The organism is Pseudomonas sp. BSw22131 (assembly GCF_026810445.1).
In the GTDB taxonomy this organism is placed as follows: Bacteria; Pseudomonadota; Gammaproteobacteria; order Pseudomonadales; family Pseudomonadaceae; genus Aquipseudomonas; species Aquipseudomonas huanghezhanensis.
This window is the reverse complement of record NZ_CP113949.1, coordinates 5,312,038-5,369,708: the sequence shown is the minus strand read 5'-3', so window position 1 is coordinate 5,369,708 and position 57,671 is coordinate 5,312,038. Positions and strand designations below refer to the sequence as shown.

44 protein-coding genes and 3 pseudogenes (1 of these 47 running past the window's edge) are annotated in these 57,671 nt (G+C 57.7%); 31 read left to right on the top strand and 16 right to left on the bottom strand.

Annotation, left to right across the window (positions count from 1 at the left end; all coding sequences use genetic code 11):
* The 4 genes from ligB to OYW20_RS24235 all read right to left on the bottom strand — a co-directional run.
* A protein-coding gene (gene ligB, locus OYW20_RS24250; protein ID WP_268798393.1) for an NAD-dependent DNA ligase LigB crosses the window boundary here: on the bottom strand, positions 1–496 show its 5' end (the start). 1,190 nt of this gene lie to the left of the window's left edge; the window shows 496 of its 1,686 coding nt (coding positions 1–496); the start codon lies at positions 494–496; its stop codon lies off the left edge, out of view.
* A gap of 151 nt (positions 497–647) precedes the next feature.
* Positions 648–7,931, bottom strand: a complete 7,284-nt coding sequence (locus OYW20_RS24245; protein ID WP_268798392.1) for a Tc toxin subunit A-related protein — start codon at positions 7,929–7,931, stop codon at positions 648–650.
* A gap of 348 nt (positions 7,932–8,279) precedes the next feature.
* Positions 8,280–9,470 carry a methionine adenosyltransferase gene (gene metK / locus OYW20_RS24240; RefSeq protein ID WP_268798391.1) on the bottom strand — a complete coding sequence of 397 codons (1,191 nt, stop codon included), beginning with the start codon at positions 9,468–9,470 and terminating at the stop codon, positions 8,280–8,282.
* A complete protein-coding gene (locus OYW20_RS24235; RefSeq protein ID WP_268798390.1) occupies positions 9,467–10,486 on the bottom strand; it encodes an ArsR/SmtB family transcription factor in 1,020 nt (339 codons plus the stop codon). The genes metK and OYW20_RS24235 overlap by 4 nt, the downstream gene beginning before the upstream one ends.
* Before the next feature lie 258 nt (positions 10,487–10,744).
* Here OYW20_RS24235 and tkt point away from each other — a divergent pair, with 258 nt between their 5' ends.
* The 6 genes from tkt to fba all read left to right on the top strand — a co-directional run bounded on the left by tkt (position 10,745) and on the right by fba (position 17,018).
* Positions 10,745–12,742, top strand: coding sequence for a transketolase (gene tkt / locus OYW20_RS24230; RefSeq protein WP_268798389.1), 1,998 nt, complete (start codon positions 10,745–10,747; stop codon positions 12,740–12,742).
* 178 nt (positions 12,743–12,920) lie between these two features.
* Positions 12,921–13,970, top strand: coding sequence for an erythrose-4-phosphate dehydrogenase (gene epd, locus OYW20_RS24225; protein WP_268798388.1), 1,050 nt, complete (start codon positions 12,921–12,923; stop codon positions 13,968–13,970).
* 29 nt (positions 13,971–13,999) lie between these two features.
* On the top strand, positions 14,000–15,163 hold the full coding sequence (locus tag OYW20_RS24220) for a phosphoglycerate kinase (protein ID WP_268798387.1): 1,164 nt from the start codon (positions 14,000–14,002) through the stop codon (positions 15,161–15,163).
* 28 nt (positions 15,164–15,191) lie between these two features.
* Positions 15,192–15,419, top strand: coding sequence for a hypothetical protein (locus OYW20_RS24215; protein ID WP_268798386.1), 228 nt, complete (start codon positions 15,192–15,194; stop codon positions 15,417–15,419).
* An 87-nt stretch (positions 15,420–15,506) separates the two neighbouring features.
* A complete protein-coding gene (locus OYW20_RS24210; protein ID WP_268798385.1) occupies positions 15,507–15,830 on the top strand; it encodes an MliC family protein in 324 nt (107 codons plus the stop codon).
* Positions 15,831–15,953: 123 nt separating this feature from the next.
* A complete protein-coding gene (gene fba, locus OYW20_RS24205; RefSeq protein WP_268798384.1) occupies positions 15,954–17,018 on the top strand; it encodes a class II fructose-bisphosphate aldolase in 1,065 nt (354 codons plus the stop codon).
* 159 nt (positions 17,019–17,177) lie between these two features.
* Here fba and OYW20_RS24200 read toward each other — a convergent pair whose 3' ends face one another.
* From OYW20_RS24200 to OYW20_RS24190, 3 genes are all read right to left on the bottom strand, one after another.
* Positions 17,178–17,657: a thioesterase family protein gene (locus OYW20_RS24200; RefSeq protein ID WP_268798383.1), complete on the bottom strand. Its 480-nt coding sequence runs from the start codon at positions 17,655–17,657 to the stop codon at positions 17,178–17,180.
* Positions 17,658–17,727: 70 nt separating this feature from the next.
* Positions 17,728–18,693: an L-carnitine dehydrogenase gene (locus tag OYW20_RS24195; protein WP_268798382.1), complete on the bottom strand. Its 966-nt coding sequence runs from the start codon at positions 18,691–18,693 to the stop codon at positions 17,728–17,730.
* Positions 18,694–18,824: 131 nt separating this feature from the next.
* A complete protein-coding gene (locus tag OYW20_RS24190) occupies positions 18,825–19,712 on the bottom strand; it encodes a BKACE family enzyme (RefSeq protein WP_268798381.1) in 888 nt (295 codons plus the stop codon).
* A gap of 231 nt (positions 19,713–19,943) precedes the next feature.
* On the opposite strand from OYW20_RS24190, the gene OYW20_RS24185 reads away from it, so the two are divergent.
* Together OYW20_RS24185 and OYW20_RS24180 are read left to right on the top strand one after the other, a co-directional pair.
* Complete coding sequence (locus OYW20_RS24185; RefSeq protein ID WP_268798380.1) at positions 19,944–20,903, top strand: GlxA family transcriptional regulator; 960 nt, start codon at positions 19,944–19,946, stop codon at positions 20,901–20,903.
* Positions 20,904–20,970: 67 nt separating this feature from the next.
* Entirely contained in the window at positions 20,971–22,143 is a 1,173-nt protein-coding gene (locus OYW20_RS24180) for an ATP-binding protein (RefSeq protein ID WP_268798379.1), read from the top strand.
* A gap of 99 nt (positions 22,144–22,242) precedes the next feature.
* Here OYW20_RS24180 and OYW20_RS24175 read toward each other — a convergent pair whose 3' ends face one another.
* Both OYW20_RS24175 and OYW20_RS24170 read right to left on the bottom strand, forming a co-directional pair.
* The gene (locus OYW20_RS24175) at positions 22,243–22,665 is read right to left on the bottom strand and encodes a DUF3010 family protein (protein ID WP_268798378.1); all 423 of its coding nucleotides are present in this window, start codon (positions 22,663–22,665) and stop codon (positions 22,243–22,245) included.
* A 48-nt stretch (positions 22,666–22,713) separates the two neighbouring features.
* Complete coding sequence (locus OYW20_RS24170; protein WP_268798377.1) at positions 22,714–23,118, bottom strand: lysozyme inhibitor LprI family protein; 405 nt, start codon at positions 23,116–23,118, stop codon at positions 22,714–22,716.
* A 326-nt stretch (positions 23,119–23,444) separates the two neighbouring features.
* Here OYW20_RS24170 and OYW20_RS24165 point away from each other — a divergent pair.
* From OYW20_RS24165 to OYW20_RS24130, 8 genes and pseudogenes are all read left to right on the top strand, one after another.
* Positions 23,445–23,933, top strand: a pseudogene (locus OYW20_RS24165) (Hcp family type VI secretion system effector).
* A 471-nt stretch (positions 23,934–24,404) separates the two neighbouring features.
* On the top strand, positions 24,405–25,382 hold the full coding sequence (locus OYW20_RS24160) for a dipeptidase (RefSeq protein WP_268798376.1): 978 nt from the start codon (positions 24,405–24,407) through the stop codon (positions 25,380–25,382).
* A 215-nt stretch (positions 25,383–25,597) separates the two neighbouring features.
* The gene (locus OYW20_RS24155; RefSeq protein WP_268798375.1) at positions 25,598–26,128 is read left to right on the top strand and encodes a 4-vinyl reductase; all 531 of its coding nucleotides are present in this window, start codon (positions 25,598–25,600) and stop codon (positions 26,126–26,128) included.
* 15 nt (positions 26,129–26,143) lie between these two features.
* The gene (gene dgcA / locus OYW20_RS24150) at positions 26,144–28,204 is read left to right on the top strand and encodes a dimethylglycine demethylation protein DgcA (RefSeq protein WP_268798374.1); all 2,061 of its coding nucleotides are present in this window, start codon (positions 26,144–26,146) and stop codon (positions 28,202–28,204) included.
* A gap of 106 nt (positions 28,205–28,310) precedes the next feature.
* A complete protein-coding gene (gene dgcB / locus OYW20_RS24145; RefSeq protein ID WP_268798373.1) occupies positions 28,311–30,257 on the top strand; it encodes a dimethylglycine demethylation protein DgcB in 1,947 nt (648 codons plus the stop codon).
* Positions 30,257–31,477: an electron transfer flavoprotein subunit alpha gene (etfA, locus tag OYW20_RS24140; RefSeq protein ID WP_268798372.1), complete on the top strand. Its 1,221-nt coding sequence runs from the start codon at positions 30,257–30,259 to the stop codon at positions 31,475–31,477. The genes dgcB and etfA overlap by 1 nt, the downstream gene beginning before the upstream one ends.
* Positions 31,452–32,270, top strand: a complete 819-nt coding sequence (etfB, locus tag OYW20_RS24135; RefSeq protein ID WP_408005438.1) for an electron transfer flavoprotein subunit beta — start codon at positions 31,452–31,454, stop codon at positions 32,268–32,270. The genes etfA and etfB overlap by 26 nt, the downstream gene beginning before the upstream one ends.
* Positions 32,271–33,418: 1,148 nt before the next feature.
* Positions 33,419–33,869 (top strand): annotated as a pseudogene (locus OYW20_RS24130) (electron transfer flavoprotein subunit beta); the annotation flags it as partial.
* 900 nt (positions 33,870–34,769) lie between these two features.
* On the opposite strand, the gene gbcA reads toward OYW20_RS24130, so the two are convergent.
* Positions 34,770–36,068, bottom strand: a complete 1,299-nt coding sequence (gene gbcA, locus OYW20_RS24125) for a glycine-betaine demethylase subunit GbcA (protein WP_268798371.1) — start codon at positions 36,066–36,068, stop codon at positions 34,770–34,772.
* 330 nt (positions 36,069–36,398) lie between these two features.
* On the opposite strand from gbcA, the gene gbcB reads away from it, so the two are divergent.
* Positions 36,399–37,499 carry a glycine-betaine demethylase subunit GbcB gene (gbcB, locus tag OYW20_RS24120; RefSeq protein ID WP_268798370.1) on the top strand — a complete coding sequence of 367 codons (1,101 nt, stop codon included), beginning with the start codon at positions 36,399–36,401 and terminating at the stop codon, positions 37,497–37,499.
* Positions 37,500–37,642: 143 nt separating this feature from the next.
* Here the strand turns inward: gbcB and OYW20_RS24115 are convergent, their stop codons facing one another.
* Positions 37,643–39,268, bottom strand: a complete 1,626-nt coding sequence (locus OYW20_RS24115; RefSeq protein ID WP_268798369.1) for a methyl-accepting chemotaxis protein — start codon at positions 39,266–39,268, stop codon at positions 37,643–37,645.
* 365 nt (positions 39,269–39,633) lie between these two features.
* On the opposite strand from OYW20_RS24115, the gene OYW20_RS24110 reads away from it, so the two are divergent.
* Entirely contained in the window at positions 39,634–39,867 is a 234-nt protein-coding gene (locus OYW20_RS24110; protein WP_268798368.1) for a hypothetical protein, read from the top strand.
* Positions 39,864–40,166: a cell division protein ZapA gene (locus OYW20_RS24105; RefSeq protein ID WP_268798367.1), complete on the top strand. Its 303-nt coding sequence runs from the start codon at positions 39,864–39,866 to the stop codon at positions 40,164–40,166. Before OYW20_RS24110 ends, OYW20_RS24105 begins: the two co-directional genes overlap by 4 nt.
* Positions 40,167–40,348: 182 nt before the next feature.
* Here the strand turns inward: OYW20_RS24105 and OYW20_RS24100 are convergent, their stop codons facing one another.
* Positions 40,349–41,389: a threonine aldolase family protein gene (locus OYW20_RS24100; protein ID WP_268798366.1), complete on the bottom strand. Its 1,041-nt coding sequence runs from the start codon at positions 41,387–41,389 to the stop codon at positions 40,349–40,351.
* A gap of 114 nt (positions 41,390–41,503) precedes the next feature.
* On the opposite strand from OYW20_RS24100, the gene OYW20_RS24095 reads away from it, so the two are divergent.
* From OYW20_RS24095 to fdhA, 9 genes are all read left to right on the top strand, one after another.
* Positions 41,504–42,265 (top strand): TraX family protein, encoded by a 762-nt coding sequence (locus OYW20_RS24095; RefSeq protein WP_268798365.1) that lies wholly within the window; start codon positions 41,504–41,506, stop codon positions 42,263–42,265.
* Positions 42,266–42,490: 225 nt separating this feature from the next.
* The gene (gene alaC / locus OYW20_RS24090) at positions 42,491–43,708 is read left to right on the top strand and encodes an alanine transaminase (protein ID WP_268798363.1); all 1,218 of its coding nucleotides are present in this window, start codon (positions 42,491–42,493) and stop codon (positions 43,706–43,708) included.
* 460 nt (positions 43,709–44,168) lie between these two features.
* A complete protein-coding gene (gene glyA / locus OYW20_RS24085) occupies positions 44,169–45,422 on the top strand; it encodes a serine hydroxymethyltransferase (protein ID WP_268798362.1) in 1,254 nt (417 codons plus the stop codon).
* 15 nt (positions 45,423–45,437) lie between these two features.
* Positions 45,438–46,688, top strand: coding sequence for a sarcosine oxidase subunit beta family protein (locus tag OYW20_RS24080; protein ID WP_268798361.1), 1,251 nt, complete (start codon positions 45,438–45,440; stop codon positions 46,686–46,688).
* A gap of 21 nt (positions 46,689–46,709) precedes the next feature.
* Entirely contained in the window at positions 46,710–47,024 is a 315-nt protein-coding gene (locus tag OYW20_RS24075; protein WP_268798360.1) for a sarcosine oxidase subunit delta, read from the top strand.
* Positions 47,021–50,041, top strand: a complete 3,021-nt coding sequence (locus OYW20_RS24070; protein WP_268798359.1) for a sarcosine oxidase subunit alpha — start codon at positions 47,021–47,023, stop codon at positions 50,039–50,041. Before OYW20_RS24075 ends, OYW20_RS24070 begins: the two co-directional genes overlap by 4 nt.
* Before the next feature lie 139 nt (positions 50,042–50,180).
* Complete coding sequence (locus OYW20_RS24065) at positions 50,181–50,813, top strand: sarcosine oxidase subunit gamma (protein WP_268798358.1); 633 nt, start codon at positions 50,181–50,183, stop codon at positions 50,811–50,813.
* 224 nt (positions 50,814–51,037) lie between these two features.
* The gene (gene purU, locus OYW20_RS24060) at positions 51,038–51,895 is read left to right on the top strand and encodes a formyltetrahydrofolate deformylase (protein WP_268798357.1); all 858 of its coding nucleotides are present in this window, start codon (positions 51,038–51,040) and stop codon (positions 51,893–51,895) included.
* A gap of 151 nt (positions 51,896–52,046) precedes the next feature.
* The gene (gene fdhA / locus OYW20_RS24055; protein WP_268798356.1) at positions 52,047–53,246 is read left to right on the top strand and encodes a formaldehyde dehydrogenase, glutathione-independent; all 1,200 of its coding nucleotides are present in this window, start codon (positions 52,047–52,049) and stop codon (positions 53,244–53,246) included.
* Positions 53,247–53,289: 43 nt separating this feature from the next.
* Here the strand turns inward: fdhA and OYW20_RS24050 are convergent, their stop codons facing one another.
* Entirely contained in the window at positions 53,290–53,640 is a 351-nt protein-coding gene (locus OYW20_RS24050; protein WP_268798355.1) for a hypothetical protein, read from the bottom strand.
* A 154-nt stretch (positions 53,641–53,794) separates the two neighbouring features.
* Between OYW20_RS24050 and OYW20_RS24045 the strand changes: the two are divergent.
* Positions 53,795–54,022, top strand: a pseudogene (locus OYW20_RS24045) (formaldehyde dehydrogenase, glutathione-independent); the annotation flags it as partial.
* 187 nt (positions 54,023–54,209) lie between these two features.
* Complete coding sequence (locus tag OYW20_RS24040) at positions 54,210–54,800, top strand: DUF1190 domain-containing protein (RefSeq protein ID WP_268798354.1); 591 nt, start codon at positions 54,210–54,212, stop codon at positions 54,798–54,800.
* Between the two features lie 45 nt (positions 54,801–54,845).
* Here the strand turns inward: OYW20_RS24040 and OYW20_RS24035 are convergent, their stop codons facing one another.
* From OYW20_RS24035 to OYW20_RS24025, 3 genes are all read right to left on the bottom strand, one after another.
* Complete coding sequence (locus OYW20_RS24035; RefSeq protein ID WP_268798353.1) at positions 54,846–55,520, bottom strand: anti-sigma factor; 675 nt, start codon at positions 55,518–55,520, stop codon at positions 54,846–54,848.
* Positions 55,517–56,155: a sigma-70 family RNA polymerase sigma factor gene (locus OYW20_RS24030; protein WP_408005437.1), complete on the bottom strand. Its 639-nt coding sequence runs from the start codon at positions 56,153–56,155 to the stop codon at positions 55,517–55,519. Before OYW20_RS24030 ends, OYW20_RS24035 begins: the two co-directional genes overlap by 4 nt.
* A gap of 76 nt (positions 56,156–56,231) precedes the next feature.
* Positions 56,232–56,825: a fasciclin domain-containing protein gene (locus OYW20_RS24025; RefSeq protein WP_268798351.1), complete on the bottom strand. Its 594-nt coding sequence runs from the start codon at positions 56,823–56,825 to the stop codon at positions 56,232–56,234.
* Positions 56,826–57,028: 203 nt separating this feature from the next.
* Between OYW20_RS24025 and OYW20_RS24020 the strand changes: the two genes are divergently transcribed.
* The gene (locus OYW20_RS24020; RefSeq protein WP_268798350.1) at positions 57,029–57,607 is read left to right on the top strand and encodes a DUF2780 domain-containing protein; all 579 of its coding nucleotides are present in this window, start codon (positions 57,029–57,031) and stop codon (positions 57,605–57,607) included.
* Positions 57,608–57,671 lie beyond the last annotated feature (64 nt).

The window sequence follows — 57,671 nt, the reverse complement described above, 5'->3', positions numbered from 1 at the left end:
TCGTCTGCGCTTTCTCAAGCCAGTCCTGACCTTTGACGCCGTCGCCCCGGCTGATGACGTGCGTGAGGTTGCCGTGCTCGTAGACGAGGGTGACGGCCACGCCGTCTATTTTGGGTTGAATCCACAGATCGCTTCGACCGTTGAGCCAGGCTTGAACGGCCATTTCGCCGGGCAGCTTTTGCAGGCCGGTATGAGGAACGGGGTGCAACTGCGTTCCTTTGGCGGTGATCAGGGGATTGTGCGAGGGGGACTGTTTTATCGAGAAGCAGGTTCTCAGGTGCGCGAGGCGTTCCACCGATTGGTCGTAAAGCTCATCAGCGACCAGCGAGACGCCTTCACGGTGGTAGCTGTCGTTCCAGCGCGTGACCTGCAACTGCAATGAAGCGATTTCCGAACGCGCTTTGATTGGCGGCCAGTCGGGGCAGGGGATGGCGTACGAGGTGAGGGAGTACAGCGCAACCATGGCGCAGCTAAGCAGGCGGAGGGAGAGCAGCATCGAAGCTTCCTTGCTTGTAGGTGTACAAGCAAGGCTAAGCGGGTTCAACGCAGCATGGGTGCCGTCAATAATTGCCTGATGTGACCAAGAACCAGCAAGCCGTCGTAGCTCGCCGGTCCCCGATAACCATCGTCTTAGAGCGTGCGCTAATTTACCTGGTCGGTTGCATGAGTTGTTTGATCGTCTCAGTAAATTCGGTCCCCCCATCGACGGCGCTATAAACAACATGAACCTGAATATTCTTGACCAGGGTCGACCTTTCGTCTGTGCTCAATAGAGATTTGACAAACTCCCCATCAGGGAAACTCAACTGCCAGCGTGATATTGCCCCGGTGCCTTCGAACGGCAGATAGCGACCATCATGAAACATCAGTTCATAGGCCCAGTCAGCCTGGCCAAACCCCAGACCGTCATCGGCTCTCGATGCAGACAACGCAATTTGCTGATGCGCGCGCAGATTGTATTTGATACACGCCGGGAGCTTTTGGGTGAGTCCATACAGGAACTTCGCACCATCAGGGTCTGCCTCGACCAAGGTGCTGCTGTGGGTCTGAGACAGGATTGCGCTGACGTTTTCTAAGTTCGCCTCGGCGCCTGACCCCAGGACGAACGACACGGAGACATGCTTGAGTTGGCGCAGGAAATGGCCGGGGTAATTGCGGTCGAAATCAGCAGATTTAAATTCAAACTCCAAAGGCTTAGTCGCAAGACCCTTAATGATTTCGAGCCACTGGGGGTCTGTTTTTGTTCCTTTCAAACTCACTGTTTTTTTGATGCACAAGCGCCGTTCATTAGCCTGCAGGTATGCGTTTTCCATTTCTTGCAGGTCAACAAGCAATGCCTCACCTGCCAGCATGCCTTTGTAAGAGTCATTCCTGGCGCCGGGCTTGATGAATGCACTTCTCTTGTAGTCGCCAATCTCATAGCGCCATGCTGCTTCCGCACTCAAGCAAAGGGAAAGCACCGAATCATAGGCAGGGCTATAGAGCAGTTCTTGACGAGCAACCAGCCAGTTATAAACCGGGATAATCGTGAACCCGGTAGTCATGGCAATGTGAGCTTCCTCCAGATTTGCGCGCTCGGTCCGAGACTCCTCAAGGCTTATGTTGGACGCATTGAGTTCGATGTTGCTTTCGGCCAACTGAAGATCAATAAGTTGAAGCTCCATTTCGGCTTGTTTCATTTCGAATGTCCACTCTTGGGCCCTGCGTTCGTAACCGGACTCGATCAATAATTGATCCGAAGTGAGTTTGCTAGCCTCTGCCAGGCACTCCATCACCAACGCGGTCTTTGCCATCGGTGCCGAGGGGTTGTTACCGCCGAACGCAAAGCCGTAAATGGTCGGGACCAGACCTTCAGTTATCCCAGCACTAACTTGAAAGGGTGTCGACATGCTTTTCAGGACAGCGGAGCTCCAGATAAGCCCGGTCGCCGCTTCCTCCATTGGGGACCGGCCTGTGTCGATCAGATCCGAGAAAAAATTCTTTCTGTAGGTGATTGCTTTCTTACTCTGCTCCAATACCCGTTTTTTCGCTTGTATCGAGCTAATGCCTTCCTGTTTAAGTTTCAGGGTGAAATCGGAAATTTTGAGTTCCTGCTGCTTGAGGAGCACGGAGAAGCTGGTATTGAACTCATCTTCCATCAACTTCATGTAATGACGACCCATGTCCTTTAACTGTTGTACCGCTGCGCGTGTAATCAGTATCAACTGGCGAAAGCGGTAGGCAGGGATTTCGGTGCGGTCGCTGTTGTAGGTGCTGATAAGCTGCGCTACGCCCCGCTGGGCGAAGTCGAACGGGTTTGCACCTTCTGTGCGCGAGTCCATGGCGGGTAACGCTTTGCCATCAAGGGTAAGCCCGTGGCGCAGGTTATAGAGGCGACTCTCCAGGGTTTTCCGGGCTGTCATGACACGCTCGTTCAATGGAGCGCGAAAGCTGTCTGGTGTCAGCTGATTCAAAGGTGTTGGCTCCCAGCGAGACACTGAAAGGCGCTCTGGCAATGGCCCAATCAATTTCAGTGCTTTCTGGTAGCAAAGCCACGCGTGGTTGAGACTGCTGGGGTTCAACTGCCTGAAAAAATGATCGCCTTGTCGCTGCCAGTTATCCACGACTGCCAGAAAGATTGCTTGCCGGTAGAAAATGGACAAATTAAACGCGCGGGCGGTTGGGTCCACATGTTTTTGGAGGAGCGAACTGCCGGTCCCGACTTCAGCCAGGGGCCGAGTATTCCAAAGAGCAGGGTGCCCTTGTTCGTCATTCTCGGTTCTGTAAGGGTCGAATAAATATTGTGTATACCAATGCTCTGCGTCGTCGAACTGCTGCTGCTCGCTGAGACGAGTGGCCACCAACGTAGGCAGGTGCAAGAACAGTTCTCTAAAATACGCACCATTGGCGCCGTGAAAGTCGACCGGAGGCGTCGGAATATCAGGATCAATAGTGGGTTCTTTTATCAACTGAGCTTCCCATTGCAACGCGCGCTCCGCACTGCGCATGGCTCGGGATACGAGTTGTTTGCCAAACAGGGTATTGAGGCGAATCGCGTTGGACGGAAAGACAGGCGCCTGTTCGGCGACAGCGCTCAAATCCAGGTATTGCGCCTGCTCTTGATTGCGCTTTATGGAAACGTCCATCTCTTGATCCGATCTATTTTTTTTCAGGTCGTAGGTGACCTGTACTAGGACTTTAAGTTTTTCCTCTAACCAAAATGTGTACTCGCCACTTGCTTTCCACGGAAAATCAAACCTGAAAACTGTTCTTCCGTCTATGTCAGCAAATTCACTTTTTAGTTCTGATCGCCCTTCCTCCTTAGGACTTTTTACAAATAACCTTGTTGACAGTGCAATGTATTTACGTAGCAATTCATCTTTAGCTATGGATGATTTGTCATCTTGTTGTACTATCGTGCTCGTTATTATTTTTGTTAGTGAATCGAATCTAAAAAAACTGCTAAGTTCGTACGGATAGACAGCATCTCCCATTTTAGTCTGTATAAAGGTAGCTGTTGAGAAATCACCCATGTGCACATGCTGAATCTTTCTAATGTCGCAATAAGCGGTATACGATTTTTCGCCGAATTTCCTCGTTTTGTCATCGGTTTCGAAGACCTTGTTCCCGATCAGTAACAAGTCTCGCGCCTGGATAAAATAGTCCTTGCCCAGTATTCCATAATTCTCAGAATCCAACTTGGCTTTCTCACTGGGCGTTGAGGGAGGAATGTAGGCGCAGTTATACATCATCACCGTCAGCCATGGATCTTTTATGCGGTCTCCTTCAATATCAACCAAGGCGATCAAGCCCGGTTCGTAAGTGTCGTCTTTGAGGTAGGGGTTGTTTTCATCGGGCAACCGTTTCCCTCCTTGTGTGCCATCAAGACATAGCAACTCATTGGACGGACTCCAGAAACCGTCGCTTTGTAAATAGATGTATTGAATAGTGATTTTTTTAAATTTTGTAGGGGTCTGATTTTTGGCGTCGGCGCTAGGCAGGCCGCTGGTGCCGCGCTCTACCCAAAATACGTACGGCCGCCCTTCAATGACCACGGGGCGAATGGCATCGCTTCGCATTACTTCCTGGGTTACCGGGTCAGTGTAGCGGCTCTGGACAATCTGCCCGCCCGCTGCCATGCCAATTTTTTCCCATTCCGACCATGCCATTGGGCTGAGACGCTCTTTTTCGTCCCTCAGCCCCATGTCGACTGATCGCCAGTAATACTCCGCCGGAGCGTTGTTGGTTTTGCCAATAAAGTGGTAAGTGTCGTTTTTGGGGTCTAAGCCATCCAGGTACCCGCTGACGATCTGCAAGTTGCTGGTGCTCTCGAATTTGGTCAGGTAGCTGGTAATTGCCGTTTGCAAAAGTTCGGTATCCAGTTTTCCCTGGTTAAGTTCTACTTCTAAAGTCTTAAAGGCAGCGCTTTTGTTGGGGCGGTTGGCGTAGTAAATCAGGTTTTCAGGGTGGTTGATCTGGGTGTGCCATTTTTTCCAGGTGCCATATTCGCTCAAATGCATTCGCCAGAACATCAGTGCGTCTTGCTCGACAATCGAACTCTTATATCCGGGTTCAAGACGGGCGAGCAGCCTGTGCAGGTAATGTTGTAGACCCGCTGTCGCCTGTGTGACAGCCGTTGTGGTAATAGCTGAGGTCACAAATATGTCTGTCAGAAAATAGCTCGACAGATCTTCGATGCCTGTCATGAACGTTTTAAGTGATGTGGATGTTGGCACCCAATAACCCATCAAGTAGGCCGCCAGAGCATCTCGCCATTGTTCCTGCAGCTCCGATTCAAGTTGGCTAAGGATGGCCTCATTACAGGCCGCTAACAGCAATTGTCCACTGGTTTGGTAGTCGTCATATTTCGACTCATGGTCCAGCCGCGAGAGATCAAAGATCGATTGAAAAGATAGCCCGGTAAAGGCGCACTGTGTCTGTATGCGGAGAATCAGGTCAATCGCACTGATAGCGCTCGGTACACAGGGCACTCTCTCATATTCGATAGGCGCTAGAGGCGGCGGCGAATATATTTGGAGGGTGATGGAGCGTGAGCCTATTTGAGGGTGTTTTGCAGTAACCTCTTTCCACACCTTGGGCTGTGTTGTTGGAAGATACTGCGCTGCGCTCACGTTTATCAAGCCCTTGGTTTCCTCGGCGAACACTTTAAATCTGTCAAATATCAGTTTCGCACCGGTATCGGTAGGGTGACGCTGATTTCGTAGATATCTAAAAATCAGGACCCCCAATCCTCCATTAGGATTTTCTCTCTGGCAGTAATTGTAATAACTGCGCTCCGCAACAGTTAATGTCCCTAAAAAATCATCTAACGTCTTTGGTTCATTCGCTCTAACGGGTGTTTGCTTTGCTACCCGCTGGTGGGGTGACGCCAGTAAAGTCTCGCTGGTCGACCATCCAATAAGTTGCGCCAAGCGCTGCGCAGCCTCCTTGGCTGCCTCAGGCCGGTCGCTGTTGGACGCCATTGCTAAATAGTTAAGCGCATCGACTTCTTCATAGCCGTTGCGCTGGCAGGTTTGGACCCAGTCGCGGTAGCGGCTGATCTGGTAACACAGGTCCAGTGTCAAAGCTGGAGGCGCGCGTGGTTCATCAGTCTCGTCCTCGTACTCGTACTCGTACTCGTCCTCTAAATCAAACCAGCGGGGATGATCCAGCATCGCAGTCAGCCCTTTGCCGCTTACTCGCAGGGCCTTGAGCACGCCTGCGTGCCGTGCGAGTTTGTGCCACAGGGCAATATCTAGCCCTTGGAGTGACTCATCGGTTTGGGTCTGAGGCGTGTCCTCAAACGAAAGCACATCCATCAACAGACTGAACGGCGTTTCGTCTGTCCATTGCAACAATGGCATCGCCTGTTCAGATGTGAACTTCATCCCGTCATCAGGGTGACTGAATGCCGCGCTTAAAAGGTGCTTGGCGATGTCTTCCTGCGCAATGGCGGCATTCCTGAAGACTGACTCCAGCCTGCCAGCCACTTCCCTGACATCGCTTTCTGCCAGGTTTAGCCCGCTGCTGCTGCTCCTCAGTTTGCCATTGAGATCTGCCGTCAAGTTTTGCACGAGACTTTGAGTTGAAGTAGCGAGGTCTACTTTCACCATCCCCTTGCTGTCCACATAGGTCTGGAGCGCGTGTAACCACGTCCCCGAAGTGATGGACACATTAGCCCCGGCGCCTTGGGCTATTTTCGACTCGCTTATCAACGTCGATCTGAGCTGGGGAATGGCATCTCGCACGACGCGTCGGGTTAGCGCATCCACGCCGTACGAAGCCTTCTTTGTATCGGGCATATCGGACAGCGGTGTCATCAAACCTAGCAGGTTACTCGCCGAGATCTTCTGCTCGCGCACCCACTTTTCCAGATTGGTGATGCCGATCAACACATCAAGGATGTCGGGCTTTTCATCGTCGTCAGATATGACCGGCTGACCGGCCAGCTGTAATAGAACCTGCGGATTGACCTGTGCAAGCAGCGCTATCAAACAGTTTCCTTCGGCCATCCCGAGCCGCAATAGGCGAGGAAGGCGAGTGAGGCGGTAGAGCGAAGAAATGACAGGCAGCGTCAGCGCCGGCGCCTTTAGATTCAGCGCTTTAGTGATTTCCAGTAGGTAGTTTTGAGCTGAAAGCTCGTCTATTGCGAAGGCGCGGCAAATAGAACCTGTGATCGACTTCGTTACGCTTTGGCTTTCACTGTCTGCGGGAGGGTCTAAAACGAACGCGCGTCCGTCAATCATCAACGCCGCGTCGATATCAGCCAGCTGGCCTGTGTCCGGGCCATCGAGCACCCGATCAAGAAAGGGTCTGTTTTCACCGACTGCGTAAGGTGTCACACCGCCAATTAATGCTGCGAACTGTTCAGCGGTTACGCCATATTCCGCGTGCAGGTGTTGATATACCCCAAGTGCGCGCAACGTGTTTTCGGTGATGTGGAAGTCTTTGGTTTGCCCCTCCGCCCGCAGCGCCGCCATGACGAGGGTATCGACCTGGTCGTAGGGTAGTTTCAGTGCGTGTTTCAGGTGAATGATCTTGTGGATGCGTCCAAAGTGGTCGGCGGTCGCCCCTTTGATCCGAAGGCTTATACCTTCGCCACTAAGGGCATCTTCCAGTGATAGAGCCGGCTGTTTTGCGTTATTAATGAATACGGCGCCAAAATCATGACCGGCCATGGCGGCTGCGGCTGCGCCGGATGTCACATGGACCGACTGCTTGACCGCAGTGACTCCGCTTTTTGCTTCTTCGGCAACGCTGGCCACAGCCAGCAAATCAAAAATATCTTCCGAGGCTAGTCCGGCTTGACTGCAGAAGTACTCAACGTCAATAAGTTGCTTAACGGCATCGTTACCACGGCTGGTGACGCCGTAACGCTCCCCTAGAAAGCGGGCACCTGAGGGTGCGCTTTCATCCAGCAGCAACGATTGCAAAGCCGGACTAAACCCAGTGGCGGTGCGCATTACACGTCTTAATCCACTGGTGCGCAGGTTGCCGTAGCTAAAACTCGGGAAGTTGTACTCCAGCTGCTGAAGCATATTGAACAGCGAAGATCCTTTATGCCGAACCACGGCTTTAATTGTTTCCAGAGCGTAGTGAAAGGGCAGCTGCGCTGGGTATATAGACTCGGAGATCGCTTGTGCGAGGTTTTTTTCCTTACCCAGATGGGCCTGAGCCTGGCGGGTCATCGCGTCGATGGCTAATGGGAGTGCGCAAACTTGGTTGTCCAGACTCCCCTGATCCAGTACGCGCTCGCCAATGTCGGGTCGACGGCTAGCGAGGGTGATTGCCTGGTCCTTGTCTCCGCTTGCCTCTAACGATTGCACCTGTGCGTACAGTGCCTGGAGATAGGCCAAAGGCCCTGTGTTGGACTCCAGGGCATAAGGTGAGCATTTATCCGCCACTTGGCCGGGGAAAAGTTTGGCGTAGGTAACAATCGTGTTGTCGTCCATGAGTTAAATTCCTGACATTAGTAACGTGTGATTTTGAATGGCTCGCGAGTCAGGTTAGCGCAAGTTTATTCGCACTAAAATAAACCCTGGCAGATCATTTGTTGTGAACGCTTTAATTATCAGGGGCTTGGATGTTTCTTATTGCTGGCCGCGATAACCGTTATCGAAAATGAGTCTAGCAATCGCATTTAAAGTCTAAATATTACTTGGCAGTATCGCGAAATGGACTATTGAGTGGGCGCGATGAAGATATGTTCGTTTTTGCCTCTATATGATTGGAAGAATGCAAAAAGCCCCCAGCGGCTTGCACCGTTGGGGGCTTTTAGTACGCCGTAAAGCTAAGGCGTTTTACAGACCGGCAGCTGCGCGCAGGGCATCGGCGCGGTCGGTTTTTTCCCAAGTGAACGTGGTGAACGTGTCGTCGCCCACGGTCTTGGTTTCCGGCGTGCGACCGAAGTGGCCGTAGGCAGCGGTTTCCTGGTACATCGGGTGCAGCAGGTCGAGCATGGTGGTGATCGCGTACGGACGCAGGTCGAAGTGCTCGCGGACGAGTTGAACGATCTTGTCGTCGCTGATCTTGCCGGTGCCGAAAGTGTTCAGCGAGATCGAAGTCGGTTGCGCGACGCCGATGGCGTAGGACACCTGAATCTCGCATCGCTCGGCCAGGCCGGCAGCGACGATGTTCTTGGCTACGTAACGGCCAGCGTACGCTGCCGAACGGTCGACCTTCGATGGATCCTTACCGGAGAACGCGCCGCCGCCGTGACGGGCCATGCCGCCGTAGCTGTCGACGATGATCTTGCGACCGGTAAGACCGCAGTCGCCTACCGGCCCACCAATGATGAAGTTGCCGGTCGGGTTGATGTGGAACTGAGTGTCTTTGTGCAGCAAATGAGCAGGCAATACGTGCTTGACGACCAGTTCCATCACGCCTTCGCGCAGGTCGGCGTAAGACACTTCCGGGTTGTGCTGAGTCGACAACACGACCGCATCGATGCCAACCACGATGCCGTTTTCGTAGCGGCAGGTCACTTGGGACTTCGCATCCGGGCGCAGCCAGGGCAGCGCGCCGGATTTGCGTGCTTCGGCCTGACGCTTGACCAACTGGTGCGAGAACGCAATGGGCGCGGGCATCAATTCAGCGGTTTCGTTGCTTGCGTAGCCGAACATCAGGCCTTGGTCGCCGGCGCCCTGATCTTCAGGCTTGCTGCGGTCAACGCCTTGAGCGATGTCCACCGACTGCTTGCCGATGATGTTCATCACGCTGCATGTCGCGCCGTCGAAACCGACATTGGAGCTGTTGTAGCCGATGTCGAGGATCACGTTACGGACGATATCTTCCAGATCGACCCAGGCCGACGTGGTGACTTCGCCTGCGATGATCGCAACGCCGGTCTTGACCAGGGTTTCGCACGCGACCCGGGCAAATTTGTCTTCAGCAATAATGGCGTCCAGAACTGCATCGGAGATCTGGTCGGCGATTTTGTCCGGATGCCCTTCGGACACGGACTCGGAGGTGAAAAGGGAGTATTCGCTCATCTCGACGGGTTTCCTGATTGATACCGATGTTGAGTGTCGCCAGCCGGCCGCTGAAAATGGCGGACCTGTATCTGGAAACCATTACGTAAGCCTACGTACAGACTTTCCCCGGGGACCAGCCCCGCAGCGACGGCCCAACGGGCCAGATCTTCCTGTTCGAAACCTAACCAGAGATCGCCGCAGGTCTCCTTGGCCCAGCTCTGGTCGTGGCTGCACAAATCCGTCACCAGCAGGCTACCGCCCGGTAGCAACAGATTGGCCAAGTGTTTCAGTGCATCTGCCGGTGCTGCAAAGTGATGCAACACCATGTTCAGTACAACGCAATCGGCCCGCAGTTGAACATCGCCCAACGCATCAGCCAGCCTGAGGTCGACGTTGTCGAGCACCTTGCGCTGGCACAGCTGCCGGGCGAGGTCGAGCATCTCCGGGCTGTTGTCGAGGCCGGTGACGCGGTGAAAACGTCGCGCCAGATCGGGCAGAAAACCGCCGTCGCCGGGGCCGACTTCCACTGCGCTGGCGTTGGCGTCAAAGCTGAGTTTGTCCAGCAAAGACAGCAGGCTGTCCCGATATTGCGCAAGCCCTGCGATCAAATCCTGCTGGGCGCGAAACTTTTCGGCGGTTCGGGCGAAAAAGTCCTGGCTGTTGCTCGCGCGCTGGCGATGCACCAGCCCGATGCGGGCCTGGACGTCCTCGGGCAAGGTCAGTCCGTCTGCCTCTTCGAGCAAGGCGGCGTGCAACTTGCCGCCGGTTTGTTCGACATGGGGCAGGGCACGGCGGTAGAAAATCGCGTTGCCTTCACGGCGTGTGGCCACCAGTTCAGCCTGGGCCAGCACCTTCAGGTGGTGGCTCATGCCCGACTGGCCAATGGCGAACATCTGCGCCAGCTCCAGCACCCCGAACGAATCGTTGGACAATGCCCGCAGTACGTTCAGCCGCAACGGGTCGCCCCCGGCTTTGCACAGGGCGGCCAGGTCGTCGCAGGGATCGTGATTGATAACAGGCACGCGAAGATTCATAAGGCGGCAGTCTAGTTACCGACCTCGTTGCCCGCAAGACCAATATCAAAATGTTTTGATATTGGTTGATAGGTGGCAGTCGTCAGGCGCCGTGATTCCGCCGTCTGTGTGCGGTAGGGTAGACGGCTGAAATAAAACGCTCCATCCACTCAGTAAATTGGAGCTGCGGCGTTATCTGTCATTGCCCCCAAGCTATGCCTGAGGGAAAATGGCCGCCTTTTTCAGATCCCACATTCTTTCTGCCCCAGGAGATCAGCGATGCCCAGCCGTCGTGAACGTGCCAATGCCATTCGTGCCCTCAGCATGGATGCCGTGCAAAAGGCCAATAGCGGCCACCCAGGTGCCCCGATGGGCATGGCGGATATCGCTGAAGTCCTCTGGCGTGACTACCTCAAGCACAACCCGACCAACCCGCTGTTCGCCGACCGTGACCGCTTCATCATGTCCAATGGGCATGGTTCGATGCTGGTTTACTCGCTGCTTCACCTGACCGGTTACGACCTGTCGATCGATGACCTGAAAAACTTCCGTCAGCTGCACAGCCGCACCCCGGGCCATCCGGAATACGGCTACACCCCAGGCGTGGAGACCACCACCGGTCCACTGGGTCAGGGCTTTGCAAACGCCGTTGGTTTTGCCGTAGCCGAGAAGACTCTCGGCGCTCAGTTCAACCGCCCTGGCCACAACATCGTCGACCACCACACCTACGTCTTCATGGGTGATGGCTGCATGATGGAAGGCATTTCCCACGAAGTCGCGTCCCTGGCCGGTACGCTGCAGCTGGGCAAGCTGGTCGCGTTCTACGATGACAACGGCATCTCCATCGACGGCGAAGTCGAAGGCTGGTTCACCGACGACACACCAAAGCGCTTCGAAGCCTACGGCTGGCAGGTCATCCGCAACGTTGACGGTCATGATCCGGAAGAAATCAAAACCGCCATCGACACCGCGCGCAAAAGCGATCAACCCACTCTGATCTGCTGCAAAACCACCATCGGCTTCGGCTCTCCGAACAAGCAGGGCAAGGAAGAGTGCCACGGCGCCCCGCTGGGCAACGACGAAATCGCCCTGACCCGCGCTGCGCTGAAGTGGACCCACGGCCCGTTCGAAATTCCGGATGACATCTACGCCGAGTGGAACGCCAAGGAAAAGGGCCTCGCTGCCGAAGCCGAGTGGGATCAGCGTTTCGCTGCTTACTCTGCCGCACACCCTGAACTGGCCAACGAGCTGATCCGTCGCATGAGCGGCGAGCTGCCAGCTGACTTCGCAGAGAAATCCGCAGCTTACGTTGCCGAAGTCAACGCCAAGGGCGAAACCATCGCCAGCCGTAAAGCCAGCCAGAACGCACTGAGCGCGTTCGGCCCGCTGTTGCCTGAATTTCTCGGCGGTTCGGCTGACCTTGCCGGTTCCAACCTGACCATCTGGAAAGGCTGCAAGAGCATCACCGGCGAAGACGCCAGCGGCAACTACCTGCATTACGGCGTTCGCGAGTTCGGCATGGGCGCCATCATGAACGGCATCGTGCTGCACGGTGGCTTTATACCGTACGGCGCAACGTTCCTGATCTTCATGGAATACGCCCGCAACGCGGTGCGTATGTCGTCGCTGATGAAGAAGCGCGTCATTTATGTGTTCACCCACGACTCCATCGGCCTGGGCGAAGATGGCCCGACTCACCAGCCAATCGAGCAACTGACCAGCCTGCGCACCACGCCAAATCTGGACACCTGGCGTCCGGCCGATGCCGTGGAATCGGCAGCGGCCTGGAAATACGCCATCGAGCGTAACGACGGTCCTTCGGCGATGATCTTCTCGCGTCAGAACCTGACCCATCAGGCTCGCGATGCAGAGCAACTGGAAAACATCACCCGTGGTGGCTACGTGCTGCGCGATTGCGTGGGCGAGCCTGAGCTGATCATCATCGCTACCGGTTCGGAAGTGGGTCTGGCGGTTCTGGCCTATGACCAACTGAGCGCTGCCGGTCGCAATGTCCGTGTGGTTTCCATGCCGTGCACCAGCGTTTTCGAAGCGCAGGATGCGTCTTACAAGCAGTCGGTTCTGCCGTTGCAGGTCAGCGCGCGTATCGCTATCGAAGCTGCCCATGCCGACTACTGGTACAAATACGTGGGCCTTGAAGGCCGCGTGATCGGGATGACTACGTTCGGTGAGTCGGCGCCTGCGCCAGCACTGTTCGAAGAGTTCGGCTTCACGCTGGAGAACGTCATTTCCACGGCTGAAGAGCTGCTGGAAGACTGATCCACAAACGTGCCCTTGTAGGGGCGTGGCTTGTCCCGCGATCTGCTGCGCAGCAGCAGTAAATCATGCGACCCCGTTGTGACTGACACACCGGGGTTGTGTGATTTGCTGCCGGTTCCCGGCAGATCGCGGGACAAGCCACGCTCCTACAAGTTTTCGATATACCTGCGAGAACCCCATGCCCCAACTCCGTCCCTACAGAGTCGCACTCAACGGTTACGGCCGTATCGGCCGCTGCGTCCTGCGAGCGCTGTGCGAGCGTGGCGCAAAGGCCGGGTTTGAAGTGGTAGCGATCAACGATCTGGCCGACATGGCCAGCCTCGAATACCTCACGCGCTTTGATTCCACCCATGGCCGGTTTCCCGGCGATGTTCGGGTCGAAGGCGATTTTCTGCACATCAACGACCACGTCATCAAAGTATTCCGCAGCGCGACGCCTGAAGGCATCGACTGGGGGGCGCTGGACATTGATCTGGTACTCGAATGTTCCGGCGTCTACAACACTCGCGCTGATGGCGAACGGTTTCTTGCCGCCCGTGCGCCGAGGGTGCTGTTCTCCCAGCCCATGGCCAGCGAAGCTGATGTCGATGCGACCATCGTGTTCGGCATCAATCAGCAAACGCTGACCGGGCACGAGATGCTGGTGTCTGCCGCTTCCTGCACCACCAATTGCAGTGTGCCGTTGCTGCAACTGCTGGATCAGGCGCTGGGCCTGGAATACATCATGATCACCACTATTCACTCGGCGATGAACGATCAGCCGGTGATTGATGCGTATCACCACGAAGATCTGCGCCGCACGCGTTCGGCTTTTCAGTCGATCATTCCGGTGTCCACTGGTCTGGCGCGCGGTATCGAGCGGTTGCTGCCGGAACTTGCCGGCCGAATTCAGGCCAAAGCTGTTCGAGTGCCGACGGTCAACGTCTCGTGTCTGGATATCACGTTGCAAACTGCGCGCGATACCGATGCAGTGGAGATCAACCGGATTCTTCGCGAGGCCGCTACCGGCGGCCCGTTGAAGGGGTTGTTGGCGTATACCGAGTTGCCGCACGCCAGTTGTGATTTCAATCACGACCCTCATTCAGCCATTGTCGATGCCAGTCAAACACGGGTTTCCGGCCCGCGACTGGTCAATCTGCTGGCCTGGTTCGACAACGAATGGGGTTTTGCCAATCGAATGCTGGACATCGCCGAGCACTACCTGCGCGTCTCGCAACAACATCAGTAAAAACAACAGTAAAAAACAGGAAGCGCCTCATGACCGTGTTGAAGATGACCGACCTCGATCTGCAAGGTAAACGTGTACTGATCCGTGAAGACCTCAACGTGCCGGTCAAGGACGGTGTCGTCACCAGCGATGCGCGCATTCTTGCTTCGCTGCCGACCATCAAGCTGGCGCTGGAAAAAGGCGCGGCCGTCATGGTCTGCTCGCACCTGGGTCGCCCGACCGAAGGTGAGTTCTCCGCTGAAAACAGCCTCAAACCCGTTGCCGATTACCTGAGCAAGGCCTTGGGCCGTGATGTGCCGCTGGTGGCCGATTACCTCGATGGTGTCGACGTCAAGGCTGGCGATATCGTGCTGTTCGAGAACGTGCGCTTCAACAAGGGTGAGAAAAAGAACACTGACGAGCTGGCGCAGAAATACGCCGCTTTGTGTGATGTGTTCGTGATGGACGCGTTCGGCACCGCTCACCGCGCTGAGGGTTCGACCCATGGCGTTGCCAAGTTTGCCAAGGTCGCGGCAGCCGGCCCGCTGTTGGCCAATGAGCTGGATGCATTGAGCAAGGCGCTGGGTGCGCCCGCCAAGCCAATGGCCGCTATCGTTGCCGGCTCCAAGGTTTCAACCAAGCTCGATGTACTCAACAGTCTCAGCACGATCTGCGACCAGCTGATCGTGGGCGGCGGTATCGCCAACACCTTCCTGGCGGCGGCGGGCCACAACGTTGGCAAATCGCTGTACGAGCCTGACCTGCTGGACACTGCCCGTGCCATCGCAGTGAAAGTCAGTGTGCCGCTGCCGGTTGATGTCGTAGTCGCCAAGGCCTTCTCGCAGGACGCCGAAGCCACCGTCAAACTGATCGCCGACGTATCCGATGACGACATGATCCTGGACATCGGCCCACAGACCGCCAAGCAGTTCGCAGAACTATTGAAATCTTCCAAGACTATCCTCTGGAATGGCCCGGTCGGCGTGTTCGAGTTCGATCAGTTCGGCGAAGGCACCAAGACGCTTGCCAAAGCCATTGCTGAAAGCTCTGCATTTTCCATCGCGGGCGGCGGCGACACGCTGGCAGCCATCGATAAATACGGTATCGCCGATCAAATCTCCTACATTTCTACCGGTGGTGGCGCGTTCCTCGAGTTCGTCGAGGGCAAAGTCCTGCCAGCTGTAGAGATACTGGAACAACGCGCCAAGGCCTGAGTGTTCGGCCTTGGAGAAGGGGAGTCACATGGTCAAGCCATTAGCGCTGTTGTTGATAGCAGGTGTGTTGGGCGGTTGCGCCGGCACGCCTGAAGCCGAGGAGGCGCGTTCGGCTGCGCCCGCTCAGCTTCAGGTCAGCTGTTATCAAGCGGGCTGGCAGGCTGAAACAGTGCCGGTCGTGTACAAGCGCGGCGGCCCTGAGTTTTGGGAAAAGTACGATTTCATGCCTGCCGTTGGGCCGGTCGCCTGTCACTGATTTTCGTGTCGGCGGACGATGGGCACCACATTGCGACAAGGGCGATCACTATCGGGTGAGCGTCGATTGGTTGAATCAGGAGTTGTAATGAAAGGCTTGATTGCCCTCGCGATACTTGCAGTGCTGGGCGGTTGCGCCAGCATGACGGCCTCCAGACCTGCTGATCCATGGACTCATTGGGTCTGTGACAGCAAGGCTGAGGTCTACTGGCGTTACGTCGACCCGGCGAAGAAAGAGGTCGATGTGCGTCTGAATCAAAGCGAGCAGGTGTTTCGGCTCAAGGCTGAGCCCGGCGCTTCCGCCACGTTGTACAGTAACGGCGTGCTGGCGTTCGACAATAAAGGTAGCGAAGGCCTGGTTTACTGGGACGCGACCAACGATTTGATCGGTCGAGGCTGCAAGGCGCAGTAATCGTCTTGTGCTTGGGCCGATGCGACACCGGGCTTGTGAATCACACGCCCCTATAATTTGAACAGAGGCCGCCGACACGGCAGGCACGCACGATTAACGACCCTACCGGGAGAGAGACAGACAATGGCACTTATCAGCATGCGCCAGCTGCTGGACCACGCAGCCGAATTCGGCTACGGCGTTCCTGCATTCAACGTGAACAACCTGGAACAGATGCGCGCCATTATGGAAGCGGCTGACAAGACCGATTCCCCGGTGATCGTTCAGGCTTCGGCCGGTGCGCGTAAATATGCCGGTGCGCCGTTCCTGCGCCACCTTATTCTCGCGGCCATCGAAGAGTTCCCGCACATCCCGGTGGTTATGCACCAGGACCACGGCACCAGCCCTGACATCTGTCAGCGTTCGATTCAACTGGGCTTCAGCTCGGTGATGATGGACGGCTCCCTGCGCGAAGACGGCAAGAGCCCGGCCGATTACGACTACAACGTCGACGTTACCCAACGTGTTGTGGCCATGGCTCACGCCTGTGGTGTTTCGGTTGAAGGTGAGCTGGGTGTACTCGGTTCGCTGGAAACCGGTATGGCCGGTGAAGAAGACGGCGTTGGCGCAGAAGGCATGCTCGATCACAGCCAGATGCTGACCGATCCGGAGGAAGCCGCTGACTTCGTCAAGCGCACCAACGTTGATGCCCTGGCCATCGCCATCGGTACCAGCCACGGCGCCTACAAGTTCACCAAGCCGCCTACCGGCGACATCCTGGCGATCGAGCGCATCAAAGAGATCCACAAGCGCATTCCGAACACCCACCTGGTGATGCACGGTTCGTCTTCCGTGCCTCAGGAATGGCTGAAAATCATCAACCAGTACGGCGGCGACATCAAAGAAACCTACGGCGTGCCGGTCGAAGAAATCGTTGAAGGCATCAAGCACGGCGTTCGCAAGGTCAACATCGACACTGACCTGCGTCTGGCCTCTACCGGTGCTATCCGTGAGTTCATGGCGAAGAACCCGAGCGAGTTCGACCCACGTAAATACCTGGCGAAAACCGTCACCGCGATGCGCGACGTCTGTATCGCCCGTTATGAAGCGTTTGGCACTGCCGGCCATGCATCCAAGATCAAAGTGATCTCCCTGGAAGGCATGTTCGAGCGTTACGCCAAAGGCGAGCTGAACGCGAAGGTCAATTGATCTGAGCTTTAGCTGACACAAGAAGCCCGCAGCGATGCGGGTTTTTTTGTGGCTGAGAGAAACGTTTGCAGGCGCGCGCTTGCCCGCGATATCGGCGTGTCATTGACGACAGTCGTGGCTGACTCACCGCGATTCGCGGGCCAGCGCGCTCCTACAGGTTCAGCGTTGCGGCGGCAGGCCTATCACGCGTCCGACATAGGTGGGCTTCGGCTGGTCGATCTGCATGTCCAGCACCTCTGCCAGTTTTTCGAGGGATTGCTCATTGAACGGCGCAGATTTGGCTCCACCCGCCAGGTCAACATGCAGCAGCATTTGCTCACTCGCCGCCAACGCCTCATCGACGCCCGCCCGGTGCAGACTGTGATAGAGGTGAACGCGCTTTTTATCGTGGGCGACGATCTGGGTCCGAACCTCCACTTGTTCGTTCAGCTTCACTTCGTGCAGGTAATTGATGTGCGCTTCCAGGGTGAACAATGAGTGACCGCTGGCGTCACGATCATTGCTGTCCAGCCCGATCAAATCCATGAACGCATCGGTCGCGTAGCTGAAGATGAGCAGATAGAACGCATCACGAAGATGCCCGTTGTAGTCGACCCACTCGGCAAGGACGGGCGTTCTATAGGTGGTGAGGATTGGCATCTGTTGGTCCTGTGACAATGATCTGTGGGAGCGCGCCTGCCCGCGATGGCTTCGGTTCAAGCAACGGGGGTCAATCGGCAAACGCCATCCCATGTTTCTGCTTGGTCTTCTTCACCGCTTCCATCACCGCCAGCAGGCAGTCATCCCGATAACGCTCAAGTGCTGCGATGCTGTGCGTACCGAGCTGATCCCGAGTGCCATCGACCACGTCGTCGATCAGTTTGTCCGTCAGTTCAGGAGCTGGCAGGTAAGTCCACGGAAGCTTCAGCGCCGGACCGAACTGGGCCATGAAGTGCCGCATGCCTGCATCACCGCCTGCCAGGGTGTAAGTCAGAAACGTGCCCATGAACGACCAGCGCAGCCCTGCGCCGAAGCGGATTGCGTCATCAATCTCGCCGGTGGTCGCAACGCCGTCGTTGACCAGATGCAGCGCCTCGCGCCATAGCGCCTCCAACAGCCGGTCAGCAATGAAACCGGGCACTTCCTTGCGCACATGCAGCGGGCGCATGCCAAGCGATTCGTAAACCTGCATGGCGGCCTGAATCGCCTCAGGTGCAGTGTTTTTGCCGCCGACCACTTCCACCAACGGGAGCAGATACACCGGGTTGAAAGGGTGTCCCACCACACAGCGCTCGGGATGGGTCGCGCTTTCGTAGAACTCTGAAGGCAGCAGGCCCGAGGTGCTGGAGCCGATCAGTGCATCAGGTTTGGCAGCTGCGCTGATTCTGCCGTGCAGATCGAGTTTAAGGTCCAAGCGCTCAGGGGCGCTTTCCTGAATGAAGTCGGCATCGCGAACGCACTCCTCGATGGTCGGTACGAAGCGAAGCCGGTCCTGCGATGCGCCGCGTACCAAGCCTTTTTGCTCAAGCGCAGGCCAGGCGTTGGCGACGCGTTTGCGCAGGGCCGCTTCAGCGCCGGGCGCCGGGTCCCAGGCCACGACGTCCAGGCCGTGAGCCAGCGCCCTTGCAACCCAGCCGCTGCCGATGACGCCGCTGCCCAATGCAGCGAAGGTTTTGATGTGAGTGATGAAGGTCATGGTTGATTCCTGAGGCAGTGGGATCACCTGTAGGAGCGCGCTTGCCCTCGATGACATTGTGTCAGCGATGAAGGTGTGACTGACAGAATGCAATCGCGGGCAAGCGCGCTCCTACAGCGGTAAAGGGTGGTTTAGAAACGCGTCTTCAGGCCCATCTTCACGCGGCCTTCTGCCGGGGTCATGACCCGTGCGCCCAGTCGGCTGAGGATTTCGCTGGCGCGTTCGACCAGTGCGCCGTTGCTGGCCAGCACGCCTTTATCCAGCCAGATGTTGTCTTCCAGCCCGACTCTGACGTTGCCGCCCAGCAACACCGCCTGTGCCGCCATCGGCATCTGCATGCGACCGATGCCAAACCCGGCCCACACGACGTCAGCTGGCAAGTTGTCGACCATTGCTTTCATGCTCGTGGTGTCCGCCGGCGCGCCCCACGGGATGCCCAGGCACAGTTGAAACAGCGGGTTATCCAACAGGCCTTCTTTCATCATCTGCTTGGCGAACCACAAATGACCGGTGTCGAAAATCTCCAGCTCGGCCTTCACGCCCAGTTCCTGGATACGCCTGGCGCCTTCCCGTAACTGCGCCGGTGTGGAGACGTAAATAGTGTCGCCGTCGCCGAAATTAAGCGTGCCGCAATCGAGCGTGCAGATTTCCGGTAGCAGCGCCTCGACATGCGCCAGACGCTCCAGCGGGCCGACCAGATCGGTGTTCGGGCCGAAATTGGTAGGGCGCTCGCCCGGGCCGATTTCCAGGTCGCCGCCCATGCCTGCGGTCAGGTTGACGATGATGTCGATGTCAGCCTCGCGGATGCGGTCCATCACTTCGCGGTATAGCTCGACGTCGCGGCTAAACTTGCCGGTTTCAGGGTCGCGGACGTGGCAATGCACCACAGTCGCCCCCGCTTTGGCCGCCTCGACCGCCGCCGCCGCAATCTGCTTTGGCGTGATCGGGACCAGATGGCTTCGCCCGGTCGTGTCGCCAGCACCGGTCAGTGCGCAGGTGATGATGACGTCGTGATTCATTTTCGGGTTCCTTGCAGACAGGGTTCGTTCGGTCGTGCAGGCTTTTTTGCCGCCCGCTTCTGACCTGCAAAGCTACGCAGCCCACGCCGTGCACAAACGCACAGCGGCGACCCGCTCTTGCACAGCAGCGACCTGTGCTATTGCCCGGATGAGGGGGCAGGTGTATTGGGTGGTGAGTCTGTGAACTCGATCCCGCGCAGGTCCGCGTTGCACTTCAGGAATTTCTCGCCGATGTCCCAGGATTTCTACTTTCTGCTCTTACCCGGTTTTTCCATGATGGGTTTCGTGTCTGCGGTCGAGCCTTTGCGTGTTGCCAATCGTTTTGGTGGCGAGTTGTATCGCTGGCATGTGCTGAGTGTCGATGGCGGGGCGGTGATTGCCAGCAATGGCATGTCGGTGAACGCGGATGCAGCGCTGGAGACACTGAAGAAGGGCGCAACGCTGTGGGTGATGGGCAGCGTCGATCCGCTCAAGTTCTGTACGACTGCACTCGAGCACTGGTTGCGGCGCCTTGATCACGAAGGCGTAACGCTCGGCGCCATCGACACCGGAGCTTTCGTGCTGGCCAAGGCGGGTTTACTGGACGGGTATCGTCTGACCTTGCACTGGGAAGCGCTGGACGCATTGAAAGAGTCGTACCCCAAACTGCAGGCCACGCAAGAGCTGTTCGAAATCGACCGCCGGCGCATTACGTCTGCGGGAGGGACTGCGTCTATCGACATGATGCTCGACCTGATCGGGCAGGCCCACGGGCCGGATCTGTCGATCAAGGTGTCGGAGCAGTTCGTGCTGGGCCGCATCCGCCCGCGCAAAGACCACCAGCGCATGCAGATCGCCACGCGTTACGGCATCAACAACAAGAAACTGGTGCAGGTGATCGGGCTCATGGAACAACACACCGAGCCGCCGTTGAGTACGCTGGCGTTGGCAGAAGGTATTCAAGTGGCACGCCGGCAGCTCGAACGCTTGTTCCGGTTGCACTTGAACGACACCCCCAGCAATTTCTATTTGGGCCTGCGTTTGGAGAAAGCCCGACAGCTGCTTCGCCAGAGCGACATGAGCGTGCTGGAGGTAAGCATCGCGTGCGGGTTTGAATCGCCTTCGTATTTCACTCGTAGCTACAGAGCGAGGTTTACGCGATGTCCGCGGGAAGATCGCAAACGATCCGCGCGGGAGCAGGACGCGGTTTGACTCTCTTTTATAGTGGATTATACTCACGACTATAAATTATAGCTGTGGCAATAATCAGGTATAGATCATGTCGAAGCGTACTGGGTTTGTCTTCAAGCGGGATGGATTGGCAGTGACCGTTGCGGACGGTCTGATCGGTGACGGTCTGCAGGATTATGCGTCGGGGTTGTTTCTTGCGGCGCCAAGACGTACTGGCAAAAGTACATTTCTTCGCGAGGATCTGATTCCTCAATGTGAAAACCGAGGATGGCTAACGGTCTACGTCGATTTGTGGGCAGACCGGGACAAAGATCCCGCCGACCTTATTTCCACCGCCATCGCTGCCGCGTTGACCCCGTATGAAAAGGGTATTCGCAAACTGGCGAAATCAGCGGGCATCGAAAAGCTCAACTTTCTGCGCACTCTGTCCTGGGACTTTACCCAGCCGCAACTCCCCGCAGGCGCGACCCTGACGCAGGCCATTGAGCTACTGCACCGCGCAGCGCAAAAAATGATCGTGCTGATCATCGATGAGGCGCAACACGCGCTCACCAGCGAAGCAGGTGTCAACGCTATGTTTGCCCTCAAGGCCGCTCGGGACGAGCTCAATCAGGGGGTGGACCGAGGTGACGGCGGTCTGCGACTGGTGTTCACCGGCTCCAATCGCGACAAGCTCGCGCATCTGGTGCTCAACAAGAATCAGCCGTTCTACGGGTCGAGCATCACGCCCTTTCCGTTGTTAGGCAAAGACTTCACCAAGGCTTACACGGCCCACTTGAATAGCCATCTGGCACAGACCAACCAATTTTCTGCTGCTGACATCGACGATGCTTTCGAGCTGGTCGGGAGGCGTCCTGAAATGCTCCGCACCATTATTGGAGATGTTGCCCTGGAGCTTGGTGAAGCCACCCAATTGGGCGACCTCCTGCGCAATAGCGCCGCGATGTTACGAGCCGGTGTGTGGGCCGAGTTTGAAAGCGCCTACAACGCGCTGACGCTGCCACAACGCGCCGTGCTTCAGGTGATGGCCGATCGGGCCCAGCTCAACGAACCCTTCGCGCCATTTTCCGACGCAACGGTGGTGGCGGTCGCCAAAGTGCTCCAAATGTTGGGAAGCGATGTGGTGCCGGGTACGCAAACCATCCAGGCCGGTATTGACGCCCTGCGGGAGAAGGAACTGGTCTGGAAATCCAATCGCGGGGCTTACGCACTTGAGGACAAGGCGTTCGCCGACTGGTTACGGCAACGTCAGGGGTTGTAGGCGCGCGCTCTTATCCACCGCCGAACTGGCTTCCTCCCACAGACCTCCGTTTGCTACCCGATAGCGCGACGGCAGGGAAAAGGGGAATCTCCTGCAACGCTACTTCCCGGTCCTCATCAACGCCGAGCACGCGGCTTTATAAGCCTCGTGCTGATACTTGTTCAGCGCTGCGGGCAGTTCGAAATTATGCTTTTTGAACTGTGCGTTGATGGTCTGGGGCGACAGCAGCGTCACCTCACAGTCGTCCAGCAGTTGGAAGATTGTTTCAATCTTGAACGTGGTCGGACCGCCTGCAAACTCGCCTTTCTTGCTGCGTTTCTTGATCGCGATTTGCGTGATGTCGTTGTTGCGCACGAACTTGCCGATCAATGCGCTGAAGGCTTTTACGTTGGCCGACTCATCGTCGTCTTCGAGGGCGATCTTCTTGGTGGCCAATGGCAGGTGTTCGAGTGCGTCGTTTGCGCGGGAGGCGACAGCGAAAATGGCTTCGCTGCCTTTGATTTCTACACCACAGATTTTCATGGAAACGCCCTGAGTTCGTGAAGCCCGTCAGGGTATCTCATTTGACGATCATTCCGATTGAGCGATGGACTCCAGATACTCGGATCGCTCGTCACTGGTGCGCGCCAGGCAGTCATTCTGGCTGATGTTGTAATCCTTGGTGCCGGGCTTGTCTGGGAACACTTCTACTGCGCAATCGGCGTCACGCAGTTTCTTCCACGCATCCTGCGCAGTTTTCAACTTGGCCTTGAGCTCATCGGCCTGAGCCTTGTTGGCACCGAACTGAGTATCCACGCGCTCCAGCAGGTTTTGAAAGTTCTCATCGAGCAGTTTGACGGCGGTGTCTCGGCTGTACACCGAGCACTCCAGCGTCTGTTTGTCTTCGTCGACACCATCGCACGGCGTGGAGTCAGGGTTTTGGGCTGCATGGGCGCCTGTCGCGAATAGAGCCAAAGCCAGCAAAATCGTTTTCATTGCGTCGTCCCGATTCAGTAATGCGTCGGATTCTCGCCCAAGCGCGCGGCAAAGAACAGTGATCAAATGCCGACGCTCTTGAGCGGTCGTCGAAGGGCGTCGTTTATAGACGCATTCGGTCGTTTTTCAGGCTCGGTTGAATGATTCCGTGCGTTCAGCGCCCAGCGCAGGGTTCTGGAGTTGGCTGTTTAGAAATGTGACGCGGCCTTGGGAATTCTCTGAAAATGCCGTCGAGGGTTCGCGTATCAAAGTTATTCCGATAGCATCCGTCGCACTACGGACAAAGAGTGCGACTTACTAAACGCACGCTAATCAGGGAGAAAGCAATGGCGCTTGATGCGTACATACAATTCGACGGCATCGCGGGCGAGAGCCTCGACGAAAAGCATAAAAACTGGATTGAGATCCTCGGCTACAACTTTGGCACCCACCAAAGTACATCTGCCGCGGCCAGCTCTGCCGGCGGCGCATCGTCTGGCCGAACGACGATGACGACGTTCAACTTCACCAAGTTCCTGGATGCTGCGAGTTGCAAGCTGATGTAGGCCAGTTGCTCCGGCCAGCATTTTGCGAAGGTGACCATTGCGGTGCACCGCGCCGGTGGTGACAAGCTCAAATACTACGAGGTGGTTCTGGAAGAAGTGATCATTTCGGACTATTCCCAGAGCGCAAGTGATGGCGTGCCCCGGGAAGTGATTCAGCTGGATTACGGCCGTATCAAAACTAATTACACACAGCAGCGCCGCAGCGACGGTAGTGGCGGCGGAAACGTGGCAGGCGGTTGGGATCGCATTAAAAACAAGATTTATTCCTGAGGGTTGCCCAGTGTCTGAGCCCTACACTTTTATCAATAATCGCATGCAAACCTGTTTCTCCCTCAAAGCGAGCTTGCCGCTGGGGCGTCGCTCCGCCGAGAAGTTCGACGTGCTCAATGCTCATATCCGCAACAGCGTTTCTTAGGCCTTGGTGTGATTGGTGACGTAATGCGGATAGGCGTCGTGGAAATTATTTTTTTCTCTCCAGAGCCTCTTGTGAGCCGAGGAGCCATTGATCTGTGCGGCGTTTGAAGATTTTCTCGACCTCAAGTCGCGATGCCGTCCCGCACTCGCTTGTGATTCGGTAACAAGCTGCCGCGCTGTCGGCCCCATCCACCCTTTGTCGTTTCTTGACGCTTTCGGCAAGCCCCTTGTCGTTTTTGCACCCGGCTCCCATGACCCTCAGGCATATGCTGGCCCCAAAGCGCCGGCACACGATTCGGCGCGTGATTAGCCAAAGGGGACAGCCTGATGAGCCCAGCCGAATTGCACGCCGACAGCATCGTTATTGACGGGCTGATCATTGCCAAGTGGAACCGTGAGCTGTTCGAAGATATGCGCAAAGGCGGCCTGACCATGGCCAACTGCACGGTGTCGGTGTGGGAAGGTTTTCAGCAGACCGTCAACAGCATCGCGTCGAGCCAGAAACTGATCCGCGAAAACAGCGACCTGGTGATACAGGTGCGCAATACCGCCGACATCCGCAAAGCCAAGGAGCAGGGCAAGACCGGCATCCTGTTCGGCTTCCAGAACGCGCATGCCTATGAAGACCAGATCGGCTACGTCGAGATCTTCAAGCAGCTCGGCGTTGGCATTGTGCAGATGTGCTACAACACCCAGAACCTCGTTGGCACCGGTTGCTACGAGCGTGATGGCGGGTTGTCGGGTTTCGGTCGCGAGATCGTCGCCGAAATGAACCGCGTCGGCGTGATGTGCGACCTGTCCCACGTGGGTTCCAAGACCAGCGAAGAAGTCATCCTCGAATCCAAAAAGCCAGTGACTTATTCCCACTGCCTGCCTTCGGGTCTCAAAGAGCACCCGCGCAACAAATCCGACGCCGAACTCAAGTTTATTGCTGACCACGGCGGTTTTGTCGGCGTGACCATGTTCGCGCCGTTCCTCGCCAAGGGCATCGATTCGACCATCGACGACTACGCCGAAGCCATCGAGTACGTGATGAACCTTGTCGGCGAAGACGCCATCGGCATCGGCACCGACTTCACTCAGGGCCACGGCCAGGACTTCTTCGAGTACCTGACTCACGACAAGGGCTATGCCCGTCGCCTGACCAGCTTCGGCAAGATCATCAACCCGCTGGGCATCCGCACCGTGGGTGAGTTCCCCAATCTGACCGAGACCCTGCTCAAGCGCGGCCACCCCGAGCGCGTGGTGCGCAAGATCATGGGCGAAAACTGGGTGCGCGTCCTGGCGGACGTCTGGGGCGAATAGTGGTGGGCGGCTCCATAGCCTACTGCGCAGACCAATAGCTGCGTCAGATCCTCGCGAAAGGCTCGCCGTACATGAAGCACTGCCTCGCCTTCGCTCCGGTTCTTCCTTGCTCTTGGCCTTGCTCGCTACGGCTCTGAAACCACCCGCGGACAACTTTATTGTTTAAGGCAAAGCGGTTGCTTTGTTCACCTACGAATTTCTGGAGTTAAGTTTCCATGGCCAAAATCGCCCCGCAACTGCCAATCGAAGTCGACAGCGAAACCGGTGTCTGGACTTCCGATGCGTTGCCAATGCTCTACGTCCCACGTCACTTCTTCGTTAACAACCACATGGGCATTGAAGAGGTGCTGGGCGCCGACGCCTACGCGGAAATCCTTTACAAAGCCGGCTACAAATCCGCCTGGCACTGGTGCGAAAAAGAAGCTGAATGCCACGGCCTTGAAGGCGCTGCGGTGTTCGAGCACTACATGAACCGCCTCTCGCAGCGTGGCTGGGGCCTGTTCAAGATCCAGGACATCGATCTGGAAAAGGGCACCGCCAGCGTCAAGCTTGAGCACTCCGCGTTCGTCTACGTCTACGGCAAGGTCGGACGCAAGGTCGATTACATGTTCACCGGCTGGTTTGCCGGTGCCATGGACCAGGTGCTGGAAGCCAGCGGCAGCAAAATCCGCACCGTGGCCGAGCAGGTTTACGGCGGTTCGGAAGAAGGCCACGACGACGGCCTATTTATCGTCAAGCCGTTGTAAGTCGAGGTTTCTGTCATGGCTTTCGAAGCGATGTTTCAACCGATTCAAATCGGCAAATTGACGATCCGCAACCGCGTTCTCAGTACCGCGCACGCCGAGGTTTACGCCACTGATGGCGGCATGACCACCGACCGCTACGTGAAGTACTACGAGGAAAAAGCCAAGGGTGGCATCGGCCTGGCGATTTGCGGCGGGTCATCCAGCGTCGCCATCGACAGCCCTCAAGGCTGGTGGAAATCGGTCAACCTGGCGACCGACAAAATCATCCCGCACTTCCAGAATCTTGCCGACGCCATGCACAAGCACGGCGCCAAGATCATGATTCAGATCACCCACATGGGCCGTCGCTCGCGTTGGGACGGGGACCACTGGCCGACGCTGCTGTCGCCGTCGGGCATCCGTGAGCCGGTGCACCGCGCAACCTGTAAAACCATCGAGCCAGAAGAAATCTGGCGCGTGATCGGCAACTACGCCAGCGCTGCGGCCCGCGCTAAAGCGGGCGGCCTGGACGGCGTTGAACTGTCGGCTGTTCACCAGCACATGATCGACCAGTTCTGGAGCCCGCGCGTTAACAAACGCACCGACGAATGGGGCGGCAGCTTCGAAAACCGCATGCGTTTCGGCCTGGAAGTGATCAAGGCCGTGCGCAAGGAAGTCGGTCCGGATTTCTGCGTCGGCCTGCGTATCTGTGGTGATGAATTCCACCCGGATGGCCTGAGCCATGAGGACATGAAGGAGATCGCCAAGTACTACGACCAGACCGGCATGATCGACTTCCTCGGCGTCGTGGGCTCCGGTTGCGACACCCACAACACCCTGGCCAACGTCATCCCGAACATGAGTTATCCACCGGAGCCGTTTTTGCACTTGGCCGCTGGTATCAAGGAAGTGGTCAAGGCGCCAGTGCTGCACGCGCAGAACATCAAGGATCCGAATCAGGCCACACGTATTCTGGAAGGCGGCTACGTCGACATGGTCGGCATGACCCGTGCCCACATCGCCGACCCGCACCTGATCGCCAAAATCAAGGCCGGTCAGGTTGACCAGATCAAGCAGTGCGTGGGCGCCAACTACTGCATCGATCGCCAGTATCAAGGGCTGGACGTGCTGTGCATCCAGAACGCTGCAACCTCGCGGGAATACATGGGTGTGCCGCACATCATCGAGAAGACCACCGGCGTGAAGCGCAAAGTGGTGATCGTGGGTGCGGGCCCTGCCGGGATGGAAGCGGCGCGCGTTTCGGCGGAGCGTGGCCACGACGTCACGTTGTTCGAGAAGAAAGACGCCATCGGTGGGCAGATCACAACGGCCTCGAAAGCACCGCAGCGCGATCAGATTGCGGGCATCACACGTTGGTTTCAGCTGGAACTGGTGCGCTTGAAAGTCGATCTGCGCCTGGGCACGGCGGCAGACATCGCGACCATCATGGATCTGCGCCCGGACGTGGTGGTGCTTGCGGTGGGCGGTCATCCGTTTATCGAGCAGAACGAGCATTGGGGGGCCGCTGAAGGCTTGGTCGTCAGCAGCTGGGACATCCTCGACGGCAAAGTTGCGCCGGGTAAGAACGTGCTGGTCTACGACACCATTTGCGAGTTCACCGGCATGTCCACGGCTGACTTTCTGGCCGACAAAGGCTGCCAGGTCGAGATCGTTACCGACGACATCAAGCCGGGCGTTGCCATCGGTGGTACGTCGTTCCCGACCTACTACCGCAGCATGTACCCCAAAGAAGTGATCATGACCGGCGACATGATGCTGGAGAAGGTCTATCGCGAAGGCGACAAGCTGGTGGCGGTGCTTGAAAACGAATACACCGGCGCCAAGGAAGAGCGTGTGGTCGATCAGGTGGTGGTGGAGAACGGCGTGCGTCCCGACGAAGCGCTGTATTACGGCCTGAAGGAAGATTCGCGCAACAAGGGCCAGATCGACATCGAGGCGTTGTTTGCGATCCAGCCACAGCCGTCGTTGAGCCAGCCAGGTGATGGTTATCTGCTGTTTCGGATTGGTGATTGCGTGGCGCAGCGTAATACGCATGCGGCTATTTATGACGCGCTTCGGCTGTGTAAAGACTTCTAACAGCAGCCACAAGCTGCAAGCCTCAAGCTGCAAGTGAAAGCACGGCTGTTATCGCTGCTCTTTCTTGCAGCTCGTAGCTTGAAGCTTGCAGCTTGAGGGCACCTCAATGTTAAACACCCTTCTTCCCATCTTGTTGTTCGCAGCCCTGGCGCTGGCTGTGTTGGGTGCTGCGCGGCGGGTGATGCTGTGGCGCAACGGTCGTGCATCCAAGGTCGATCTGCTCGGCGGCCTGCTGGCGATGCCCAAGCGCTATATGGTCGATCTGCACCATGTCGTGGCGCGGGATAAGTACATCGCCAACACGCACGTCGCCACAGCAGGCGGCGCCGTGGCGTCCATCGTACTGGCGATTCTGGTCCACGGCTTTGGGCTGCACAGCCGCATCCTCGGTTTCGCGCTGTTGATTGCGTCAGCGGCGATGTTCGTGGGCGCTATCTTCATGTTCTTGCGTCGTCTTGATCCACCGGCTCGCCTGTCAAAAGGCCCGTGGATGCGTCTGCCGAAAAGCCTGCTGGCGTTTTCTGCGAGCTTCTTTCTGCTGACGTTGCCAGTCGCGGGCATTCTCCCGGCTGACTTCGGTGGCTGGGTGCTGGCTGTCATCCTGGGGATTGGCGTGTTGTGGGGCGTTTCGGAATTGTTCCTCGGCATGACCTGGGGCGGTCCGATGAAGCACGCCTTCGCTGGCGCGTTACACCTGGCCTGGCACCGCCGCGCCGAACGCTTTGGTGGCGGTCGCTCAACCGGTTTGAAACCGCTGGACCTGTCTGACCCGACAGCGCCGTTGGGCGTGGAAAAACCCAAGGATTTTACCTGGAACCAACTGCTCGGCTTCGACGCCTGCGTGCAATGCGGCAAGTGCGAAGCGGCTTGCCCTGCCTACGCCGCAGGCCAGCCGCTGAACCCGAAAAAGCTGATTCAGGACATGGTTGTAGGCCTTGCTGGTGGCACCGATGCGAAGTTCGCAGGTAGCCCTTATCCCGGCAAAGCAATAGGCGAACACGGCGGCAATCCCCATCAACCCATCGTCAACGGTCTGGTAGATGCCGAAACGCTATGGTCCTGCACCACCTGCCGCGCGTGCGTGGAAGAATGCCCGATGATGATCGAACACGTGGACGCCATCGTCGACATGCGCCGTCACCTCACGCTGGAAAAGGGCGCGACGCCAAACAAGGGCGCCGAAGTTCTGGAAAACCTCATCGCCACCGACAACCCGGGCGGTTTTGCGCCGGGCGGCCGGATGAACTGGGCAGCGGATTTGAACCTCAATCTGCTGAGCGACAAGAAAGCGGTCGACGTGCTGTTCTGGGTCGGTGATGGCGCGTTCGACATGCGCAACCAACGTACTCTTCGCGCATTCGTCAAAGTACTGAAAGCGGCCAAGGTCGACTTCGCAGTACTCGGCCTGGAAGAGCGTGACAGCGGTGATGTGGCGCGTCGTCTGGGTGATGAAGCGACTTTTCAGATGCTTGCCAAACGCAACATTCAGACGCTTGCCAAGTACAGCTTCAAGCGCATCGTTACCTGCGATCCGCACAGCTTTCATGTGCTGAAAAACGAATACGGCGCGTTCGATGGCAACTACCTGGTGCAGCATCACAGCACGTACATGGCGGAGCTGATTGGTGACAAGGCCCTGAACCTCGGCCAGCACAAAGGCACCCGCGTGACGTACCACGATCCGTGCTACCTGGGCCGTTATAACGGCGAATACGAAGCGCCGCGTGAAGTGCTGCGTGCGCTGGGTATCGAGGTCAAGGAAATGGTCCGGTCGGGTTTCCGCTCTCGCTGTTGCGGAGGCGGAGGCGGTGCGCCGATTACCGACATTCCCGGCAAGCAGCGTATTCCTGACATGCGCATGGAAGACATCCGTGAAACCGGCGCCGAACTGGTGGCGGTGGGTTGTCCACAGTGCACGGCAATGCTTGAGGGTGTAGTCGAGCCCCGCCCGTTGATCAAGGACATCGCGGAACTGGTCGCCGATGCCTTGATAGAAGACGCGCAGCCCGCCAAACCAGCGCCGATCAAACGTGAACCAGCGGAGGCCCACTGATGAGCGACATTATCCGCCGTGACCCCCGCGCTGAATGGATTGCCCGCAACCGCCTGCATCCGCTGCACGCCGCCATGCAGCCCGAGCAAGCCAGCTGGATGGGGCCCAACGGCCTGATGCGCAAAAACGTTCACGGCGCAGGTTTCATCGGGCCAAACGGCATCAAGCGGATCGACCGCACTGGCGCGCAACAAGGCGGGGCGGTCAAACGCTCCGCTGCTGTCGAAGTGCAATTGCCACTGCACAAAGTTGCCGAACCAGCGTTTTACATCGCTGTGGTGCCAGACATGGTCGGTGGCCGCTTGAGCAGTCACGACCGAGATTTACTGGGCCTCGCCCACAGCATGGCTGGCCGCGACGGCGCAGTGTTGGCCATCGTGTTTGGCGAGCATAAAGAGAGCGCTTTCGAGACCGCAGGCGTTGATCGCTTGTTGGTGCTGGAAGGTGATGAGTTCAACGGCTATTCGCCTGAACAGCGCGTACAGGGTTTGCGGGCTGTGGATAACCAGCTTGTGCCACGTCACTGGCTGCTGCCGGACAGTCGCAGTGGCGGTGGTGAGTTGGGTCGTCGTTTTGCGGCAAGCATCGGTGAGCGGCCCGCTACCCGCGTCTGGCAGATCAAGGATGAGATCGCCACGGGCCGAGCTGGCGCCGGTCGCGAAGACCTGGCCCGGCCGGTTTCACGACTCATTCTCGCCGCTGCCGAGTGCGCGGAGCCCGTCAGTGAAACCCGTCATGAAGCACTGGCCGTTGAGTTATCCACAACCGTGGCGCGCAGCTTGCCCCGTATCGAGGATTTGGGCGCGGTTGCGGTCGATCCTGCACTTATCCCCATGGCTGAAGCGGAGTTCATCTTTTCCGGCGGCAATGGGGTGAAGGACTGGGATTTGTTCCATCGCACCGCCCAGGCATTGGGCGCCACTGAAGGCGCGTCTCGCGTGGCGGTCGATGATGGCTTCATGGCACGGGATCGCCAGGTGGGCGCGTCCGGAACGTGGGTCACGGCCAGGGTTTATGTGGCCGTGGGGATCTCTGGCGCGATTCAGCACCTGCAAGGCATTGGCGCGTGCGACAAGGTCGTGGCGATCAATCTCGATCCTGGTTGCGACATGATCAAACGGGCAGATCTCTCTGTGATTGGCGAAAGCGCCGACATCCTCGACGCGCTGATTGAAGCTGTAGAGGAATACCGGAATGGGGCAAAACGTGATGCAGCGTGATCAGAAGTTACCTGTGGATAACAGCGCATTGCATGTCATCAGTCTCGTATCCATTGGTGCACACCCGACTTCAGGTCGGCCACGTCGAGCCGAGCAAGACGCCAGAGCCGTAGAGCTTGGCCTCCAGTTGGCTGGGGATAACTTGCATGTGCTGCATGCCGGCGACGCAAATGAGCCAGCGTTGCGTGCTTATCTCGGGATGGGCCTGGGCGAGTTGCATGTGCTGGAGCAACCACATGGCGCTGATGCGCTGCCCGGATTGACCGACTACATTCGTGAATCCGGTGTGCAGATGGTGCTTGCGGGCAGTCAGGCGGAAACCGGTGAAGGGTCCGGCATGTTGCCGTACCTGCTTGCCGAAAAGCTGGGCTGGCCGTTAGTGGTCGGATTGGCTGAGGTCGAATCGGTCAGCAACGGCAGTGCGCAAGTGCTACAGGCGTTGCCACGTGGTCAGCGTCGTCGCCTCAAAGTTCGTCTGCCGTTCCTGGCGACTGTGGATAACGCAGCCCCCACACCCCGTCAAAGCGCCTACGGCCCCGCGCAACGCGGCACACTGAATGTTGAAGACGTGGAGGTTGTCACTGACGAGTTATTCACAGACAACCCGTTGCAACCGGCAAAGCCTCGCCCTAAACGCCTTAAAGTGATTAAAGCCAAAAGCGGCGCTGATCGAATGAAGGCCGCTACGGCGAAAGCCAGCGGGGGAGGCGGGCAGGTGCTGAAGGGTGTGAGTGCTCAGGAAGGGGCAGCGGCGATTCTTAAGTTGCTAGTTGAAGAAGGGGTTGTTAAGTAGCTTGTTTTAAAATGTCGAAAATTTTAAGAAGCGCGGTGATCACCCCGCGCCGTTTGCAGTTACGACAACATCAGAAGCCCTCACCGACAGAGAGGAAGGTTATGTCTGATCACACTGTTCGCTGTAATTATGGAAAATATAAACAGCAATAAAAAAAATAGTCTCTGGTTCTCAGTGTTCATAGATTTATTTCTTCTCAGTTTTAAAATTATGGGTGATGTGAGAAGTAGGCCCATGACAGCGATGACTACAAATAGAATTCCATCATTACATAATAGCTTCATGTCTTACCGCTTACCTATTTTTGACAGACAGCCTCCGTATATATGAAGGCTGCCCGGTACTCATGGTGGCTGAGTTAAGTTAGTACCCTTTACCGCAGTAATTCAAACCCGCAGGATCCGAGGGACTATTTTGGCTATTAAATATCCTCTCGATTCCCCCGCCAATTAATCCGGCATGAAAGCCAATCTCAGCCCCGGCTGCAATCGCAGGGAAGGTAGCAGGGCCTCCGAAGAAAACAGCTGCACCGCCAGCGGCTGTAGCTCCAGCAAGACCTGCGTCACTTCCCTGGCCGGAACTTATTGCATATTCTGAGTAGCCCACTGCGGCTACAGATCCACCAGAGATTATCTTAAGTTCGCAAACTGTAATTTCTCGCGTGTTAATGTTCTCCGATTATTTTGACTCTTTGGTTAGTAAGATTCTTTTTATTAGTCTCATATCTGGATTTTCTAAAAATTCTGATAGGGTTTTTTGATTTGTATAAAAAAATATTCGATTGCCAATATTCCCAACATGCATGCAATCAGTCCAATTACCCAACTTTCCCAGCTATGATTTTCTGTCCTCATGAAATTTGAAGTTACAGCTGCTATGTAGATTGCATGAAAAACTACCCGGTGGGCTACGTTCATTTTTAACCCTCTGCTATGGATATTACATTTGGCGTAAACGCCGTTCCGAAAGCGAATAATGATTACTCCTCACGCTGTGCACAATCCGGCATATGTAGGGCATTCAAAAGAATAGATGTCGCGCGTAAGCCGCATACTAGAGCGATCTCTGACTAACTCAGAAGAAGTGGCAATAATTGGATACATAGTTTGACGTTTGTTTTTTTGTTTGTTAATGCAGGTGTAGCGACGGGGTGGCCTAACTACGACGTTCTATTGATACTCCAAACAACCGCCGTCGAATCCATTCACAGCGCCGCGGCACCGGTACTACGAGCACTGCCTCCCCTGTCTTCCCTACCAATGTCGCCGGTTGAAAGTTCGTCTGCCGTTCCTGGCGACTGTGGATAACGCAGCCCCCACACCCCGTCAAAGCGCCTACGGCCCCGCGCAACGCGGCACACTGAATGTTGAAGACGTAGAGGTTGTCACTGACGAGTTATTCACAGATAACCCGCTGCAACCGGCAAAGCCCCGCCCTAAACGCCTTAAAGTGATCAAAGCCAAAAGCGGCGCTGATCGGATGAAGGCCGCTACGGCGAGAGCCAGCGGGGGAGGCGGGCAGCTGTTGAAGGGTGTGAGCGCTCAGGAAGGGGCGGCCGCGATTCTCAAACTGTTGGTTGAGGAGGGAGTGGTTCGGTAGATCTGACTCTTCAAAGCAAGGGCGCCTAAACGGCGCCTTTTTTATCATCTTGCATTGAGCACCAATTCTGTAGGAGCTGACGAGCAACGCGAGGCTGCGATGCGGTGTGCCAGGCAAGTTGTATCGCAGCCTTCAGCAGCGCCTACAGGGCCGCGATGTTCTCCTCGAATCGGGATTACCCACAATCGCTGTTGACCCACCTGTGGATAACCTGTTCGGTGATCGCTTGAGGGCCCGGGTTATGGGGCTTGTAGCCGGCTGTATGTTTTTTAACCAAGCTATCTAGCGGTTTTTAAAGGCTTTTTCTCCACAGCTGTGCGTTCAGGCGTACGGTAATTGCCCACAATCTCTGTTAGCGCTTATGTGGATAAGTTGTTCGTGATCAGCTGTAGGCCACGGATTATCAGGCTCTCATGTGTTTGATTAAAAAATGATCAATTTATGATTTGGTAAGGTTTGATGTTCGGCTAGACCCATATGCGCGGCGTCTGTACGAGTTCTCCACAGCGAAATTCAATTTATCCCGACTTGCACACAATCTCTGTTGGCGCTTCTGTGGATAAGGTGTTCGCTCTCGTCTGTAAGCCTCAATCCACGTGGCTTTCAGGGGTCTGGTTAATAAACGTACAGCTCGCTCTGAGAATTGGGTTTCTCAATAAGTCACGGTTTTTTATGATGTTTCGCACATTGGCGCGCTGGCTTCCCCACAATTGCTGTGGGCTGCGCTGTGGATAAGTTGTTTGTGGATGGTCAGAAGGTGCAGTGGGGTTGGATTAGCGGGGTTTGATCAGATTCTGATCACAAATGCAGATTTAAGGCATAAAAGCATCGCGGGCAAGCGTGCTCCTACACTGTAAGAGCGCGCATGCCCGCGAAGAGGTTGCCCAGACGATAGAAAACTTACTCGTGATTAACCGCAACGCCCTTCAAGTAAGGCGCCGGCTCGGCGCCCATGTTTTCCAGCAGGCGCGCGCTGTACCAGTCGATGAAGTTGACCACGCCGAACTCATACGTCTTCGAGTAGGGACCGGGCTGGTAGGCGATGGAATTGATCCCGCGCTGGTTCTCCTCCGCCAGGCGACGGTCCTGGTCGTTGGTGGCGTCCCAGACTTCCCGCAGTCGCGCGACGTCGTAGTCCACGCCTTCGACGGCATCCTTGTGTACCAGCCATTTGGTGCTGACCATGGTCTCTTGGGCGCTGATCGGCCAGACGGTGAACACAATCACGTGATCGCCCATGCAGTGGTTCCAGGCATGGGGCAGGTGCAGGATGCGCATTGAGCCCAGGTCCGGGTTCTTGATGCGTCCCATGAGCTTCTTGCTGCCTTGCTTGCCGTCCATCGTCATCGACACCGTGCCCTTGAGCAGCGGCATGCGCACGATACGGTTGCGCAAGCCGAAACTGGCGTGGGCGAACGGGATCTTTTCGGCTTCCCAGGCAGCGGCAGAGGCGGCCACGTGGTCCTTGAACGCCTGATCGGCGCGTGGGTCAGTGACGTCGTCCCACTCAAGCAAGGTGTTCAGCAGCTCTGGGTGCGAACCGTTGCAGTGGTAGCACTCGCGGTTGTTCTCAAGCACCAGCTTCCAGTTGGCTTTCTCCATCAAGGTGGTTTGCACCGCCACCTTGGTGTTCTCCATATCGTACGGTTCCATGTAGTGATTGAGCGTTTGCAGGAACGCATCAATCGCAGGCGGGTTTTCCGAGAGGCTGATGAAGATATAACCGCCCGAGGTTTTGCAGTTCACCGGTTTGAGACCGAACTGCTTCATATCGAAGTCCGCGCCCATCTCGCTGCCTGCGTACAACAAGCGGCCGTCCAGCTCGTACGTCCATTGGTGGTAAGGGCACACCAGTTTGGCGACCTTGCCTTTCTCTTTGGTGCACAGACGCGAGCCACGGTGGCGGCAGACGTTGTGGAAAGCATTGACCGAGCCATCCGTGCCACGCACCACCAGAATCGGGTTCTTGCCAATCTGCAGCGTCAGGAAATTACCTTTGGCCGGGATCTCGCAGGTCATGCCGGCTATCAGCCACTCTTTTTGAAAGATTTCCTGCATGTCGATTTCAAACAGCCGCTCATCGCTGTAGAAAGGCTGCGGCAGCGAGTACGTGCGCTCGCGGTTCTGCAGCATCTCGGCAGTGGCCTTACGTGCAGGTTCCAGCGGATCGCCCAAGCTTAACGTTGCGGTGACGTCCATCTTTCAAGTCCTCATGACCGCATTGAATCGGTCGGCGAATATGGCTGATACGGTTGTGTTTCGTGTTTGGCATGCTTGGCGACGGTGGTTTGTGTCGCTCGGGGTTCGCCGTAAAAAATGCGTAACCATTTAACGGCGAGTGTGGAGCCCGGCGAGGAGCGAACCTTATCTATGGGCGACATGGCCGAATCCGTTTCCGACTACGTAACCCAGGTATTACGGGGCTGGTCGCCATAAGTATGTGAATGTCGCTGGTAGGTAAATAGACGATTGATCCGTTACGCAGAATTCGCACCATAAGAGGCCGACTGTCGGCCGTGGAGATTGAGCATGTCCCAGAGTTTCCTCAGCCCGGTCAACACCCAGACCTGGGCCAATGGCCGCCACCTCGTGCGGGTCGTCAAGGTGATCCAGGAAACCTGGGACGTACGCACGTTTTGCTTCATGGCCGATCAGCCGATTCTGTTCTTTTTCAAGCCCGGGCAGTTCGTGACCCTGGAGCTGGAAATCGAGGGCGTGCCGATCATGCGCTCCTACACCATCTCCAGCGCACCGTCGGTGCCTTACAGCTTCTCGGTCACGATCAAGCGGGTACCGGGCGGCAAGGTCTCCAACTGGCTGCACGACACATTGCATGAAGGGCAGGAGCTGGCCGTGCACGGCCCGGTGGGGCTGTTCAACGCTATCGACTTTCCCAATCCCAAGATTCTCTACCTCAGCGGCGGGGTCGGCATCACGCCGGTCATGTCCATGGCGCGCTGGTTCTACGACACCAACGCCAATGTCGACATGGTTTTCGTGCACAGCGCCCGCTCGCCCAAAGACATCATTTATCACCGCGAACTGGAGCAGATGGCGTCGCGGATCAACAACTTCAGCCTGCACATCGTCTGTGAGAAGCACGGCCTGGGCGAACCGTGGGCTGGTTATCGCGGCTACCTGAATCAAAAAATGCTTGAACTGATGGCCCCGGATTTCATGGACCGTGAAGTCTTCTGCTGCGGCCCGACGCCGTACATGAATGCGGTCAAGCGTCTGCTGGAAGTCAACGGCTTCAACATGGAGCAGTACCACGAGGAATCCTTCGGTGCGACGCCGCCCGAAGCGCGCGCCGATGCGGTCGAGCACGCCGAGCAGGCCGCCGACGCGCCAGAAATCGATGTCGCTGATTTGCACCAGGTGGAATTCACCGACACTGGCAAGAGCATTCGCGTGGCGCCAGGCGAAACCGTGCACGCCGCAGCCGCCAAGCTCGGCCTGATGATCCCCAAGGCCTGTGGCATGGGGATCTGTGGCACATGCAAGGTGATGAAGCTGAGTGGGGAGGTGGAGATGGAGCACAACGGCGGCATCACCGATGACGATGTAGAAGAGGGTTACATCCTGTCTTGCTGCAGCGTGCCAAAGGGCGACGTGCGCATCGAGTATTGAGCACCCGGTCCTGTAGAGCCAACTTGTTGGCGAGGCGTCTTCCCGGTTGAGTCAGGGTCGACGCCACGCGAATGAATTCGCGCCTACAGAGTGAGCGCGTGTCGCGGGTAAAAATACGGTTATCGGTTTCAGCCAGAACTGGCTTACAACCGGAACCGCGAAACCATCCCGTTCAAATCCACCGCCAGACGCGACAGCTCATTGCTGGCAGCTGTGGTCTGGTGGGCGCCAGTGGCCGACTGGGTCGAAAGATCGCGGATGTTCACCAGATTGCGATCCACCTCCCGTGCCACTTGAGCCTGCTCCTCAGCGGCGCTTGCGATCACCAGATTGCGCTCGTTGATCTCAACCACCGCGGTGTTAATGGTGTCCAGCGCCAGGCCTGCGCCCTTGGCGATGCTCAGCGTCGACTCAGCGCGCTCGGTGCTGCTGCGCATTGAGTTCACGGCCTGTTCGGTGCCGCCCTGAATGCTGCCGATCATGCGCTCGATCTCGCTGGTCGATTGCTGAGTGCGGTGCGCCAGCGCCCTTACTTCATCGGCCACCACCGCAAACCCACGACCGGCTTCGCCCGCACGGGCTGCTTCAATGGCCGCGTTCAGCGCCAGCAGGTTGGTCTGATCCGCCAAGCCACGAATCACGTCCAGCACCTTGCCGATATCACGGGACTCGTTCGCCAGATTGCCGATCAACTGCGCAGTGCTTTGCACGTCGCCGCTCATGCGTTCGATGGCGCTGACGGTTTCCTGTACCAGGTCACGGCCGTCGCTGGCCGATGAGGTCGCGCTTTTCGACGCTTGCGAGGTGCTCACGGCGTTACGCGCAACTTCTTCCACGGCGCTGGTCATCTGGTTGACGGCGGTTGCGGCCTGTTCGATCTCGTTGCTCTGTTGCGACATGCCACGGGCGTTTTCGTCAGTGACTGCGTTCAGCTCTTCGGCAGCCGATGCCAGCTGGGTGGCCGAACCTGAAATACGCTGCAGGGTGTCACGCAGCTTGGACTGCATTTTGTGCATGGCGCCCAGTAGACGGCCTGCCTCGTCGGTGCCATCGACCTTGATCGTGCGGGTAAGGTCGCCTTCGGAAATTTCCTCGGCGGCGTGCAGCGCAGCAGCGATAGGACGGGTAATGCTGTTGGTTAGCAGCCAGGCAAACAGCACAGTCAGGATGCTGGCAATGATCAGCAACCCGACGACCATCGTGAAGGCGCTGGAATACTGATCCTTGGCGTCCTTGTTGGCGTCGTACAGTTGCTTGGTGTTTATGTCGATCAGCTTGGCCAGCACGACGTTCATCGCGTCCGAGTTGCTCAACAGGTCGTTGTTCAGCATGTTGCGCAGGTCATCGAGATTGCCCGCACGCGTAAGCGAAATCATCCGCGACTCAAGCTGGCGGTATTGCTCAAGCAACTGCTTGTACTGGCTGTAATAGGTTTGCTGCTCAGGGCTTGAGATCAGTTTTTCGTAGTCCGCCTGGGCTTCGTTGAGCTGTTTATTGCGCGACGCGAACAGCTCGATGGTTTTCTGCTGAATATCCGGCTCGCGGTTGACCAGCAAACGGTAGGACAGCACACGCATACGGATGCTAGTCTCCGTCAGTTTGTCGAGGCTCTTGATGCCGGGCACGGCGTCATTGGTGATGACTTCGCTGGCGTCATTGATCTTGCCCATTTGCAGCAGCGCGAAAATGCCCAGAATCAGCATCAGCCCCCCAATCACGGAAAAGCCAAGGAACGCCCGGGGGGCGATATTCATATTACGTAGGGACATGTCGATTCCTGAAAGGAGAAGCGCGCGTTGCGTGCGACGGGACAACTGAGAAGCGAGGATTACCCTCGTTATCGGTCGCGGTGCCTAACACTTGAGCCAATGACTGCCCTGATCAGTGGGCTGCGCGCCTTTGCCGCAGGACTGAAATGGCGATTATCCTGACGCACGAACGACATCGTTCTGACGAACAGCAGGAACAAGAGGGCGAAATCGCAGTCAACAGGGCCCTTACGCGTATTCGTCAGTGAAGGATCGAACAACGCTGGCCGGGCAAGATAATCGTGATTCAGGTCCTGATGCTTGTGGTGTGTGCAGCGTGTTTTCTTTATCGTACGCGCCCGTTGAAATTAGCTTGAGAAATCAAAATGTTGGAAGCATCCCTTAGCCAGTTGGAACAGCTTGTCAGTGACTTGGTACAGCAGAACCAGGACCTGCAAAACACGAACGCACAGCTCGCCACCGAGTTGGCACAAGCCAAGGATGACAACGACAGCCTGCAGTTGAGTTTGATGGAGCAGGAAGACAAGCACGGCGCCACCGCCGCGCGTATTCAGGCGCTGGTTGATCGCGCGACCCGCAGCAGCGCCGTGAGCGCATGATCATCAGCAAGGAAGGGGTGAACGTCGTGTCCATTCTGGGCAACGACTACTCGATCAAGGCCCCGGAAGGTCAAGAGCAGGCGCTGGCTGATGCAGTGATTATGCTCAAGTCGGCACTGGCCGAAACCAAGCGCAACTACCCGACATTGATTGGCGACCGTTTACTGGTGCTGGCGGCGCTGAATCTTTGCTCAAAACAGGTCGAGCTCAAGCAGCGGCACGCTGAAGAACTCGAGCGCTGCCAGCAACAGGTAAGCGCGACGGTTGAAGTGATTTCCAAGGCCATCGGGCAGGTTTGAATCGGTGACTTGGCTCTGACCCGGAATCCACTGGATAACTGGAATTCCTCACATTGCTCGTGGGTGGGAGCTTGCTCGCGATTAGTTTGTTCAGACAATAATGTGCTGACTGATGCACCCATATCGCTAGCAAGCCCCTCCCACCCAGATGCGATCCGTCAGCAGATGTCCGGGATATCCGGTTAGGCGCTCATCACTGAGCGTATATCGGCGGCTAGCTCTCGCACGCGCGCTTCTTCGGTGTCCCACGAGCACATGAAGCGTGCGCCACCGTTGCCGATGAAGGTGTAAAACCTCCAGCCCCTGGCGGTCAACGCAGCAATCGACGCTTCCGACAACTGCAGGAAGACGCCGTTGGCCTGCACCGGGAACATCAGTTCCACGCCGGGAATGTCTTTCACCAGATCAGCCAGCAGTTGCGCGCAGCTGTTGGCGTGGCGGGCATGTTTGAGCCAGGCGTTGTTTTCCAGCAAGCCAACCCACGGTGCAGACAGGAAGCGCATCTTCGACGCCAGTTGCCCTGCCTGTTTGCAGCGGTAGTCAAAGTCTTCCGCCAGCTTGTGGTTGAAGAACAGGATGGCTTCACCCACCGCCATGCCGTTTTTAGTCCCGCCAAAACACAGCACATCGACACCGGATTTCCAGGTCAACTCAGCAGGTGAGCACTCCAGATACGCGCAGGCGTTGGCAAAGCGCGCGCCGTCCATGTGCAGGTTCAGACCCAGTTCTTTGCACGTCGCGCTGATGGCTTTCAACTCGTCGGGCTGGTACACGCTGCCGAGTTCAGTGGCTTGGGTCAGCGTCACGACGCGCGGTTTGGGGTAGTGGATATCGGCGCGTTTGAGCGCCACTTCGCGAATCGATTCCGGCGTCAGCTTGCCGTTATCGCTGCGGGCAGTCAGCAGTTTGGAGCCGTTGGAGAAGAATTCTGGCGCGCCGCATTCGTCGGTTTCAACGTGGGCGGTTTCCGAGCAGATGACGCTGTGAAAACTCTGGCACAGTGATGAGAGGGCCAAGGAATTGGCCGCTGTGCCGTTGAAGGCAAAAAACACTTCGCAGTCGGTTTCGAACAATTGACGGAATTGATCTGCAGCGCGGGCGGTCCATTGATCGTCGCCGTAGGCACGCTGATGGCCTTGGTTGGCTTGCTCCATCGCCGTCCAGGCTTCGGGGCAGATGCCCGAATAGTTGTCGCTGGCAAACTGCTGGCTTTGGTCTGTCATGGCCGGTTCCCTGTAATCGAATAGGCTGCGACTTTACCCAACAACAGGGCTGTCGGTCATGCGCTGTTATCAGGCCTTGCGGTTACATCATCAAAGAGTGGTTGACGGAGCGGCATGACGGATTCGAATTTACCGATGGCCGGGGCTCGGGACAAAGCACTGGACCTGCTCAAGTGGCTGGCGATGCTGAGCATGGTCATGGACCACTTGCGCTACGTCGGCTGGTACGCAGACTGGCTGTATGTGCCGGGTCGCGTTGCGTTTCCCTGGTTTTGCCTGGCGATAGCGGTGAACCTGGCGCGCAGCCGCACGAATGCCATTCAGCCTCGCGTGCAGTGGAAGTATCTGACGTGGCTTGTGGTGTTCGCCGTTGTAGCGGAAGTGCCTTATCGACTGTTCATGACGGACGAGGCCTACACCTTAAACGTGCTGCCGACACTTGCGCTCGGCCTGTTAGTGGCCCAGGGCTGGGTGGGACGCTCGTTCCCCGTGAGGATGACCGGCGGCTTCGCGTTGCTGGCAGGCGTGCTGTTCAGCGAGCATTTGATGTTCGGGTTTTTTGGCGTGTTGCTACCGCTGGCGTTTTTGCTGGTCTTGCAGCGTTCAATCTGGCTGGCCATTGTCCCAGGCGCTGTTTGTCTGTTCAGCAATGCCTGGCGGCAGATTCTGGACGGAGCACAATGGGGAGATCCGGTTTCGGTTGGCGCGCTGATCGCCTGTCTGCTGGCGCCCGTGTTGGGCATGCTGCTGTTGCGTGCGCAACCCCCGTTCGCGGTCCTGCCCATGCGGCGTTGGGCGTACGCGATCTATCCCGCGCACTTTTTGCTGTTGCTCGGATTGCGCGAGATTCTGGTTGCTCTACCTTTCGACGCTTGATACGCCGGACCCTGTAGCAGCGCGCTTGCCCGCTATTGCGGTGTGACAGCAAGCGTTGCGGCGTCTGGATAAATGCATCGCGGGCAAGCCACGCTCCTACATGTGCTCAGCGCCTCCAAAATTCCCGTAGACAAACCGCCATCACGCCCCTTATCTTCCGCCCAGGCCACCGCAGTGGCCTGCGTCGCTCGGACGGTTCCGGGCGCTTACGTTTCAGAGGCATTCATGGCTGACCAGGCTTCGCCGCGCCGTTTCGCGCGCATCGATCGACTCCCCCCTTACGTCTTCAACATCACCGCCGAGCTAAAGATGGCCGCGCGTCGTCGTGGTGAAGACATCATCGACCTGAGCATGGGCAACCCGGACGGGCCAACCCCGCCGCATATCGTCGAAAAAATGGTCACTGTCGCCCAACGTGAAGACACTCACGGCTACTCGACTTCGCGTGGCATCCCGCGTCTGCGTCGGGCGATCTCCAATTGGTACAAAAAACGCTACGAAGTCGACATCGATCCTGAAACCGAAGCCATCGTCACCATCGGCTCCAAAGAGGGTCTGGCGCACTTGATGCTGGCCACCCTGGATCAGGGCGACACCGTTCTCGTACCGAACCCCAGCTACCCGATTCACATCTACGGCGCAGTGATCGCGGGCGCGCAGGTGCGTTCGGTGCCACTGGTCCCGGGTGTGGACTTTTTCCTGGAGCTTGAAAAGGCCATTCGCGGCTCGATCCCCAAGCCGAAGATGATGATTCTGGGCTTCCCGTCCAACCCGACCGCCCAATGCGTCGAACTGGATTTCTTCGAACGTGTGGTGGCGCTGGCCAAGCAATACGACGTACTGGTGGTTCACGATCTGGCCTACGCCGACATCGTCTACGACGGCTGGAAAGCACCGTCGATCATGCAAGTGCCGGGCGCCAAGGACATTGCGGTCGAATTCTTCACCCTGTCGAAAAGCTACAACATGGCGGGCTGGCGGATTGGCTTCATGGTCGGCAACCCGGAACTGGTCAATGCGCTGGCGCGGATCAAGAGCTATCACGATTACGGCACGTTCACGCCGTTGCAGGTGGCCGCGATTGCTGCGCTGGAAGGCGATCAGCAATGTGTGCTCGACATCGCCGAGCAATATCGCCAGCGCCGTAACGTATTGGTCAAAGGCCTGCACGAACTGGGCTGGATGGTGGAAAACCCGAAAGCGTCGATGTACGTCTGGGCCAAGATTCCCGAGGCTTACGCGGCCATGGGTTCGCTCGAATTCGCCAAGAAGCTGCTGCTGGAAGCCAAAGTCTGCGTGTCACCAGGCGTCGGTTTTGGCGAGTATGGCGACGATCATGTGCGTTTCGCGCTGATCGAGAACCAGGACCGCATTCGTCAGGCCGTGCGAGGCATTCGCGGCATGTTCAGGGCCGATGGGCAGTTGCCTGCAAAATCTGTCTGATTGCGACATCGCCCCACCCAGAATCCCCGGCCTCGACCGGGGATTTTTGTGTCCGTCGCGTGTCTCAATCCCGCTTCTGCCCGGAGTGCGCAGGAGTGCGCCGGGGTGGCGCTCCACCTTGCCGACGATTGGCTGCGAAGCGGTCATAAAATCTGACGACACGGCTCCTCCTGATACACCGTGTTCTATGGGTTTGCTGCCGGTTCCCGGCAGATCGTCGGCAAGCCATATTCCCACGGCCTCCTGCCAGAATCAAAAGCAGACCCCCAAGCGCGATGTGAGAAATCATGGGCGGCAACAGATCATTTATCTCTCCCCGCCAACCCATGTCGTAAACGAACCTTTGCGTGGCGCCCGTAGGCATCTAGTCAGTCAGCGTCGGCCCTACCATCGCTTCCAAGGGGCACGTCACATGTCCTACCGATAAGTCAGGCGCTGCGCCGCCGCTGGGAGAACCGCGATGTTCAGCAAGCAAGACCAAATCCAGGGTTATGACGATGCACTGTTGGCGGCGATGAATGCCGAAGAGCAGCGTCAGGAAGACCACATTGAGCTGATCGCCTCGGAGAACTACACCAGCCAGCGCGTGATGCAAGCCCAAGGCAGCGGCCTGACCAACAAATACGCCGAAGGCTATCCGGGCAAGCGCTATTACGGTGGCTGCGAGCACGTCGATAAAGTCGAGCAACTGGCCATCGACCGCGCCAAGCAACTGTTCGGCGCCGATTACGCCAACGTTCAGCCGCACTCGGGCAGCCAGGCCAACGCTGCCGTTTACCTGGCCCTGCTCAACGCAGGCGACACCGTGCTGGGCATGAGCCTGGCCCACGGCGGTCACTTGACCCACGGCGCCAAAGTCAGCTTCTCGGGCAAGCTCTACAACGCTGTCCAATACGGCATCGACACCGTCACGGGCCTGATCGATTACGACGAGGTCGAGCGGCTGGCCGTTGAGCACAAGCCAAAAATGATCATCGCCGGGTTCTCGGCTTACTCCAAAACCCTGGATTTCCCGCGCTTCCGCGAAATCGCTGACAAGGTTGGCGCCTACTTCTTCGTCGACATGGCCCACGTGGCCGGTCTGGTCGCTGCGGGTCTTTATCCCAACCCGTTGCCGTACGCCGACGTTGTGACCACCACCACGCACAAAACCCTGCGCGGTCCCCGTGGCGGATTGATTCTGGCCAAGGCCAACGAAGCGCTGGAAAAGAAATTCAACTCCGCCGTGTTCCCGGGTGGTCAGGGCGGCCCCTTGATGCACGTCATCGCGGGCAAGGCGGTGTGCTTCAAAGAAGCCATGGAGCCGACGTTCAAGGCTTACCAGCAGCAAGTGATCGATAACGCCCAGGCCATGGCGCAAGTGTTCATCGATCGCGGTTTTGATGTGGTGTCCGGGGGCACCGACAACCACCTGTTCCTCGTCAGCCTGATCCGTCAGGGCCTGACCGGTAAGGACGCCGACGCTGCGTTGGGTCGCGCTCATATCACCGTCAACAAGAACTCGGTGCCGAACGATCCACAATCGCCGTTCGTGACCTCGGGTCTGCGCATCGGCACCCCGGCCGTCACCACACGCGGTTTCAAGGTTACCCAGTGCGTCACGCTGGCCGGCTGGATCTGCGACATTCTCGACAACCTTGGCGATGCCGATGTCGAGGCCAACGTCGCCAGTCAGGTTGCCGCCCTGTGCGCCGATTTCCCGGTTTACCGCTGAGTCAGGAGTAGCACCATGCAGCATTACTCAGGCTTCGGCCTTCTGAAACACTCCCTCAGCCACCACGAAAACTGGCAGCGCATGTGGCGCACACCGACCCCGAAAAAAGTCTACGACGTAGTCATCGTCGGCGGCGGCGGTCACGGTCTGGCGACGGCGTACTACCTGGCCAAAGAACACGGCATCACCAATGTGGCTGTGGTCGAGAAAGGCTGGTTGGGCGGCGGTAACACCGCGCGCAACACCACCATCGTGCGCTCCAACTATTTGTGGGATGAGTCCGCTCACCTGTACGAACACGCGATGAAACTGTGGGAAGGCCTGTCGCAGGATCTGAACTACAACGTCATGTTCTCCCAGCGCGGCGTGTACAACCTGTGCCACACCCTGCAAGACTTGCGTGATTCCGAGCGCCGCGTCAGCGCCAACCGCCTCAACGGCGTGGACGGCGAGCTGCTTAACGGCAAGCAAGTGGCGGACGAAATTCCGTACCTGGACTGCTCGAAAAACACCCGTTACCCGATCATCGGCGCGACCGTACAACGTCGCGGCGGTGTAGCGCGTCACGACGCCGTGGCCTGGGGCTATGCCCGCGCTGCCGATGCGTTGGGCGTGGATTTGATTCAGCAAACCGAAGTCACCGGTTTCCGTAAGGAAAACGGCGTGTGCATCGGCGTTGAAACCAACAAGGGCTTCATCGGCGCCAAGCGTGTCGGCGTGGTCACGGCAGGTAACTCCGGGCACATGGCCAAGCTCGCTGGTTTCCGCCTGCCGATCGAATCCCACCCGCTGCAAGCGCTGGTGTCCGAGCCGATCAAGCCGATTATCGACAGCGTGATCATGTCCAACGCGGTGCACGGCTACATCAGCCAGTCCGACAAGGGCGACCTTGTGATCGGCGCCGGCATCGACAGCTGGTTGGGCTACGGTCAACGCGGCTCGTACCCGGTGATCGAGCACACTATTCAGGCCATCGTCGAGATGTTCCCGGTGCTGTCCCGCGTGCGCATGAACCGTCAGTGGGGCGGCATCGTCGACACCACACCGGACGCTTGCCCGATTATTTCCAAGACGCCTGTGCCGAACATGTTCTTCAACTGCGGTTGGGGCACCGGTGGTTTCAAGGCCACGCCGGGCTCTGGCAACGTGTTTGCGGCGAGTCTGGCGAAGGGCGAAATGCACCCGCTGGCCAAACCGTTCTCCATTGATCGTTTCCACAACGGCGCGTTGATCGACGAACACGGCGCCGCCGCGGTCGCTCACTAAACCACTCACAGGAGAAATCCCATGCTGCACATCTTCTGTCCTCACTGTGGCGAGCTGCGCTCCGAAGAGGAATTCCACCCGTCAGGTCAGGCTCACATTCCGCGTCCGCTGGACCCGGCAGCCTGCACCGACGCCGAGTGGGGCGACTACATGTTCTTCCGCGACAACCCGCGCGGCCTGCACCACGAACTGTGGATTCACGCGGCCGGTTGCCGTCAGTACTTCAATGCCACGCGTGACACCGTGACCTACGAAATGCTCGAAACCTATCCGATTGGCACCAAGCCTCAGTTCGTGAATCAGGTTCCTGCTGTCGGCCGGGGAGACAAGGTATGAGCCAGAATAATCGACTGCCTCATGGCGGCCGTATCGACCGCAGCAAGGTGCTGAACTTCACGTTCAACGGCCAGGTTTACCAAGGCTTTGAAGGCGATACCCTGGCCGCAGCTTTGCTGGCCAACGGCGTCGACATCATCGGTCGCAGCTTCAAATATTCGCGCCCTCGCGGCATCTTCGCGGCAGGCTCCGAAGAGCCGAACGCGGTGCTGCAGATCGGCGCCACTGAAGCGACGCAGATCCCCAACGTGCGGGCGACCCAGCAAGCGCTGTATTCGGGGCTGGTTGCGTCGAGCACCAACGGCTGGCCGAGCGTCAACACCGACATGATGGGGATTCTCGGCAAAGTCGGCGGCAAGCTGATGCCGCCCGGTTTCTACTACAAAACGTTCATGTATCCGCAATCCTTCTGGATGACCTACGAGAAGTACATTCGTAAGGCCGCGGGTCTTGGTCGTTCGCCGACCGAGAATGATCCGGATTTCTACGACAACATGAACCAGCACTGCGACGTGCTGATCGTGGGCGCTGGGCCTGCCGGTCTGGCCGCTGCGCTGGCGGCTGCACGCAGCGGTGCCCGTGTGCTTTTGGCGGACGAGCAGGAAGAATTCGGCGGCAGTCTGTTGGACTCCCGCGAAAGCCTGGACGGCAAACCTGCCGCTGAATGGGTCGCCACCGCCGTTGCCGAGCTGGAAAGCCTGCCCAACGTGGTGCTGCTGCCCCGCGCCACCGTCAATGGCTATCACGACCATAACTTTCTGACCATTCACGAGCGTCTGACTGATCACCTGGGCGACCGCGCTCCGATTGGCCAGCTGCGTCAGCGCATGCACCGCGTTCGCGCCAAGCGCGTGGTGTTGGCGTCAGGTACTCACGAACGCCCGCTGGTCTACGGCAACAATGACGTGCCGGGCAACATGCTGGCAGGCGCGGTTTCGACCTACGTGCGTCGTTACGGCGTCGCACCGGGCAAAAAGCTGGTGCTGACCACCAACAACGACCATGCGTACCGCGTTGCGCTGGATTGGCTGGATGCCAGCCTGCAAGTGGTGGCGATTGCCGATGCACGTCATAACCCGCGTGGTGCGCTGGTTGAAGAAGCCCGCGCCAAAGGCATTCGTATCCTGACCGGCAGCGCTGTCACCGAAGCCCGCGGCAGCAAGCGCGTTACCGCGGCCCGCGTTTGCGCCATCGACGTCAAAGCACACAAAGTCACCAGCCCTGGCGAGTGGCTCGAGTGCGACCTGGTCGCCAGCTCCGGCGGCTACAGCCCCATCGTTCACTTGGCATCGCACTTGGGTGGCAAGCCGGTGTGGCGTGAAGACATCCTCGGTTTCGTCCCGGGTGAGGCACCGCAGAAACGCGTATGCGTCGGCGGTGTAAACGGTGTGTACGCGTTGGGCGATGCGCTGGCTGATGGTTTTGAAGGCGGTGTGCGCGCGGCCAGCGAAGCCGGTTTCAAAGTGGTCGAAGGCGTGCTGCCAAAAGCCCTGAGCCGTGTCGAAGAACCGACGCTGGCGTTGTTCCAAGTCCCCCACGACAAAGCCACTGCCCGTGCGCCGAAGCAATTCGTTGACCTGCAAAACGATGTCACCGCCGCCGCCATCGAACTGGCCACCCGCGAAGGCTTCGAGTCGGTCGAGCACGTCAAACGCTACACCGCACTGGGTTTCGGTACCGATCAGGGCAAGCTGGGCAACGTCAACGGTCTGGCCATTGCGGCCCGCTCGCTGAACGTGACCATCCCTGAGATGGGCACCACCATGTTCCGCCCCAACTACACGCCGGTGACCTTCGGCGCTATAGCGGGTCGTCACTGCGGCCACATTTTCGAGCCTGTGCGCTTCACTGCGCTGCACGCCTGGCATGTGCGCAACGGCGCTGAATTCGAAGACGTCGGTCAGTGGAAACGTCCGTGGTACTTCCCGAAAGCCGGTGAAGACATCCACGCCGCTGTCGCCCGTGAATGCAAAGCCGTCCGTGCAAGCGTCGGCCTGCTGGACGCATCGACCCTCGGCAAAATCGACATCCAGGGCCCGGATGCGCGGGAGTTCCTCAACCGCATCTACACCAACGCCTGGACCAAGCTCGATGTGGGCAAGGCGCGTTATGGCCTGATGTGCAAAGAAGACGGCATGGTGTTCGACGACGGCGTGACCGCCTGCGTCGCCGACAACCATTTCATCATGACCACCACCACGGGCGGCGCCGCTCGCGTGCTGCAGTGGCTGGAAATCTATCAACAGACCGAATGGCCGGACTTGAAGGTGTATTTCACCTCCGTGACCGACCATTACGCGACCATGACGTTGTCCGGTCCTAACAGCCGCAAGCTGCTGGCTGAAGTGACCGACATGGACCTGGGCCGTGAAGAGTTCCCGTTCATGACCTGGAAAGAAGGTCTGGTCGGTGGCGTACCAGCGCGGGTGTTCCGGATTTCGTTTACCGGTGAGCTTTCCTACGAAGTGAACGTCCAGGCCGACTACGCCATGGGCGTACTGGAAAAAATCATCGAAGCGGGCAAGAAGTACGACCTGACGCCCTACGGCACCGAAACCATGCACGTACTGCGGGCAGAGAAGGGTTTCATCATCGTCGGTCAGGACACCGATGGCTCGATGACCCCGGACGACCTGAACATGGGCTGGTGTGTCGGTCGCACCAAGCCGTTCTCGTGGATCGGTCAGCGCGGCATGAATCGCGAAGATTGCGTGCGTGACCAGCGCAAACAGTTGGTCGGCCTCAAGCCGATTGATCCGAACAAGTGGCTGCCGGAAGGCGCGCAGCTGGTGTTTGACCCTAAGCAGTCGATCCCGATGACCATGGTCGGCCACGTGACGTCGAGCTACGCGGCGAACTCGCTGGGTTATTCGTTCGCGATGGGTGTTGTGAAAGGCGGCCTGAAGCGTATGGGCGAGCGAGTGTTTTCACCGCAAGCGGATGGCAGCGTGATCGAAGCCGAAATCGTGTCTTCGGTGTTCTTCGATCCGAAGGGTGAGCAGCAGAACGTGGAGTGAGCTAGTCGGGCTGGTGATTTCTCTGTAGGAGCGAAATTGTTCGCGAAGCGTGCGTCCTGACACACCACGCCGTCTGTCTCGCCAACAAGTTGGCTCCTACAGAATCTGCGTTCACAACAGAATTCAACACAGGTGCTCTATGACCACAGCCAACGTTTACCCACAACGGCCAACGACCGGCGCCAAAGCCGAGTCACCGTTGTTTCACGCTGACCTCAACAGCCTGGTCGGCAAGGGCCGCGCCAATGCTGGCGTGACCATTCGCGAGAAAAAACTGCTGGGCCACCTGACCCTTCGTGGCGATGCCCACGACGCAGCCTTTGCCGCAGGTGTCCACAAAGCCTTGGGCATGGAATTGCCTGGCGCGCTGGCACTGGTTGTCAGCGGCGAAAGCTCGATTCAATGGCTTGGTCCGGATGAATGGCTGCTGATCGTGCCAAGCGGCGAAGAGGTCGCCGCCGAGCAGCAACTGCGTGAAGCGCTCATCGGCCTGCACATTGCCATCGTCAATGTCAGCGGGGGGCAATCGCTGCTGGAACTGACCGGCCCCAAGGTGCGTGAAGTGCTGATGAAGTCCACCAGCTACGACGTGCACCCAGATAACTTTCCGGTGGGCAAAGCGATTGGCACCGTGTTCGCCAAATCGCAGCTGGTGATCCGCCGCACGGGCGAAGAGACCTGGGAACTGGTCATCCGCCGCAGCTTCGCCGATTACTGGTGGCTGTGGTTGCAGGATGCGAGCGCTGAGTACGGCCTGGCGGTTGCTGCTTAAACAGATCTCGAATACACCTCTGACCGCTTCTGGCCGGAGGCCGTGGGAGCTTGGCTTGCCAGCGATCTGGCGCGAAGCGGCAGTAAACAGATGCATGCGTTCATCCTGCATGAATGAGTCGTCTGTATTTGTGACTGCTGCGCAGCCGATCGCGGGACAAACCACGCGCCTACGCCTTCGGCAGAGGCGATCTGCGCTAGCCAAGAAGACAGGAGCAACACCCAATGAGCCGCGCCCCCGACACATGGATTTTGACCGCTGATTGCCCGAGCATGCTGGGCACGGTGGATGCGGTGACGCGTTACCTGTTCGAACAAGGCTGCTACGTCACCGAGCACCATTCCTTCGATGATCGGCTCTCCAGCCGGTTTTTCATCCGCGTGGAATTTCGTCAGCCCGACGGCTTCGACGAGCAGGTTTTTCGCGCAGGTCTGACCGAGCGCGGTCAGGCCTTCGGTATGATTTTCGAGCTGACAGCGCCCAACTACCGCCCAAAAGTGGTGATCATGGTCTCCAAAGCCGATCACTGTCTCAACGACCTGCTCTACCGCCAGCGCATCAACCAGTTGTCCATGGACGTGGTCGCGGTGGTGTCCAATCACCCGGATCTGGAACCTTTGGCGCGCTGGCACGAAATTCCCTACTACCATTTCCCTCTCAACCCTAACGACAAGCCAGCGCAGGAAGCCAAGGTCTGGCAAGTGATCGAGGAATCGGGTGCTGAGTTGGTGGTGCTTGCGCGCTACATGCAGGTGCTGTCGCCGGACCTGTGTCGCAAGCTCGATGGCAAGGCGATCAACATTCATCACTCGCTGCTACCGGGCTTCAAGGGTGCCAAACCGTATCACCAGGCCTACAACAAAGGCGTAAAGCTGGTCGGCGCTACGGCGCATTACATCAACAATGATCTGGACGAAGGCCCGATCATCGCCCAAGGCGTGGAGGCTGTGGACCACAGCCACTACCCAGAAGACCTGATCGCCAAAGGGCGCGACATCGAAGGCCTGACACTGGCACGGGCGGTGGGGTATCACATTGAGCGGCGGGTTTTCTTGAACGCGAATCGAACAGTGGTTCTGTAGCTGCAAGCCATAAGCTGCAAGCTGCAAGAGGAAAAGCAAAACTCCGGCGACTTCGTAATGGCCGGACGACTCAGATCAGCGTTTTTAGCTTACGGCTCGAAGCTTGAAGCTAGCTCCACCTTCTACAACAACAAATCAAGAGGTGACAGGCATGTCTGGTAATCGTGGTGTGGTGTATCTCGGCGCTGGCAAGGTCGAAGTACAGAAAATCGACTATCCCAAAATGCAGGACCCGCGCGGCAAGAAGATCGAGCACGGCGTCATCCTGCGAGTAGTTTCCACCAACATCTGCGGCTCGGACCAGCACATGGTGCGCGGTCGCACGACCGCCCAGGTCGGCCTGGTGCTAGGTCACGAGATCACCGGCGAAGTGATCGAAATGGGCACCGGCGTCGAAAATCTCAAGATCGGCGATCTGGTTTCGGTGCCCTTCAACGTTGCGTGCGGCCTGTGCCGCTCGTGCAAAGAGCAGCACACCGGCGTTTGCCTGAGCGTCAATCCGGGGCGCCCGGGCGGCGCATACGGTTACGTCGACATGGGTGACTGGGTCGGCGGGCAGGCCGAATACGTGCTGGTGCCGTACGCCGACTTCAACCTGCTGAAACTGCCTGATCGCGACAAGGCCATGGAAAAGATCCGCGATTTAACCTGCCTTTCCGACATCCTGCCGACCGGTTACCACGGTGCGGTCACTGCGGGCGTTGGCCCCGGTAGCAGCGTTTACATTGCTGGCGCGGGCCCGGTCGGTCTGGCGGCCGCAGCATCGGCTCGCTTGCTGGGCGCTGCAGTCGTCATCGTCGGTGATGTTAATCCGGTGCGTCTGGCTCACGCCAAGGCTCAGGGTTTTGAAATCGCTGACCTGTCCACAGACACCCCGCTGCACGAACAGATTGCTGCGCTGCTCGGCGAGCCTGAAGTGGATTGCGCCGTCGACGCCGTGGGCTTTGAGGCACGCGGTCACGGGCATGACGGCGTCAAGGCCGAAGCGCCGGCAACAGTGCTCAACTCGCTGATGGGGGTGGTGCGTGTCGCGGGCAAGATCGGGATTCCGGGCCTCTACGTCACCGAAGATCCAGGTGCCGTCGATGCTGCAGCGAAAATGGGCAGCCTGAGCATTCGCTTCGGGCTGGGTTGGGCCAAGTCCCACAGCTTCCACACCGGTCAGACCCCAGTCATGAAATACAACCGCCAGCTCATGCAGGCGATCATGTGGGATCGCATCAACATCGCCGATGTCGTGGGTGTCGAAGTTATTACGCTCGATGACGCCCCGCGCGGGTACGGCGAGTTCGATGCCGGTGTGCCGAAGAAGTTTGTGATCGATCCGCACAAGCTGTTCAGCGCGGCGTAAGTGGAGTGCATCTTAAAAAGGGCGACCTTCCGGTCGCTCGTTATCATTTTTTCAGCGTCAGCTTTAGATAGGGTTCGGAGTTACCGATCTTTTTACCTCCGTACTCGCAAACTGTCTTGTCATCCATCTCCTTGACCGCGTCTGCTTTGAGCTCGTATTCGCGGTCCAGAAAGCTGTCTTTAGTCGCCAGAGTTTCCCCCTCCCATTGTTTGCCCGACGCCGAAGGAGCGGTGTATTGAAAACCCTCGTTGTAGGGGGCAGGAATATTCGGATCTGAACTCGTAAATTCCGATGCCTTGATATCCGCAACAGCCGGGCAAACGGTTAGGTCGGCGTACGCGTTGCCCACCATCAGAATTGCTGCGAGTGCCGTCCAGGCGATTTTGTTTCGCATGTTATGTATTCCCTTAGCTAAGTGGTGTGTTTTGGAGTTCTCATGTTGGGTGAGTGATGGAGTACTGCCAACTGACAGAAATGACAGTTTTAAAAAGATTTCGGAATGGCTTTTATCTCGATTGGCTATTGCGTTGATAGGCTCGGCAGGGGCAGGCCTGGGCCGGAAGAACTCTCATAGGCTCCACGCAGGCCATACTGCGCAGATGAAGTACAACCGCCAGTTGATGCAGGCCATCATGTGGGACCGTATCAAGATTGCCGACATTGTCGGCGTAGAAGTCATCAGCCTCGACGATGCACCGCGTGGTTACGCTGAGTTCGATGCCGGCGTACCGAACAAATTCGTGATTGATCCACACAAGTTGTTCAGCGCGGCTTGACGCGTCAGGCAGGACAGGAGCGCGATGGATGTCGCCCTTTTTTGTTGCTGTGTAAGTATCTAGAGCGGTAGCTGTAGGGTTTTTCCGTAAGTTTAAGTGGAATTTTTGACTTCTGTTTCACACCGTTTCGAGCTGTTTTTTGCTGTGTTATCTGTCCGGCCCGTTTTTTTCAGGCTGTGGGTAATACATGTTTGTTTGGACTGTAAAAACCTCGTTCCGATTGCTGACCGGCTTAGCGCTGGTTGCAGGCTTCACCCGCACGCTGGCGAGTGCTCAGTTGGAGCAAACACCACTGCGCTGGTTCTCCTCTACGGTTTTTTATGAAAGCGCGAATGCATGCGTATGGGCGGGTGTTTCTGCGGACATTTGCCAAACAGGGTATCGCTCAGCGTTTCGCCAGCACCTGCGGACAGCACCGATGTACCGCGACGAGCAGGAGTGCGAGGGCGATTTTTATCCCGACGAATGCTTTGCCGCCGGCGCTCGCGGGCTTTGGACCCCTTGGTTGTCAGGCTTTTCACTGACCCGTCGTGCCTCGCTGGACCCCGACTCACGGCCATCGACGACGCTGTATTTCAGCGAACCGCTGTACAGGGAGCGTGATGATCAAGGGGGTTCGCATCTGACGACATTGCTGGAGAAGTTGCGCGCCGGTCAGCACTTCGAGCACACCGTCAGCCGGCACTCAGAGATCAAGCCTGGTTCTGCGCTGAGTGATCTGCGCCTAAAGCGGGCATTCGAGCCGCAGCGGGTGTTTGAGTCCGCTGTGGCCTGGTAACGAGCCGGCACGGTTTTCGCGCATCGGCCCGCGACAACCCATGCCTCACAAACTCGCCAGTTTGCCTTGGTACAACACCGGCCCTGTCGGTTTGCCATCTGGCGAGCCGCCTTGCGGCTCCAGCGTGATCGCTAGCGTCGTCGGCGTGCCTATCAGCTTGCGCTGGTTCTCACTCAACTCCACGCGGCCCTTGCCGTTATCAGGAATTACCCCCAGTGAAACCGGCACGCCACCGGCCGGGATCGCCCACAGCTCAAGGCTGCGCCCGGACTCAACCGAGGCGACCGCGAGCGGTTCGACATTCAGGTAGCGGTCGTAGGCCTGAACGCTCAACGCCGGCTGCTGATTATTTGCCAACAGGGTCGCGTTGTAGCTAGCGGTGTCGCGGTTGTAGATCACACCCAGCAGCCCTGCCGCCGCCAGTGAGCAGGCGAGGGCGGTGATACGCAGCCAATTCCAGAAAGGCCGTTTCACGGGGACATGCAACTCTTGCGGATCGATACGCGCGACGATTCTTTGCCAGACGCGATCAGGCACGTCCTGGGCTTGCAGCGATGAGGTCAGCCCGACCAGCGATTCCTGCCACTGCGCGACTTCGCGCCGCAGCGACGGATCATCCAGTAACAGGCTTTCAAAACGTCGGCGTGCGGTGGAAGGCATCATGCCGATGGCGTAATCGGCGGCGAGCGCCCGGCGCAACTGTGGCTGTTGATAATTCATGATTCAAGGCACCTGCGCAGACGTTCCATGCCCCGGCGTATCCAGGATTTGACCGTGCCCAGCGGCGCGGCGAGTAGCGCGGTCAGCTCCCCATGGGAAGCGCCGTGGAAGTAGGCGGTAATGATCGACTGGCGTTGCATGTCTTCGAGTGTGTCGAGGCAGCGCTGCAACGCGTTGGCGTCACGGCTGCGCTCAAGCTGGGAAAGGGCGGACGGCGTCTCGTCCAGCAGCGCGTTGGCCTGCTCATCGGTCAGCGGTGCTTCCCGATGTTTGCGTAATTGATCGATGGCCTTGTTGCGGGTGATGCTGATCATCCAGGTCATGGGCGCCGAAAGGTTGGCGTCGTATTGCGAGGCGCTGTTCCAGATCCGCACGAAGGCTTCCTGCAGCACGTCTTCGGCCAGATCGCGTTGGCCCATGCAGCGCAACGCGACGGCGAACAATTGTCCTGAGACGTTGCGGTACAGGGTTTCGAAGGCGCGGCGGTTACCCAGTGAGCACTGAGCGAGCAGTTGCCTGAGTTCATCAGTGTCGACGGGCGAAATAGCAGTTCTCCAGCCAGAATACGAAGTGCGACAGCGCTGTTCGCGCAAGTAGTGGCAGATTAGTCCAGCTGGGGCCGTAGTTCCATTCACTCTTTTGTCGCTCTGTAAAAGAACCGAGGAGCCGACGCTCATCCTGCAGCGTCGGCAGCGTCGGCAGCGCCGGGCCTTAGCTTTTCGGCATCAAGACTTTGTCGATGACGTGGATGACGCCGTTGGACTGGGTCACGTCGTAGGTACTGATGTCCGCGATGCCGCCTTTTTCGTCCTTGATCACGATGTTGTGGGGGCCGTTCATCATCAGCGTCAGCTTGCCGCCGCTCACTGTCGTCAATTCGGTCTTGCCACCACCGGCTTTGATACGCTTGCTCAGTTCCATCATGTCCAGATTCCCGGCGACCACGTGGTAGGTCAGGACTTTGGTCAGCGTGGCTTTGTTCTCAGGCTTTAGCAGGGTGTCAACGGTGCCAGCCGGCAGAGCGGCGAATGCGGCGTTTACCGGAGCGAACACAGTGAATGGGCCTTTGCCTTTGAGCGTATCGACCAGACCTGCGGCTTTGACGGCGGCTACCAGCGTGGTGTGATCAGCTGAGTTGACCGCGTTGTCGACAATGGTTTTGGTCGGCGACATGCTTTGCCCGCCCACCATGACATCCTGATGCATCATGTCGGCGGCCTGCACACTGCTGATCGCCAAAGAAGTGGATAACGCCAGCGTCAGCAAACTTGCGATCAGTGGAGCTTTAATCGAATTGCGCTTCATGGTGATGATCCTGTTTTTGTCGGAGAGAAAATCTGTCCGTGCAAGGGATACGCACCCGGGCCTGAAGTAGATGCAGCAATGACGAATATATTTGCGTTAAGCAGCCAGACGGTCGCCCCGTGGCGTTGGAACTTCCTTCCGGGCGATGGTCCAACGCGTGTTTAGCCGGCTTCGCCGGATATCTAGCCAACGAGGTTGCTTCAATGAACGTTTCGATGAAGGTTTTGCGCAAGAACACACGCGGTGCTGCAGTGGCGACGCTCTTGGCGCTGGCCGCCAGCCCCGCGTTTGCCTTTAACCTCAACGACGCAGCGAACGCTGTCTCGAATGCCACTGGTGGCAATCAGAAAGCCACCGCAGCGCCAGAAGCGGCTGGTTTGCTGAATACGCTGGGCACGCAACTCAATGTCACGCCGCAACAGGCCGTGGGGGGAACCGGGGCCCTGTTGGGTCTGGCGAAGAACAAGCTGGCCGGTAACGACTACTCGCAGCTGAGCAAGTCGGTACCGGGCCTTGACCAACTGGCGGGTAACTCAGCGCTGGGCAGTCTCGGTGGTCTGGGCGCTTTGTTGGGCGACTCGAGTGGCAGCAAATCCGCAGTCGATAGCGCCTTGGGTAACGTGCAGAACATGGGCGACGTGAACTCGGCGTTCAAAGCGCTGGGCATGGACAGCGGCATGGTCAGCCAGTTTGTGCCGGTGATCCTGCAATATCTCGGTCAGCAAGGCGCAGGCGGTTCAGCGCTGCAAAGCCTGGCGGGCGTCTGGGGCGCTGGTAGCTGAATCAACAACCGAGCCTCAGTCGACGCAATTCCAACGAGCCACGCACATCCATGCAGGAGTTGAC

What these genes read in the sequence shown, in the direction of transcription:
- OYW20_RS24245 (WP_268798392.1), bottom strand. Translation starts at nt 7,931, where the DNA reads ATGGACGACAACACGATTGTTACCTACGCCAAACTTTTCCCCGGCCAA.
- metK (WP_268798391.1), bottom strand. Translation starts at nt 9,470, where the DNA reads ATGAGCGAATACTCCCTTTTCACCTCCGAGTCCGTGTCCGAAGGGCAT.
- OYW20_RS24235 (WP_268798390.1), bottom strand. Translation starts at nt 10,486, where the DNA reads ATGAATCTTCGCGTGCCTGTTATCAATCACGATCCCTGCGACGACCTG.
- tkt (WP_268798389.1), top strand. Translation starts at nt 10,745, where the DNA reads ATGCCCAGCCGTCGTGAACGTGCCAATGCCATTCGTGCCCTCAGCATG.
- epd (WP_268798388.1), top strand. Translation starts at nt 12,921, where the DNA reads ATGCCCCAACTCCGTCCCTACAGAGTCGCACTCAACGGTTACGGCCGT.
- OYW20_RS24220 (WP_268798387.1), top strand. Translation starts at nt 14,000, where the DNA reads ATGACCGTGTTGAAGATGACCGACCTCGATCTGCAAGGTAAACGTGTA.
- OYW20_RS24215 (WP_268798386.1), top strand. Translation starts at nt 15,192, where the DNA reads ATGGTCAAGCCATTAGCGCTGTTGTTGATAGCAGGTGTGTTGGGCGGT.
- OYW20_RS24210 (WP_268798385.1), top strand. Translation starts at nt 15,507, where the DNA reads ATGAAAGGCTTGATTGCCCTCGCGATACTTGCAGTGCTGGGCGGTTGC.
- fba (WP_268798384.1), top strand. Translation starts at nt 15,954, where the DNA reads ATGGCACTTATCAGCATGCGCCAGCTGCTGGACCACGCAGCCGAATTC.
- OYW20_RS24200 (WP_268798383.1), bottom strand. Translation starts at nt 17,657, where the DNA reads ATGCCAATCCTCACCACCTATAGAACGCCCGTCCTTGCCGAGTGGGTC.
- OYW20_RS24195 (WP_268798382.1), bottom strand. Translation starts at nt 18,693, where the DNA reads ATGACCTTCATCACTCACATCAAAACCTTCGCTGCATTGGGCAGCGGC.
- OYW20_RS24190 (WP_268798381.1), bottom strand. Translation starts at nt 19,712, where the DNA reads ATGAATCACGACGTCATCATCACCTGCGCACTGACCGGTGCTGGCGAC.
- OYW20_RS24185 (WP_268798380.1), top strand. Translation starts at nt 19,944, where the DNA reads ATGTCCCAGGATTTCTACTTTCTGCTCTTACCCGGTTTTTCCATGATG.
- OYW20_RS24180 (WP_268798379.1), top strand. Translation starts at nt 20,971, where the DNA reads ATGTCGAAGCGTACTGGGTTTGTCTTCAAGCGGGATGGATTGGCAGTG.
- OYW20_RS24175 (WP_268798378.1), bottom strand. Translation starts at nt 22,665, where the DNA reads ATGAAAATCTGTGGTGTAGAAATCAAAGGCAGCGAAGCCATTTTCGCT.
- OYW20_RS24170 (WP_268798377.1), bottom strand. Translation starts at nt 23,118, where the DNA reads ATGAAAACGATTTTGCTGGCTTTGGCTCTATTCGCGACAGGCGCCCAT.
- OYW20_RS24160 (WP_268798376.1), top strand. Translation starts at nt 24,405, where the DNA reads ATGAGCCCAGCCGAATTGCACGCCGACAGCATCGTTATTGACGGGCTG.
- OYW20_RS24155 (WP_268798375.1), top strand. Translation starts at nt 25,598, where the DNA reads ATGGCCAAAATCGCCCCGCAACTGCCAATCGAAGTCGACAGCGAAACC.
- dgcA (WP_268798374.1), top strand. Translation starts at nt 26,144, where the DNA reads ATGGCTTTCGAAGCGATGTTTCAACCGATTCAAATCGGCAAATTGACG.
- dgcB (WP_268798373.1), top strand. Translation starts at nt 28,311, where the DNA reads ATGTTAAACACCCTTCTTCCCATCTTGTTGTTCGCAGCCCTGGCGCTG.
- etfA (WP_268798372.1), top strand. Translation starts at nt 30,257, where the DNA reads ATGAGCGACATTATCCGCCGTGACCCCCGCGCTGAATGGATTGCCCGC.
- etfB (WP_408005438.1), top strand. Translation starts at nt 31,452, where the DNA reads ATGGGGCAAAACGTGATGCAGCGTGATCAGAAGTTACCTGTGGATAAC.
- gbcA (WP_268798371.1), bottom strand. Translation starts at nt 36,068, where the DNA reads ATGGACGTCACCGCAACGTTAAGCTTGGGCGATCCGCTGGAACCTGCA.
- gbcB (WP_268798370.1), top strand. Translation starts at nt 36,399, where the DNA reads ATGTCCCAGAGTTTCCTCAGCCCGGTCAACACCCAGACCTGGGCCAAT.
- OYW20_RS24115 (WP_268798369.1), bottom strand. Translation starts at nt 39,268, where the DNA reads ATGTCCCTACGTAATATGAATATCGCCCCCCGGGCGTTCCTTGGCTTT.
- OYW20_RS24110 (WP_268798368.1), top strand. Translation starts at nt 39,634, where the DNA reads ATGTTGGAAGCATCCCTTAGCCAGTTGGAACAGCTTGTCAGTGACTTG.
- OYW20_RS24105 (WP_268798367.1), top strand. Translation starts at nt 39,864, where the DNA reads ATGATCATCAGCAAGGAAGGGGTGAACGTCGTGTCCATTCTGGGCAAC.
- OYW20_RS24100 (WP_268798366.1), bottom strand. Translation starts at nt 41,389, where the DNA reads ATGACAGACCAAAGCCAGCAGTTTGCCAGCGACAACTATTCGGGCATC.
- OYW20_RS24095 (WP_268798365.1), top strand. Translation starts at nt 41,504, where the DNA reads ATGACGGATTCGAATTTACCGATGGCCGGGGCTCGGGACAAAGCACTG.
- alaC (WP_268798363.1), top strand. Translation starts at nt 42,491, where the DNA reads ATGGCTGACCAGGCTTCGCCGCGCCGTTTCGCGCGCATCGATCGACTC.
- glyA (WP_268798362.1), top strand. Translation starts at nt 44,169, where the DNA reads ATGTTCAGCAAGCAAGACCAAATCCAGGGTTATGACGATGCACTGTTG.
- OYW20_RS24080 (WP_268798361.1), top strand. Translation starts at nt 45,438, where the DNA reads ATGCAGCATTACTCAGGCTTCGGCCTTCTGAAACACTCCCTCAGCCAC.
- OYW20_RS24075 (WP_268798360.1), top strand. Translation starts at nt 46,710, where the DNA reads ATGCTGCACATCTTCTGTCCTCACTGTGGCGAGCTGCGCTCCGAAGAG.
- OYW20_RS24070 (WP_268798359.1), top strand. Translation starts at nt 47,021, where the DNA reads ATGAGCCAGAATAATCGACTGCCTCATGGCGGCCGTATCGACCGCAGC.
- OYW20_RS24065 (WP_268798358.1), top strand. Translation starts at nt 50,181, where the DNA reads ATGACCACAGCCAACGTTTACCCACAACGGCCAACGACCGGCGCCAAA.
- purU (WP_268798357.1), top strand. Translation starts at nt 51,038, where the DNA reads ATGAGCCGCGCCCCCGACACATGGATTTTGACCGCTGATTGCCCGAGC.
- fdhA (WP_268798356.1), top strand. Translation starts at nt 52,047, where the DNA reads ATGTCTGGTAATCGTGGTGTGGTGTATCTCGGCGCTGGCAAGGTCGAA.
- OYW20_RS24050 (WP_268798355.1), bottom strand. Translation starts at nt 53,640, where the DNA reads ATGCGAAACAAAATCGCCTGGACGGCACTCGCAGCAATTCTGATGGTG.
- OYW20_RS24040 (WP_268798354.1), top strand. Translation starts at nt 54,210, where the DNA reads ATGTTTGTTTGGACTGTAAAAACCTCGTTCCGATTGCTGACCGGCTTA.
- OYW20_RS24035 (WP_268798353.1), bottom strand. Translation starts at nt 55,520, where the DNA reads ATGAATTATCAACAGCCACAGTTGCGCCGGGCGCTCGCCGCCGATTAC.
- OYW20_RS24025 (WP_268798351.1), bottom strand. Translation starts at nt 56,825, where the DNA reads ATGAAGCGCAATTCGATTAAAGCTCCACTGATCGCAAGTTTGCTGACG.
- OYW20_RS24020 (WP_268798350.1), top strand. Translation starts at nt 57,029, where the DNA reads ATGAACGTTTCGATGAAGGTTTTGCGCAAGAACACACGCGGTGCTGCA.